The organism is Paraburkholderia sp. CNPSo 3272, assembly GCF_024206495.1.
Lineage (GTDB): Bacteria > Pseudomonadota > Gammaproteobacteria > Burkholderiales > Burkholderiaceae > Paraburkholderia.
In genome coordinates this window covers 171,418-228,851 of the sequence record NZ_JAMBPQ010000002.1, presented here as the reverse complement: position 1 = coordinate 228,851, position 57,434 = coordinate 171,418, and the positions used below count along the sequence as shown (strand labels likewise).

The 57,434-nt window shown below is 66.0% G+C and carries 52 protein-coding genes (2 of these 52 only partly in view); 38 read left to right on the top strand and 14 right to left on the bottom strand.

The window, feature by feature from the left end:
- The 4 genes from M3I53_RS03395 to M3I53_RS03385 form a co-directional block, all read left to right on the top strand.
- Nucleotides 1-2,024, top strand: partial view of an ATP-binding protein gene (locus M3I53_RS03395; RefSeq protein ID WP_254314555.1) — the 3' portion only. Its footprint begins 2,554 nt before the window's first position; the window shows 2,024 of its 4,578 coding nt (coding positions 2,555-4,578); its start codon lies off the left edge, out of view; it ends in the stop codon at nt 2,022-2,024.
- 433 nt (nt 2,025-2,457) lie between these two features.
- Nucleotides 2,458-2,583 carry a hypothetical protein gene (locus tag M3I53_RS38135; RefSeq protein ID WP_302057534.1) on the top strand — a complete coding sequence of 42 codons (126 nt, stop codon included), beginning with the start codon at nt 2,458-2,460 and terminating at the stop codon, nt 2,581-2,583.
- Nucleotides 2,584-2,746: 163 nt separating this feature from the next.
- On the top strand, nt 2,747-3,181 hold the full coding sequence (locus M3I53_RS03390) for a CHRD domain-containing protein (protein WP_035512124.1): 435 nt from the start codon (nt 2,747-2,749) through the stop codon (nt 3,179-3,181).
- Nucleotides 3,182-3,321: 140 nt separating this feature from the next.
- Complete coding sequence (locus M3I53_RS03385; RefSeq protein ID WP_254314554.1) at nt 3,322-4,290, top strand: alpha/beta hydrolase; 969 nt, start codon at nt 3,322-3,324, stop codon at nt 4,288-4,290.
- On the opposite strand, the gene M3I53_RS03380 is transcribed toward M3I53_RS03385, so the two are convergent.
- Nucleotides 4,260-5,135, bottom strand: a complete 876-nt coding sequence (locus M3I53_RS03380) for an EcsC family protein (RefSeq protein WP_254314553.1) — start codon at nt 5,133-5,135, stop codon at nt 4,260-4,262. The genes M3I53_RS03385 and M3I53_RS03380 overlap by 31 nt on opposite strands.
- A 123-nt stretch (nt 5,136-5,258) precedes the next feature.
- Between M3I53_RS03380 and M3I53_RS03375 the strand changes: the two genes are divergently transcribed.
- Nucleotides 5,259-6,854: an MDR family MFS transporter gene (locus M3I53_RS03375; protein ID WP_254314552.1), complete on the top strand. Its 1,596-nt coding sequence runs from the start codon at nt 5,259-5,261 to the stop codon at nt 6,852-6,854.
- Nucleotides 6,855-6,928: 74 nt separating this feature from the next.
- On the top strand, nt 6,929-7,405 hold the full coding sequence (locus M3I53_RS03370) for a MarR family winged helix-turn-helix transcriptional regulator (RefSeq protein WP_254314551.1): 477 nt from the start codon (nt 6,929-6,931) through the stop codon (nt 7,403-7,405).
- Nucleotides 7,406-7,428: 23 nt separating this feature from the next.
- On the opposite strand, the gene M3I53_RS03365 is transcribed toward M3I53_RS03370, so the two are convergent.
- Complete coding sequence (locus M3I53_RS03365; protein WP_254314550.1) at nt 7,429-8,709, bottom strand: amino acid deaminase; 1,281 nt, start codon at nt 8,707-8,709, stop codon at nt 7,429-7,431.
- A gap of 127 nt (nt 8,710-8,836) precedes the next feature.
- On the opposite strand from M3I53_RS03365, the gene M3I53_RS03360 reads away from it, so the two are divergent.
- The 3 genes from M3I53_RS03360 (at nt 8,837) to M3I53_RS03350 (ending at nt 11,759) form a co-directional block, all read left to right on the top strand.
- The gene (locus M3I53_RS03360; RefSeq protein WP_254314549.1) at nt 8,837-9,769 is read left to right on the top strand and encodes a MurR/RpiR family transcriptional regulator; all 933 of its coding nucleotides are present in this window, start codon (nt 8,837-8,839) and stop codon (nt 9,767-9,769) included.
- Between the two features lie 34 nt (nt 9,770-9,803).
- Nucleotides 9,804-11,285 carry an amidohydrolase family protein gene (locus tag M3I53_RS03355; RefSeq protein WP_254314548.1) on the top strand — a complete coding sequence of 494 codons (1,482 nt, stop codon included), beginning with the start codon at nt 9,804-9,806 and terminating at the stop codon, nt 11,283-11,285.
- Between the two features lie 84 nt (nt 11,286-11,369).
- Entirely contained in the window at nt 11,370-11,759 is a 390-nt protein-coding gene (locus tag M3I53_RS03350) for a RidA family protein (protein ID WP_042262655.1), read from the top strand.
- A 59-nt stretch (nt 11,760-11,818) separates the two neighbouring features.
- Here M3I53_RS03350 and M3I53_RS03345 read toward each other — a convergent pair whose 3' ends face one another.
- A complete protein-coding gene (locus M3I53_RS03345) occupies nt 11,819-12,163 on the bottom strand; it encodes a helix-turn-helix domain-containing protein (RefSeq protein WP_254314547.1) in 345 nt (114 codons plus the stop codon).
- Nucleotides 12,160-12,537: a type II toxin-antitoxin system RelE/ParE family toxin gene (locus M3I53_RS03340; protein WP_254314546.1), complete on the bottom strand. Its 378-nt coding sequence runs from the start codon at nt 12,535-12,537 to the stop codon at nt 12,160-12,162. Before M3I53_RS03340 ends, M3I53_RS03345 begins: the two co-directional genes overlap by 4 nt.
- A gap of 467 nt (nt 12,538-13,004) precedes the next feature.
- On the opposite strand from M3I53_RS03340, the gene M3I53_RS03335 reads away from it, so the two are divergent.
- From M3I53_RS03335 to pyrF, 11 genes are all read left to right on the top strand, one after another.
- A complete protein-coding gene (locus M3I53_RS03335; protein ID WP_254314545.1) occupies nt 13,005-13,952 on the top strand; it encodes an IclR family transcriptional regulator in 948 nt (315 codons plus the stop codon).
- Nucleotides 13,949-14,968 carry a 2-dehydro-3-deoxygalactonokinase gene (locus tag M3I53_RS03330; protein WP_254314544.1) on the top strand — a complete coding sequence of 340 codons (1,020 nt, stop codon included), beginning with the start codon at nt 13,949-13,951 and terminating at the stop codon, nt 14,966-14,968. The genes M3I53_RS03335 and M3I53_RS03330 overlap by 4 nt, the downstream gene beginning before the upstream one ends.
- A gap of 96 nt (nt 14,969-15,064) precedes the next feature.
- Nucleotides 15,065-15,742, top strand: a complete 678-nt coding sequence (locus M3I53_RS03325; protein ID WP_254314543.1) for a 2-dehydro-3-deoxy-6-phosphogalactonate aldolase — start codon at nt 15,065-15,067, stop codon at nt 15,740-15,742.
- A complete protein-coding gene (locus M3I53_RS03320) occupies nt 15,739-16,518 on the top strand; it encodes an SDR family oxidoreductase (RefSeq protein ID WP_254314542.1) in 780 nt (259 codons plus the stop codon). Before M3I53_RS03325 ends, M3I53_RS03320 begins: the two co-directional genes overlap by 4 nt.
- Nucleotides 16,519-16,667: 149 nt before the next feature.
- Nucleotides 16,668-17,669, top strand: coding sequence for an arabinose ABC transporter substrate-binding protein (locus tag M3I53_RS03315; RefSeq protein ID WP_254314541.1), 1,002 nt, complete (start codon nt 16,668-16,670; stop codon nt 17,667-17,669).
- 114 nt (nt 17,670-17,783) lie between these two features.
- Nucleotides 17,784-19,295: an L-arabinose ABC transporter ATP-binding protein AraG gene (araG, locus tag M3I53_RS03310; RefSeq protein ID WP_254314540.1), complete on the top strand. Its 1,512-nt coding sequence runs from the start codon at nt 17,784-17,786 to the stop codon at nt 19,293-19,295.
- A gap of 23 nt (nt 19,296-19,318) precedes the next feature.
- Complete coding sequence (gene araH / locus M3I53_RS03305; RefSeq protein WP_254314539.1) at nt 19,319-20,347, top strand: L-arabinose ABC transporter permease AraH; 1,029 nt, start codon at nt 19,319-19,321, stop codon at nt 20,345-20,347.
- 33 nt (nt 20,348-20,380) lie between these two features.
- Nucleotides 20,381-21,193, top strand: coding sequence for an SDR family NAD(P)-dependent oxidoreductase (locus M3I53_RS03300; RefSeq protein ID WP_254314538.1), 813 nt, complete (start codon nt 20,381-20,383; stop codon nt 21,191-21,193).
- Complete coding sequence (locus M3I53_RS03295) at nt 21,190-22,110, top strand: SMP-30/gluconolactonase/LRE family protein (protein WP_254314537.1); 921 nt, start codon at nt 21,190-21,192, stop codon at nt 22,108-22,110. The genes M3I53_RS03300 and M3I53_RS03295 overlap by 4 nt, the downstream gene beginning before the upstream one ends.
- Nucleotides 22,111-22,583: 473 nt before the next feature.
- The gene (locus M3I53_RS03290; RefSeq protein WP_309249482.1) at nt 22,584-23,603 is read left to right on the top strand and encodes an aldose 1-epimerase; all 1,020 of its coding nucleotides are present in this window, start codon (nt 22,584-22,586) and stop codon (nt 23,601-23,603) included.
- Nucleotides 23,604-23,777: 174 nt separating this feature from the next.
- A complete protein-coding gene (gene pyrF, locus M3I53_RS03285; RefSeq protein ID WP_254314535.1) occupies nt 23,778-24,593 on the top strand; it encodes an orotidine-5'-phosphate decarboxylase in 816 nt (271 codons plus the stop codon).
- Nucleotides 24,594-24,693: 100 nt separating this feature from the next.
- Here pyrF and M3I53_RS03280 read toward each other — a convergent pair whose 3' ends face one another.
- From M3I53_RS03280 to thiL, 5 genes are read right to left on the bottom strand one after another with little or no spacing between them, the layout of a single operon-like run.
- Entirely contained in the window at nt 24,694-28,029 is a 3,336-nt protein-coding gene (locus M3I53_RS03280) for an ATP-binding protein (RefSeq protein ID WP_254314534.1), read from the bottom strand.
- Nucleotides 28,030-28,058: 29 nt separating this feature from the next.
- A complete protein-coding gene (locus M3I53_RS03275) occupies nt 28,059-28,607 on the bottom strand; it encodes a cupin domain-containing protein (RefSeq protein ID WP_254314533.1) in 549 nt (182 codons plus the stop codon).
- A 55-nt stretch (nt 28,608-28,662) separates the two neighbouring features.
- The gene (locus tag M3I53_RS03270) at nt 28,663-29,163 is read right to left on the bottom strand and encodes a CinA family protein (RefSeq protein WP_254314532.1); all 501 of its coding nucleotides are present in this window, start codon (nt 29,161-29,163) and stop codon (nt 28,663-28,665) included.
- 34 nt (nt 29,164-29,197) lie between these two features.
- A complete protein-coding gene (locus tag M3I53_RS03265; protein WP_254314531.1) occupies nt 29,198-29,782 on the bottom strand; it encodes a phosphatidylglycerophosphatase A in 585 nt (194 codons plus the stop codon).
- Nucleotides 29,772-30,761, bottom strand: coding sequence for a thiamine-phosphate kinase (thiL, locus tag M3I53_RS03260; RefSeq protein ID WP_254314530.1), 990 nt, complete (start codon nt 30,759-30,761; stop codon nt 29,772-29,774). The genes M3I53_RS03265 and thiL overlap by 11 nt, the downstream gene beginning before the upstream one ends.
- Nucleotides 30,762-30,950: 189 nt before the next feature.
- On the opposite strand from thiL, the gene M3I53_RS03255 reads away from it, so the two are divergent.
- From M3I53_RS03255 to M3I53_RS03245, 3 genes are all read left to right on the top strand, one after another.
- The gene (locus tag M3I53_RS03255) at nt 30,951-33,245 is read left to right on the top strand and encodes an NADP-dependent malic enzyme (RefSeq protein ID WP_254314529.1); all 2,295 of its coding nucleotides are present in this window, start codon (nt 30,951-30,953) and stop codon (nt 33,243-33,245) included.
- Between the two features lie 275 nt (nt 33,246-33,520).
- Complete coding sequence (locus M3I53_RS38390) at nt 33,521-33,952, top strand: ribonuclease (protein WP_309249478.1); 432 nt, start codon at nt 33,521-33,523, stop codon at nt 33,950-33,952.
- A 7-nt stretch (nt 33,953-33,959) separates the two neighbouring features.
- Nucleotides 33,960-34,517, top strand: coding sequence for a barstar family protein (locus M3I53_RS03245; protein ID WP_254314528.1), 558 nt, complete (start codon nt 33,960-33,962; stop codon nt 34,515-34,517).
- Nucleotides 34,518-34,603: 86 nt separating this feature from the next.
- Here M3I53_RS03245 and M3I53_RS03240 read toward each other — a convergent pair whose 3' ends face one another.
- The 3 genes from M3I53_RS03240 to speE form a co-directional block, all read right to left on the bottom strand.
- The gene (locus M3I53_RS03240) at nt 34,604-35,344 is read right to left on the bottom strand and encodes a 16S rRNA (uracil(1498)-N(3))-methyltransferase (RefSeq protein WP_254314527.1); all 741 of its coding nucleotides are present in this window, start codon (nt 35,342-35,344) and stop codon (nt 34,604-34,606) included.
- A gap of 19 nt (nt 35,345-35,363) precedes the next feature.
- Nucleotides 35,364-35,777, bottom strand: a complete 414-nt coding sequence (locus M3I53_RS03235) for a glyoxalase/bleomycin resistance/extradiol dioxygenase family protein (RefSeq protein WP_254314526.1) — start codon at nt 35,775-35,777, stop codon at nt 35,364-35,366.
- A gap of 103 nt (nt 35,778-35,880) precedes the next feature.
- Complete coding sequence (gene speE / locus M3I53_RS03230) at nt 35,881-36,744, bottom strand: polyamine aminopropyltransferase (protein ID WP_254314525.1); 864 nt, start codon at nt 36,742-36,744, stop codon at nt 35,881-35,883.
- Nucleotides 36,745-37,123: 379 nt separating this feature from the next.
- Here speE and tkt point away from each other — a divergent pair, with 379 nt between their 5' ends.
- Both tkt and gap read left to right on the top strand, forming a co-directional pair.
- Nucleotides 37,124-39,166, top strand: a complete 2,043-nt coding sequence (tkt, locus tag M3I53_RS03225) for a transketolase (RefSeq protein ID WP_254314524.1) — start codon at nt 37,124-37,126, stop codon at nt 39,164-39,166.
- 137 nt (nt 39,167-39,303) lie between these two features.
- Complete coding sequence (gene gap, locus M3I53_RS03220) at nt 39,304-40,314, top strand: type I glyceraldehyde-3-phosphate dehydrogenase (protein WP_254314523.1); 1,011 nt, start codon at nt 39,304-39,306, stop codon at nt 40,312-40,314.
- Between the two features lie 52 nt (nt 40,315-40,366).
- On the opposite strand, the gene M3I53_RS03215 is transcribed toward gap, so the two are convergent.
- On the bottom strand, nt 40,367-41,092 hold the full coding sequence (locus M3I53_RS03215) for a FadR/GntR family transcriptional regulator (RefSeq protein WP_254314522.1): 726 nt from the start codon (nt 41,090-41,092) through the stop codon (nt 40,367-40,369).
- Nucleotides 41,093-41,357: 265 nt separating this feature from the next.
- Here M3I53_RS03215 and M3I53_RS03210 point away from each other — a divergent pair, with 265 nt between their 5' ends.
- The 3 genes from M3I53_RS03210 (at nt 41,358) to M3I53_RS03200 (ending at nt 44,308) form a co-directional block, all read left to right on the top strand.
- Entirely contained in the window at nt 41,358-42,701 is a 1,344-nt protein-coding gene (locus tag M3I53_RS03210) for a C4-dicarboxylate transporter DctA (RefSeq protein ID WP_254314521.1), read from the top strand.
- Nucleotides 42,702-42,762: 61 nt separating this feature from the next.
- Nucleotides 42,763-43,782 (top strand): allantoicase, encoded by a 1,020-nt coding sequence (gene alc, locus M3I53_RS03205; protein ID WP_254314520.1) that lies wholly within the window; start codon nt 42,763-42,765, stop codon nt 43,780-43,782.
- A 13-nt stretch (nt 43,783-43,795) separates the two neighbouring features.
- Nucleotides 43,796-44,308, top strand: a complete 513-nt coding sequence (locus M3I53_RS03200) for an ureidoglycolate lyase (protein ID WP_254314519.1) — start codon at nt 43,796-43,798, stop codon at nt 44,306-44,308.
- A 110-nt stretch (nt 44,309-44,418) separates the two neighbouring features.
- Here the strand turns inward: M3I53_RS03200 and fur are convergent, their stop codons facing one another.
- Entirely contained in the window at nt 44,419-44,847 is a 429-nt protein-coding gene (gene fur / locus M3I53_RS03195) for a ferric iron uptake transcriptional regulator (protein WP_069268417.1), read from the bottom strand.
- Between the two features lie 136 nt (nt 44,848-44,983).
- Here fur and M3I53_RS03190 point away from each other — a divergent pair, with 136 nt between their 5' ends.
- The 10 genes from M3I53_RS03190 to M3I53_RS03145 all read left to right on the top strand — a co-directional run.
- Entirely contained in the window at nt 44,984-45,925 is a 942-nt protein-coding gene (locus M3I53_RS03190) for an outer membrane protein assembly factor BamE (protein ID WP_254314518.1), read from the top strand.
- Nucleotides 45,926-46,097: 172 nt separating this feature from the next.
- On the top strand, nt 46,098-46,895 hold the full coding sequence (gene dapB / locus M3I53_RS03185; protein ID WP_254314517.1) for a 4-hydroxy-tetrahydrodipicolinate reductase: 798 nt from the start codon (nt 46,098-46,100) through the stop codon (nt 46,893-46,895).
- A gap of 53 nt (nt 46,896-46,948) precedes the next feature.
- Nucleotides 46,949-47,677 carry a MotA/TolQ/ExbB proton channel family protein gene (locus tag M3I53_RS03180; RefSeq protein WP_254314516.1) on the top strand — a complete coding sequence of 243 codons (729 nt, stop codon included), beginning with the start codon at nt 46,949-46,951 and terminating at the stop codon, nt 47,675-47,677.
- Nucleotides 47,678-47,689: 12 nt separating this feature from the next.
- Complete coding sequence (locus M3I53_RS03175; protein ID WP_254314515.1) at nt 47,690-48,121, top strand: biopolymer transporter ExbD; 432 nt, start codon at nt 47,690-47,692, stop codon at nt 48,119-48,121.
- 178 nt (nt 48,122-48,299) lie between these two features.
- On the top strand, nt 48,300-50,894 hold the full coding sequence (leuS, locus tag M3I53_RS03170) for a leucine--tRNA ligase (RefSeq protein ID WP_254314514.1): 2,595 nt from the start codon (nt 48,300-48,302) through the stop codon (nt 50,892-50,894).
- A gap of 101 nt (nt 50,895-50,995) precedes the next feature.
- Nucleotides 50,996-51,559, top strand: coding sequence for an LPS assembly lipoprotein LptE (gene lptE / locus M3I53_RS03165; RefSeq protein ID WP_254314513.1), 564 nt, complete (start codon nt 50,996-50,998; stop codon nt 51,557-51,559).
- 43 nt (nt 51,560-51,602) lie between these two features.
- A complete protein-coding gene (gene holA, locus M3I53_RS03160) occupies nt 51,603-52,814 on the top strand; it encodes a DNA polymerase III subunit delta (RefSeq protein ID WP_254314512.1) in 1,212 nt (403 codons plus the stop codon).
- A gap of 196 nt (nt 52,815-53,010) precedes the next feature.
- Nucleotides 53,011-54,282, top strand: coding sequence for a glutamate-5-semialdehyde dehydrogenase (locus M3I53_RS03155; protein WP_254314726.1), 1,272 nt, complete (start codon nt 53,011-53,013; stop codon nt 54,280-54,282).
- A 75-nt stretch (nt 54,283-54,357) separates the two neighbouring features.
- Complete coding sequence (locus tag M3I53_RS03150) at nt 54,358-54,780, top strand: CopD family protein (RefSeq protein ID WP_254314511.1); 423 nt, start codon at nt 54,358-54,360, stop codon at nt 54,778-54,780.
- An 893-nt stretch (nt 54,781-55,673) separates the two neighbouring features.
- Nucleotides 55,674-57,434: the beginning of a YadA-like family protein gene (locus M3I53_RS03145; RefSeq protein ID WP_254314510.1), read on the top strand. 1,857 nt of this gene lie beyond the right edge of the window; 1,761 of the gene's 3,618 nt are visible here — the first part of the coding sequence; the start codon lies at nt 55,674-55,676; its stop codon lies beyond the right edge, outside the window.

The window sequence follows — 57,434 nt, the reverse complement described above, 5'->3', positions numbered from 1 at the left end:
CCCGTGCGAAGGACGACTTTCTCGCCATGATGAGCCACGAGATCCGCACGCCGATGAACGGCGTGCTGGGTCTCGTCGAGGTGCTAGAGCGCACCCCGCTGAACCCGGACCAGGCGCAAATGGTCGACATGGTGCACGAATCGGCGGGGGCGCTGCTGCAGATACTCGACGATCTGCTCGACTACTCGAAGATCCAGGCCGGCCATCTCGTCATTGACTCGCAGCCGTTCGACGTGCGCGAACTCGTCGACAACGCCGTCGGGCTGCTGGCCGCGCGTGCGCACGAGAAGGGGCTGAAGGTGCGCGTGGATGTCGAGCCGGACGTCGCGGCGCAGTTGCGCGGCGACAGCGTGCGGCTGCGGCAGATTCTCTTCAATCTGCTCAGCAATGCGATCAAGTTCACGCTGGCGGGCGAGGTGAGCGTGCACGTTCGCGCACGCGATCTCGACGCCCAAGTCGGCACGCCTCTCTGCCAGCGGCTGTCGATCGCGGTGGCCGACACGGGCATCGGCATCGCGCCCGAAGCGCAGGCGCAGCTCTTCGAGCCGTTCGTGCAGGCCGAGACCTCGACCACGCGACGCTTCGGTGGCACGGGACTCGGCCTCACGATCTGCCGCAAGCTCGCGGCGCTGATGGGCGGCTCGCTCGAACTGAAGAGCGAAATGGACCGCGGCACCTGCCTGACGCTGCATATCGAACTGCCCGTCGAGGCGCGTAGCGGTAAGGCCGCCGGGCTGCGCGGCAAGCGTGCGCTCGTGGCATGCGAGGACGCGAGCGTCGCCGCCGCATTGATGCATTTCGGCTCGGCGCTCGGCATGGAAATGCGCCGCGTCGCGCCAGCGGACCTCGCCCGCGCCGCGAGCGCTGACAAGGCCGATCTGGTGTTCGCGTCGGAAGCGCTGGCCGGGCGGCTGGGCAAACGCGGTGCGCCTGTGCTTTGCCTGACGGACAAGCCGAAGCCAAGCGGTTATCGCGTGGCCGAGAGCGGCGTGCGCGTGAGCGTCAATCCGTTGTCCTGGCGGGGCTTGAGCGCCGTTTGTGCGCTGGCGCTGGCGGGGCTGCAGGTGAAGCCTGCCGGCTCGTCGCGTCCCGCCACCGATGTCGAAACGAAACTCCCGGCGCCCAATCGCGAGCAGGAACGCGCTGCCGGGCGCCTCATCCTCGTGGCGGAGGACCATCCGGTGAATCAGGAGCTGATCCGTCATCAACTGGCGTTGATCGGGTTCGCGTGCGACGTCGTCGACGACGGTGCGAAGGCGCTCGAAGCGCTGGCCGAATGCGAATACGGCTGCCTGATCACCGACTGTCATATGCCGAACGTATCTGGCTACGATCTCGCGCGACGCGTACGCGAAATGGAGCAGAAGGCGCAAGGCGCGCGGCGCTTGCCGATACTCGGTATCACGGCTAACACGGCGCCCGAGAACATCAGTCGGTGCAGCGAAGCGGGCATGGACGATTGCCTCGTCAAGCCCACGCGCGTGGCCACGTTGCGCGAGTATCTCGCGCGCTGGTTCGGCGTGGAGGGCATGCAGCGCACCCTGCAGGACGAAGCCACGCGCGAGGCAGGCGCGAACGGACAAGGGGCGCGGCAAGCGGCCTCGCGAGCTTCGGAGTCGGGTCCGCCGGGGCGCGGCGGTTGCCGCGTAAAGCTCGCGGAAAAGCCTGCAAACGTACGGACGTTCGAGCCGCTGGATCTCAGTCATATGATCCAGGTTTGGGGCGGCGAGGCGACCGTGAAGACGTTGCTGGGCTCGTTCGTTTCGGCGATGCGCGACGACCTGGACGCGTTGCCGCCGCTCCTCGAACAAGCCGACGTCGCGCGCCTGCGCGAATGGCATCACCGGCTTGCCGGTGCGGTGGGCGTGCTGCAGTACCCTGCGCTGCTCGCCGAACTCGAGACCTTCCGCAGTCACATGAACTGTCACACTGCCGTGCAACTGCGTGAGGAAGGCTATTCGCTCATCCGCACTTGCCAGGCGATGCTCGTCGGAATCGAGCAGCAGGCCGCGCTGCTCGCGTGAATGCCGTACATCGTGAAATCGACGCGCGCAGGGGATAGCGGGCAAAAACAGGCGAAAAAAAACGCGGCCGAAGCCGCGTTCAAGCTTGGAGACCCTTCGATGAAGAGTCACTTCTCGCAGTTCCTAGCTTAGTCGCCGCGCGACGAGAAATCGAGGCAATTTCGATCAATTAACTATTACAGGAAGTGCGGGTAATCGCGGTTGCCGCGGCGGTCTCGTGCGTGGGATTTCACGGTCGAATCCTCGAGGCACGAGCGTTAGAGAGTCTACCGTCGGGGCATTCGATGAATTCGAAAGGGGTTCTACCGAGGCGGCGGCTGGTTCGTCAAAAGATGCCGCCCATAAACTTCGCTATGCCAATCAATTAGTTGTTGCATCCGGGCACCTCGAAGGCGTCGGCAGGTGGGGCGCAGGCCGGAACGCGGTGGGCATCATGCAAGTGGGTTTCCACAGCTACGACAACTTCTCGTCGAGCAAGAACCTGGGGATCGTCACGACGGGTTTTCGTCACCGCTGCCAGGAATTCGGTAGCGTCGTACACCCGAGGGCAGGAAGCTAATACCGGGGTTGGAGGGCGCTGCTTGCGGCGCATTTTTTATTGCACGCAGCTTACGTCGGGCCGACATCGGCGCAGCGGACGCGCCCAGCGGATTTGCTCTAGCATGTGAGAGCGCGGTTTTGCGCCTTCTGGTGCAGCGCGCCACAAAAACAGGAGAAATTCCATGAATTTGCTTCGTCCGCTACAGCTCGCTCTCGCTCTGTGTGTCCTTGCCTCCAGCGCCGCGTATGCCGACACCGTCGCGCTCAAGGCCGATCTCGAACCGTCCAGCGAGGTCCCGCCGCGCGTGAGCCAGGGCCACGGCATGCTTAACGCCACCTTCGATACGTCCACGAAAACGCTGAACTGGACGATCACCTATGAAGGCCTCTCCGGCCCGGCGGCGGCCGCGCACTTCCACGGCCCAGCGCCGGTCGGACAGAACGCTGGCGTGCAGGTACCGATTCCGAAGGGCGAGCTGGCGAGTCCGATCAAGGGTTCCGCCACGCTCAACGAGCAGCAGGTCACCCAGCTGATGGGCGGACAGTGGTATTTCAACATTCATACGGCGCAGAACCCGTCAGGCGAGATTCGCGGCCAGGTGCTGCCCGCCAATTAATCGGCCCTCGATCGTTCGCCTCATTCGCCGTACTGCGCGCCGCGTGTTCCCGCGATCGACGTCTGATCCCTGGACACTATCGACCGACCGCCGCCGAGTGCTGGTCGAGGCCGGTTTGAGTGCTGCGGAGGGCTGAGCCGATGAGCTGGCAAAGCAGGCTGATCTGCAGGTTCTTGCGCCGCACTTTTCGGCCGCAAACGCGCAAGACGATCAACGTCGCACGCGTGCGCATGCTGACGGCGAGACGCATCTGGACGCCGGGCGTGCCGAGCGGCTGGCGCTTGCGCGAACAGTACGACGCCTCCGATGTTCCGATGCGCGGCGAGTGGCTCATCCGCGAGCGCTCGCCCGCGCAGCGCACGCTCCTTTATCTGCATGGCGGCGGGTACTACTTCTGCTCGCCGCGTTCGCAGCGCGCGATTTCGTTTGGTCTGGGCAAGCGCGCCGGCGCCGACGTCTTCTCGCTCGACTATCGCCTCGCGCCCGAGCATCCGTTTCCCGCCGCGCTCGAGGACGCAATGGCCGCGTACCGCCATTTGCTCGCGAAAGGAACGCAGCCGGGCTCGATCGTGATTGGCGGCGATTCCGCGGGCGGCGGGCTTGCGCTTGCGACGCTCGTCGCCTTGCGCGACGCAGGCGACGCACTCCCCGCCGGCGCCGTGCTCTTTTCACCGTGGACCGATCTTGCGGCGACGGGCGCTTCGATACGCGAGAACGACGGGCGCGATCCCATGTTCAGCGGCGCGGTATTCGAGCGCATCGCGCCGTTCTACCTCGGCTCGGCCAGTGCGACCGATCCCTACGTGTCGCCGCTCTATGCCGACTTTCGCGGCTTGCCGCCGCTAAGCCTGTTCGTGGGCAGCTCCGAAACGCTGCTCGACGACACGCGCCGCGTCGCCGAGCGCGCGCGCGCCGCCGGCGTGGCGGTGGAGTGCGAGATTGCCAGCGGCATGCCGCATATCTGGCCGATCTATGCGCCGTTCATGCCCGAGGCGCGCCGCACGCTCGACGTCGCCGCGAGCTTCGTGCGCCGCGTGACCCTTGGGCCGACGCGCAGCGACGAGAAACCGCAGCCGCCTCAATCGAGCGAGACGTCGATCGCGTCATAGGCCGCGCGCACGGCGGCTTCGCCGTAGCGGCGCTCGAGCCGGCGCACGGTGAAGTGCCCATGCGCCACCTGCTGGAAATGGTCGATGAACACGGTGTTGACCATGGCGCCGAGCACCGCGCCGATGGCCGGTATCGACTTCGCCGCGACCTGCTCGCTCACCTGCACGGAGAAGCGCGCGGCCACCGTCTGCATGAGCTTGAGGAGCGCGGTTGAGCCGTGGGCGGCGAAGCCCTTCGTCGCCATTTCCGACGACGCCGCCGATACCGCCTTCGCGAGCGCGCCGCGCGCGATGAAATAGCCGAAGTCGGCTTCGTCGTCGGCGGCCGAGCGGCCGCCCATGCCGAACACGGTCAGACATTGCAGCTGGGTGTCGGTGCTGGCCAGATTCTCGCCTTCGCTGCGCGCGATGTCGCAAATCGAGCGAAACATCAGCGTGGTCGTGACGGGCAGCTCGACCGGCAGCGCGAACAGGCCGAAAGCGCCGCCCGCCGCGCCCGTGGTTGCCACCGCGAACTTGTGCAGCAGGTTGCTCGGCTTCGCGCTCGTGCGCGCTTCGGCCGTGGAGAGGGCGCCTTGCTTGCCGAGCGTCTTCAGCGCGAGCTGCAGACACTTGCGCAGCGCGGCTTGCGTCGCGTCGGTCACCTTGCCGTTCGCGACGCCGGGTAGCCGCGCGATCAGCTTTTCTACTGGCGCACCCACGATCGCTGCGAGCTTCATGCCGAGCGGCGGCGTTTCGAGCTCGTGCCTGGCGCGCCGCAGCGCGTCGAGATCGGCCTCGGTGAAGGCCGCGATGGCGCCCGTGCGGGCTGGATCGGCGGCGGTGGGTTCGGTCGTGGGTTCCATTGCGCTCCGGGATTTTCAGCGACGACGGCGAGACCATCGCCGCCGTTCGACGCCCCAGTGTAGTGGATCGGACCGTGCTATGATGATCAATCTTTGATGCGTCAATCGTTGCTGGATCAAAAAATGGCCGTTCATACCGCCGCCCACCATTCGAGCGGGCAGGTCCTGCCGTTCCGGGAGTCGCTGCTCGCGATGCTCGGCATCTCATTCGTGACGATGCTCGTCGCGCTCGACCAGACCGTCGTGGGCACCGCGCTGCCGACCATCGTCGCCGAGCTGCGCGGCTTCGAACTTTATGCGTGGGTCGCCACGTCCTATCTGCTTACCTCGGTCATCACCGTCCCCATTTTCGGGCGGCTCGGCGACTATTACGGCCGCAAGCCTTTCGTGATCGCGTCGATCGTCGTCTTCACCGCCGCTTCGGTGCTGTGCGGCGCGGCCAACAGCATGCTGTTCCTCGTGATCGCGCGCGGGCTGCAAGGCATCGGCGGCGGCATGCTGGTCGGCACGGCGTTTGCCTGCATTCCCGATCTCTTCCCCGATTCGGTCGTGCGCCTGCGCTGGCAGGTGCTCATGAGCTCCGCGTTCGGTATTGCCAATGCGGTCGGGCCGTCGCTCGGGGGCTTTCTCACGCAGTACTACGGCTGGCGTTCCGTGTTTTACGTGAATCTGCCCGTTGGCCTGCTTTCGCTGTTTTTTGTCTGGAAGTATCTGCCGCATTTGCGCCACGTCGCGCACGAGGCGCGCATGCGGCTCGACTGGCCAGGTGCGCTCCTCATCGCGGTCGCGCTGGGCAGCCTGCAGCTTTTCGTGGAGCGTCTGCCCGGGCACGGTCTCAGCGCTTCGGCCATCGGCCTGCTCGCTCTCGCGCTGGCGGCCGGCTGGGCGCTCTGGCAGTGGGAGCGGCGCTGCCCGCAGGCCATCCTGCCCGTCGACATGTTCCGCAACGCGAGCCTGAATGCGCTTTTCACGCTCGCCGTACTGGGCGGCTTCACGATGTTTTCGCTGCTGTTCTACGCGCCGCTCCTGTTCCAGGGCGGCTTCGGCATGACGCCGAAGGAAGCGGGCGTCGTCATCACGCCGCTCGTGGTGTTCATCACGATCGGCAGTATCGCGAACGGGCGCATCGTCTCGCGCATCCGCAATCCGAACCTGATGCTCTACATCGGCTTCGCAATGCTCGCGGTGGCCTGCTTCGCCGTGGCGCTCGCCACGCACAACACGCCGCGCGGCCTGCTCATGACATTCATGATCGTGGCCGGCATCGGCCTTGGCTTCGTCATGCCGAACCTCACCGTATTCGCGCAGCAGACCGCGGGGCGCGAGCATCTGGGCATCGCCACAGCGCTGTTGCAGTCGCTGCGGATGATCGGCGGCATGATCGGCACGGCGCTCACCGGCACGATGGTCACGCAGCTTTATTCGAGCGGCGTTCAACGCGCGCTGGAAGCCGATCACGCCGCGCACTGGCTGCCGCAGCTCGCCGACCCGCAGATCCTCATCAACCGCGACGCGCAGGCTTCGCTGATCGCCGATCTAGCCCACGCCGGGCATAATGGCGCGCCGCTGCTCGAAGCCGCGCGTGAGGCGCTCGTGGGCGCGATTCACCTGGGCATTGCCGTGGCGGCGGCGATTGCGGTGGTGTCGATCTGGCAAACCCGGCGCGTGCCGCCCGTCAAGCTGCAGCGCAAGTTGGAGCCCGTGATTCACGCGGATTGAGACGTTCCGCCCCTGGTGGGCACCGCCACGGACCCGGCAAACGCGCGGCGATGAAGCCGGCAGGAAAACAAAGCATGGAAATTCAGGATCGCATCGCCATCATGCAGCAGTTTGGCCGGACCTACCGGACGTTCATGTCGGCGTTCGAGGCGCAGGTCGGCCATCCGCTGCCGCGCTGGCGCATTCTGCTCGCGCTTTACGAGCAGGACGGCGAGTCGTCGCAAAAACGGCTTGTCGAGCGGCTGCGCGTGGACCCCGGCGCGCTCACGCGCCAATTGAAGGCGCTGGAGGCGCTCGGCTGGATCGCGCGCCGCGCCGACGAGCGCGACAACCGCATCACCAACGTGACACTGACCGACGCCGGCCGCGCCGTGACCGAAGAGGGGCTGCCGCGCCGCAACGCGTTCCTGAAGGTGACGATGTCGCTGCCCGACGACGCGCTCGCGGCGCTGTCGAGCGCGTTGGGGATGATGGAGGCGCGCATCGGCGAGGCCGCCAGGGCGGCGGCCTCGCTCGCGCAGGCTCGGGAGGCCGAGCCCGAAGCGGGCTGAGCCTGAACTGATGCGCGCCGCGCTCAGAAGAACGTTTCGATCACTTCCCTCACGCGATATTTCTCATCGACCATCAGCACCTGACGCCACTTGTCGAACGTGAGGCAGGGGTGCGAGATATCGAACGCGATCATGTCGCCGACCTTGAGGTCCGCGCCCGCCGGAATCTTCAGGTAGGCGTGCTGATCCATCATCTGGAACACTTCCCAGCCTTCGCTTGCCGCCACTTCGCGCGGCGCGCCGCCGTTCGCGGGACGGTAGTGGCGCGACGGCTCGGGAAAGCCCGCGTCGAACGCGGCGTCGCGTTTGCCGAAGCCGATGATGGCGCGGCCAGGCTCCGGAATCGACTGCACGTAGGCCCAAAGCTGTAGCGCGGGCAGCAGCGCCACGCCCATTTCGCGCGCCACGGGGTTGCGCGTGAGGATCTGCGACTGAGCCTGCTTGTAGACGCCCACGTCGTGCGTCACGTAGCAGCCGGGGCGCAGCACCACGTCGATCGCGCCCGCCTGCGTGGCCGGCGCGAACTCTTCCGCGACGATGTCGTACCAGGCCGAGCCCGCGCCCGAAAGCAGCGCGGGCGTGCGCGCGAAGCGGCCCGCGGCGGCCAGTTCCTGGGTGACGTTCAGCGCGTCGCGCAGGAAGGTGCGCACTTCGCTTTCTTCCTTGAGGATGCCTTCGTAGATTTCCACGCCCGCCAGCTTGAGCGAGTCGGGATAGCGCGCGATCGCCGCGAGCACGGCGTTGCGCGTGTCGGCGTCGCGCACGCCTGTGCGGCCGCGCGGCACGCCCAGTTCGAGCAGCACCTGCAGCGTGCGGCCCGACGCTCGGAAGAACTCGCCGAGTTGCTCCACGCCTTCGACCGAATCGACGAGGCAGAAGAACTCGAAGGTCGCGTCGCTAAGCAGCTCGGCGATGATCGCCATGTTGCGGCGGCCCACGAGCTGGTTCGCCATCAGCACGCGCGCGATGCCTCCGCGGTAGGCGGCGCGCGTCTGGTGCGCCGTGGCGAGCGTGATGCCCCACGCGCCGGTTTCGATCTGGCGGCGAAAGAGCTGCGGCGCCATCGTCGTCTTGCCGTGCGGCGCGAGCTTTACGCCATAGCGCGTGACGAAGTCCTGCATCCACTTGAGGTTGTGCTCGACGCGCTCGGCATAAAGCACCGCAGCGGGCAGGCTCACGTCCTCTTCGAGTAAATTCCATTCGAGGCGCCCGGCGTCCCCGAGCGGCACGCTCGCGCCCGGTACGTTGCCGAGGCCCTTGCTGTTCGGGTCGATCGTTGCACTCTGATAGTTTGTAACTTTCATTTCCCTTCGCTCCATATGCTTCATGCGTCCCGGCTACGCCGTCGTTCTACGAACCGGCGTTGACTCGGAGATAGTACACAAAGTAACATCGCTTCGTGAATTGTTATTTATTAACAGACCCCCTCCAGTGAACACCGCCGCCGATCCGGCCCGCTTCGACATCGTCGCGCGTATTGCGCAGTGCGTGCCCGAACTGCGTCCGGCCGAGCGCGATGTGGCCGCGCTCATTCTCGACGATCTTGCCAGCGCCGCGCGCGCGAGCATCGGCGAGCTGGCGCAGCGCGCGGGCGTGAGCATCGCCTCCGTCACGCGTTTCGCGAAGGCGGTGGGCTGCCACGACGTGCGCGAACTCAAGCTGCGGCTCGCGCAGGCGGCCGCCGTGGGCGACCGCTTCCTGCGCGGTGGCCGCGCCAGCGCTTCCGAAGGCGAGCCCAGGCGGCGCGCCGCCGATGCTGGCGCCGAAGCCGAACCGCTCGCCACGCGCGTCTACGACGAAATTCACACGGCGCTCGCACGCAACCACGAACTGCTGTGCCAGGCGCCGTTGGCGCAAGCCGCCGCGGCGCTGGCGCAGGCCCGCATGATCTACGTGTTCGGCATGGGCGGCGGGTCGAGCGCGCTCGCCGACGAAATGCGCTTTCGCCTCGTGCGCCTCGGCCGTCCGGTGGCGTCGTATCAGGACAGCCTGCTGCAGCGCATGGTGGCGAGCACGCTCTCGCCCGAAGACGTCGTCGTCGCGCTTTCCGTAACAGGGCGCGTGCCCGAACTCGTCGACGCGTGCCGCATCGCGCGCGACTACGGCGCGAAACTCGTCGCGCTGACCGCGCCGGCTTCGCCGCTCGCGGCGCTCGCCGACTGGCTCGTGCCGATCGTCGCGAGCGAGACCGATTTCATCTACAAGCCGTCGTCGTCACGTTACGCGATGATGATGGCACTCGACGTGCTCGTGACCGAACTGGCGCTCGCGCAACCCGAAGAAAGCCGCGAGTTGCTGCGCCGCATGAAGCACACGCTGGACGCGCATCGCGGCGGCGGCGAACGCCAGCCGCTCGGTGACTGAGCGCCCAACCAAGAGCCATCCTGAGGAGACGTGTATGCATTCGCACCCCGAAGCCGCCGACACGCTGATCGTCGGCGCGATGCTTTACGACGGCACCGGCGCGCCGCCGGTCGAGCGCGACGTGGCGCTGCGTGACGGACGCATCGTCGCGATCGGCAACCTGTCGAACTGGCTCGCGGAAGAGGTGATCGAGGCCAATGGGCGCGCGCTCGCGCCGGGTTTCATCGACGTCCATACACACGACGATACGCACGTGATCCGCGCGCCGCAAATGCTGCCCAAGATCAGCCAGGGCGTGACGACGGTGGTGGTCGGAAACTGCGGGATCAGCGCTTCGCCGGTGACGCTCAGGGGCGATCCGCCGGACCCGATGAACCTGCTCGGCGAGCGCGACGCGTTCAGCTATCCGACGTTCTCAGCGTACGTCGACGCGGTCAACGGGGCGCGGCCCGCCGTGAACGTGGGCGCGCTGATCGGCCATACGGCGCTGCGCAACAACCACATGAACGACCTGAAGCGCGCCGCCACCGGCGACGAGATCGCGGCGATGCGCGCGCAGCTCGAAGACGCGCTCGCGCACGGCGCGCTCGGCCTTTCCACAGGCCTCGCGTACGGCTCGGCGTTCGAGGCATCGACCGAAGAGGTCGCCTCGCTTGCGCAGCCGCTCGCCGCCGCCGGCGCGCTCTACACGACGCACATGCGCACGGAGTTCGACGCGATTCTCGAAGCGATGAACGAGGCGTACCACATCGGCCAGCATGCGCGCGTGCCGGTGGTGATCTCGCATCTGAAGTGCGCGGGCCCCACCAACTGGGGGCGCAGCACGGAGGTGCTTGCGTCGCTCGAAAGCGCGCGCAAGTATCAGCCGGTCGGGTGCGACTGCTATCCGTATAGCCGCAGCTCCTCCACGCTGGACCTCAAGCAGGTGACGGGCGACATCGACATCACGATCACGTGGTCCACGCCGCACCCGGAGCAGGCGGGCAAGCTCATCAAGGACATCGCGGCCGAGTGGGGCGTGTCGCAGCAGGAAGCGGGCAAGCGTCTGCAGCCGGCGGGCGCCGTGTACCACAACATGTCCGAAGACGACGTGCGCCGCATTCTCTCGCATCCGGCCACGATGGTCGGCTCGGATGGACTGCCCAACGATCCGCTGCCGCATCCGCGCCTGTGGGGCGCATTTCCGCGCGTGCTCGGGCACTACGCGCGCGACGCGGCCTTGCTGCCGCTCGAAGAAGCGGTGCGCAAGATGACGGGCCTTTCGGCGCGGCGCTTCGGTCTTTCGCAGCGCGGCGAGCTGCATGTGGGCTGGCACGCCGACCTCGTGCTGTTCGACCCCGCCCGCGTGCGCGACGCGGCGACGTTCGAGAAGCCGCAGCAGGTGGCGGAGGGCATCGACGCGGTGTGGGTGAACGGCGTCCTTTCGTACCGCGACGGGCAGCCCACGGGCGAGCGCGCGGGCCACTTCGTCGCGCGCGGCAAACGCGAGGCGCAGGCCGAGGCGACGGCCTTTTAAGCAGGCTTTATCTATCGAATTTCGACCCCCGGCGCGCGTGGCCCAAGAAGCCGCGCGCGCCGCACGATCTCAAAGGAGCAAACGATGAAACGAATTGGAGCGGAAGGCGGCAAAGGCCAGGGCGGACAACATCTGCCGTTCGCGCGTGCTGTGGAAGCCGACGGCTGGCTGTACGTCTCGGGCCAAACGCCGATGGAAGGCGGCGAGGTGATCAACGGCGGGATCGTCGAGCAGTCGCACAAGGCCATCCAGAATCTTTTCGCGATCCTGAAGGAAGCGGGCTATGGCGCGGAGCACGTGGTGCGCTGCGGCGTATGGCTCGACGACGCGCGCGACTTCACCTCGTTCAACAAGGTGTTCCGCGAGTACTTCGGCGAACATCCGCCGGCACGCGCGTGCGTGCAGTCCAGTATGGTGGTGGACTGCAAGGTTGAAATCGATTGCGTGGCATACAAGGCGCCGGCCGGGAAGTAAGGGCGCGGCTCGAAGCTGCACGAAGTGGTTATGAAGCGGTCATGAAGCGGCTGCCGGAGTCATCTGGCAGCCGTTTCTTCTTGCGTGCCGCCATCGCGCGGCGAGGCGGTGGTAATGCGCAGCTCGATTTTCATACCGGCCGCGACGGCCATGTTGATGAGCGAATCGAGCGAGAACAGATCGATCTTGCCGCGCATGAGGTCGGACACGCGCGGCTGCGTGACGCCGAAGAGCGCGGCGGCCTGCGTCTGGCTCATCTTGTTGCGCTTGATATGCTCTTCGAGCGCGATCATGAGGTCGCTGCGCAAGGTCATGTTCTGGGCCGCTTCGGGCGTGCTCTCGAGTGCGTCCCACACGCTGTCGAAGCGCTGGTGTGCGTGGTTGCGATTTTTTTCGTGATTCATGGTTTGGACTCCTTGTTGTTCAGCGCGTCGCGATAGCGGCGCGCGGCAAGCGAAAGGTCGACGAAGGCCGTTTTCTCGGACTTCTTCTGGAAGCAATGCAGCACGTAGATGGCATCGCGAATATTCGCCACATAAATCACGCGAAACGCTCCATTTGCGTCGCGAATGCGGATTTCGCGCGCGCCGCGCCCAACCGGATTCACCGGCCTCCAGTCGTGCGGGTCGAGGCCGCGTTGAACGCGCCGCAATTGCCGCCCGGCTTCCTGCCGCATGAGCGGCGGGAACTCGCACAGGTCTGCCAGCGCGCTGCCGCAAAATTCCACCGGCTTGGATCGGTTCAGATTATACAAAATTTTATATGATCTCCAGAGCATTGAGCGGCCCGGTTCGCGCCGGGAATGATGTGACTCAAGTTTCTGCAGGCGCGGGTGGCCGCGCCCCCGCTTGCATCAAGCGCGGTGCGGTTTCTGTCCCCCGTTGGCCGTTCGGCAGAGGGGCGTCTTTTTGCCGATTTTCCCAATATATGAGCGACCCAATCACATATTGGAGAACTCGAAAAAACCTGCCTACAATCCAGTCCATCCGATAAGCCGCGACTGCACCGCGGGCAAACATCGTCGGCAGACCCAGATAAATCCGGCGCACGCGCAAGACGCGGAGCGAACCGGACCGCAAAGGAGACGTTCGCCATGCTTCAGCCAGCGCTTTGCGCGGCCACAGGCCGCCCGCCGCTACCTGTCCGAGCCCCGGCCGCCCACGCGCCGGGCCGTCTCCCGAAGCGCGGTTCGCGCGCCGCCTGACGGCACGCGCCTTTCGATCGTCTCTTTTCATCGCCCTCGCCATGAACAAAGCGATGTCTTCCACACTCGCCGCGAATCTCCCCGACGAGGCCGCGCCCGTGCAAAACGCCGCGGCAAGCTCCGCGCAAGCGCAACTGAAAGCCCGCCCCGCCGCCGATGAAATCGGTGTCGCGAGCACGTTGCTCGACGGCTCGATGCAGCAGGCCGGCACCCAGACGCTCCTGCGCGGCCTCGCGATCCTCGAAGCGGCCGCCGCCGGCGTGCGCGACCTGCGCTCGTTCGGCGCGGTGCTCGGCACGACGCGCAGCACCACGCACCGTCTCGTTTCGAGCCTCGTGCAGGCGCGCTACCTGCGCCAGGTGCAGGGCGGCTACCTGCTCGGGCCGAAGCTCATCGAACTCGGCACCATCGCGCTCGAGCAGATGCCGCTCACGGCCGTTGCGCGACAGCATCTGCAGGCGCTCGCCGACGAAACGCTCGACACGATCCACCTCGGCGTGCGCGACGGCGACGACGTGCTGTACATCGACAAGATTCCCGGCCAGCGGGGCCTCGAAATGCGCTCGCGCGTGGGGCACCGCATGCCGCTCGCGTCCACGGGCATCGGCAAGGCGATGATGCTCGACCTCGCGCCGCAATCGTGGCGCGACCTGTTCGACGCGTCGCGCCGTACGCTCGCGGGCGTGAGCTTCCGCCCCGATCACAGCCTCGAACCCGATACCTTCCTCAAGCGCATGGCGACTTACTCGGCAGGCGGGTACACGTTCGATCTGGAGGAGAACGAAATTTCGATCCGCTGCGTTGCGGCGCCCGTGCGCGATGCGTCCGGGGCGATCGTGGCGGCGCTTTCGGTGGCGAGCACGATTCCCTACATGCCGCTCGAGCGCATGGACGAACTGATTCCCGTCGTGCAGCGCGAGGCGCGCGCGATTTCGCAGGAACTGGGCTGGCGTGCGCCGCAGCCGACCACGCGCAGGATTCGTCGATGAAAGCACGTGGGAAGCCTGTAAGCGGCGCGGCCATCGGCGACGCTGCGACCGCTCGCGAAGCCGCGCTCATCGCGCTCGACTGGGGCACGACCTCGCTGCGCGCGTATCTGTTCGATGCGGCGGGCAAGGTGATTGCGACGCGCGTTTCGACGGCGGGGATCATGAACCTGCCCGTGCCCGCCGAAGAAGGCGGGTTCGACGCCGCCTTCGACGAAGCGTGCGGCGTGTGGCTCGCGCAAGCGCCCTCGCTGCCGGTGCTGGCCGCGGGGATGGTCGGCAGCGCCCAGGGCTGGGTGCAGGCGCCTTATGTCGAAACGCCCGCGAGCGCCCAGGCGCTGGTGGCCGGCATCGTGCGCGTGCGCGCCGCGTGCGGCGCCGAAGTCGCCGTGGTGCCCGGCGTGCTGGAGCCCGGTGCGCTGCCTAACGTGATGCGCGGCGAGGAAACGCAAATTTTTGGCGCGCTTGGCGCATCGCGCGACGAAGCCGAGCCGCAAACGGCGCTCGTCGGACTGCCCGGCACGCACGCGAAATGGGTGGTGGTGGAGGGCGAGCGCATTGCGCGCTTCTATACCTTCATGACGGGCGAGGTCTACGCGGCGCTGTGCGCGCATACGATCCTCGGCCGCACGATGAAGCATCCCGTCGAGCCCGACACCGCAGCGTTCCTGCGCGGCGTGAGCGTGGCGCGCGAGCAGGGCTGCGTGGGACTGCTGGCCACCGCGTTCAGCACGCGCACGCTCGGCCTCACGGCCCAGCTCGCCGCCGACGAGCAGCCCGACTATCTCTCGGGCCTCGTGATCGGACACGAGCTGGCGGGCCTCGAAGCGGCGCTCGCGCGGCGCGACGTGGCGCTCGCCGGCTGCGCGCCGCAGCTGATCGGCGCCGAGGCGCTATGCGAGCGTTACCGCATGGCGCTTGCCGCATTCGGATGCAGCGGCGCGCATCTCGTGCATCAGGCGACCGAACACGGACTTTGGCGCATCGCCGTGCAGGCCGGGCTCGTCACGCAGCGCTAAACGCGTGCCGATGGGCCGATGAATTGAACCCGCTGCGAACCCGCTGCAAATGCGCTGAACCGAACCGGACACGAAGCCAAGCAACAGGAAGCCGACATGGAACCCGAACTGAACCTGCCCGCCCCGTACACGCCGCACGCCGGCTTCGTCGCCGCGTTCGGCGCGTGCGGCATGGTCGCGATCGTGCGCGGCATCAAGCCCGCCGAGGCCGCCGAGCATGGCCGCGCGCTCTACGATGCGGGCTTCCGGATGATCGAGGTGCCGCTCAATTCGCCGCAGCCGCTCGACAGCATCGCGGCATTGCGCGAGGCGCTGCCCGACGACGCGCTGATCGGCGCGGGCACCGTACTCACCACTGAGCGCGTGCGCGACGTGCGGGAAGCGGGCGGCGAACTGATCGTGATGCCGCACGCCGACACCGACGTGATTCTCGCCGCCAAGCTCCAGGGCCTCGCCTGCGTGCCCGGCGTCGCCACGCCGACCGAAGCGTTCGCGGCGCTCAAGCACGGCGCCGACGCGCTCAAGATGTTCCCCGCCGAGCAGCTCGGCCCGGCCGTGACGAAGGCATGGCGCGCCGTGATTCCGCCGATCGTGCCGCTGCTGCCCGTGGGCGGCGTGAAGCCGGACAACATGGGCCCGCAGCTGGCCGCGGGCGCGAGCGGCTTCGGCCTCGGCTCCGCGCTCTACAAGCCTGGCCAGGACGCGGCGGCCACGCGCGCGAACGCGCTGGCCTTCATCGAAGGCTGGAAAGCTGTGCGAGGAGCGCAAAAGTGAATCGCCTCGCGGGCAAGGTCGCGCTCGTCACCGGCGCCGGACGCGGCATCGGCGCGGCGATCGCGCGCGCGTTCGCGGCCGAGGGCGCCGCCGTCGTGCTCGCGGAGCTGGATGGCGCGACGGCCGCTGCGACGGCGCGCGAGATTGCGAACGCATGTGAAGGCGCGCGAACGCTCGCCGTGCAAACCGACGTGACGCAGCCCGCCTCGCTGCGCGCCGCCGTGCAAGAAGCGCAGCGCGCGTTCGGCCCGGTCGATGTGCTCGTGAACAACGCCGGCATCAACGTGTTCGCCGACCCGCTCACGATGACCGACGACGACTGGCGCCGCTGCTTCGCCGTGGATCTCGACGGCGTGTGGAACGGCTGCCGCGCGGTGCTGCCGGGCATGGTCGAACGGTGCGCGGGCAGCATCATCAACATCGCCTCGACGCACGCGTTCCAGATCATTCCGGGCTGCTTCCCGTACCCGGTGGCGAAGCACGGCGTGATCGGGCTCACGCGTGCGCTCGGCATCGAGTACGCGCCGAAGAACGTGCGCGTGAACGCCATCGCGCCGGGCTACATCGAAACGCAGCTCACGCACGACTGGTGGAATGCGCAGCCCGACCCGGAAGCGGCGCGCAAGGCCACGCTCGAATTGCCGCCGATGAAACGCATTGGCCGCCCGGAGGAAGTCGCGATGACGGCGGTGTTCCTCGCCTCGGACGAAGCGCCGTTCATCAACGCGAGCTGTATCACGATAGACGGCGGCCGCACTGCGCTCCATCATGAATGAGCGTTAAGAAGTAATTCGCAGCACTAAGGAACGCGAGGTTGGAACGAATACGCAGGAATCCGCCGGAGCGCTGGCCGCGCGCATCGGCGGGTAAAAGAAGAGGCGGCCGATACCCTTCCCGTGACTGAAGAAGACAGGAGACTAGCAACATGCAACGACGCATCTTTCTGACGCTGGTGGCTGCAGCCGCCACTGCCATGTTCGCGCAAGCGCCCGTCGCGCAGGCCGCCGACCAGGTGAAGATCGGCTTCCTCGTGAAACAGCCCGAAGAGCCGTGGTTCCAGGACGAATGGAAGTTCGCGGAAGCGGCCGCGAAGGAAAAGGGCTTTACGCTGGTGAAGATCGGCGCGCCCTCGGGTGAAAAGGTGATGAGCGCGATCGACAATCTGGCCGCGCAAAAGGCCCAGGGCTTCATCATCTGCACGCCTGACGTGAAGCTCGGACCGGGCATCGTCGCCAAGGCCAAGGCCGACAACCTCAAGATGATGACGGTGGACGACCGCCTCGTCGACGGTGCGGGCAAGCCGATCGAGTCGGTGCCGCATATGGGCATCTCGGCGTACAACATCGGCAAGCAGGTCGGTGACGGCATCGCCGCCGAAATCAAGAAGCGCGGCTGGGACATGAAGGACGTCGGCGCGATCGACGTGACCTACGAGCAGCTGCCGACGGCGCATGACCGCACGACGGGCGCGACCGACGCACTCGTGGCCGCAGGCTTCCCGAAGGCGAACATCGTCGCCGCCCCGCAGGCCAAGACCGACACGGAAAACGCGTTCAACGCCGCCAACATCGCGCTCACGAAGAACCCGCAGTACAAGCACTGGGTGGCCTACGGCCTGAACGACGAAGCCGTGCTCGGCGCCGTGCGCGCTGCGGAAGGCCGCGGCTTCAAGGCCGACAACATGATCGGCATCGGCATCGGCGGTTCGGACTCGGCGCTCAACGAGTTCAAGAAGCCGCAGCCGACGGGCTTCTACGGCACCGTCATCATCAGCCCGAAGCGCCACGGCGAGGAAACCTCGGACCTGATGTACTCGTGGATCACGCAAGGCAAGGAGCCGCCGCTGCTCACGCTGACGACCGGCATGCTGGCCACGCGCGACAACGTGGAGAACGTGCGTCAGCAGATGGGTCTCGCTTCGAAGTAAGCGCTGGATAGAAGTGGTTTAGGGTGTTTCCCGCTGCGGGGCGGCCGGCGAGGCCAACGCGTGTGAAGGGCGCGAAGGCCGCGCCCGCAGCGTATCGAATGAGAGGAAACCGAAGTGTCAGCGACACTGCGTTTTGACAATATCGGCAAGGTGTTCCCAGGCGTGCGCGCGCTCGACGGCGTGTCGTTCGAAGTGAACGCAGGCGAAGTGCATGGCCTCATGGGCGAGAACGGCGCGGGCAAGTCCACGCTGCTCAAGATTCTCGGCGGCGAGTATCAGCCCGATTCCGGCCGCATCCTGATGGACGGCAACGAGGTGCACTTCTCCGATGCGGCGGCCTCGATCGGCGCGGGCATCGCGGTGATTCACCAGGAATTGCAGTACGTGCCCGACCTGACCGTCGCGGAAAACCTGCTGCTCGGCGCGTTGCCCAATGCGCTCGGCTGGGTGAAGCGCGGCGAGGCGCGCAAGTTCGTGCGCGAGCGTCTTGCCGCCATGGGCGTGGATCTTGATCCCGCCGCGAAACTGCGCAAGCTCTCCATTGCGCAGCGCCAGATGGTGGAAATCTGCAAGGCGCTGCTGCGCAACGCACGCGTGATCGCGCTCGACGAGCCGACCAGCTCGCTCTCGCACCGCGAGACCGAAGTGCTGTTCAAGCTCGTGCGCGAGCTGCGCGCCGACAATCGTGCGCTCATCTACATCTCGCACCGCATGGACGAGATCTACGAGCTGTGCAATGGCTGCACGATCTTCCGCGACGGCCGCAAGGTCGCCTCGCACGAGAAGCTCGAAGAGGTGAAGCGCGAAACGCTCGTGGCCGAAATGGTGGGCCGCGAGATCAGCGACATCTATAACTATTCGTCGCGCGAGCATGGCAACGTGCGCTTCGCCGTGCGCGGCGTGCAAGGGCATCCGCTCAACGAAGCGGCGAGCTTCGAGGTGAAGTCGGGCGAGATCGTCGGCTTTTTCGGGCTCGTGGGCGCGGGGCGCAGCGAGCTGATGCAGCTCATCTACGGTACGCACAAGCGGCGCGCGGGCGAGATCGAGCTGGACGGCAAGACCATTCGCGTAAAAAGCGCGAGCGACGCGATTCGCCACGGCATCGTGCTGTGCCCGGAAGACCGCAAGGAGCAGGGCATCGTTGCCATGGCGACGGTCTCGGAAAATATCAACATCAGCTGCCGTCGGCACTTTCTGCGCGCGGGCATGTTCCTCGACCGCAAGAAAGAAGCGGAAACGGCGGACCGCTTCATCAAGCTGCTGAAGATCAAGACGCCGAGCCGCCGCCAGAAAATCCGCTTTCTCTCGGGCGGCAACCAGCAGAAAGCGATTCTTTCGCGCTGGCTCGCCGAGCCCGACCTGAAGGTCGTGATACTCGACGAACCGACGCGCGGCATCGACGTCGGTGCGAAGCATGAAATCTACAACGTGATCTACCAGCTAGCCGCGCGCGGCTGCGCGATCGTGATGGTGTCGTCGGAGTTGCCGGAAGTGCTCGGCGTGTCGGATCGCATCGTGGTGATGCGTGAGGGCCGTATATCGGGCGAGTTGCCGCGTAGCGCGGCGAGCGAACACGCGGTGCTTGACCTCGCGCTACCCAAGCGCACGCAGGCCAAGGCTGCATGAGTGGACGGGGAGGAGTGACTGAAATGCAAGCAAGAGAAAACCTGGCGGCGGAGTCTGCCAACAGTGCCGCCAAGAGCGTCGCCGACGCGCTGATTCCGAGTCCCACCGACAAGCAGAAGTGGTGGCAGCAGATCACCGAGTACAGCCTGATCGTGATCTTCGCGGTCATGTTCATCGTGATGTCGCTGACTGTCGATCACTTCTTCTCGATCGAAAACATGCTCGGCCTCGCGCTGTCGGTCTCGCAGATCGGCATGGTGGCCTGCACGATGATGTTCTGTCTCGCCTCGCGCGACTTCGACCTTTCCGTGGGCTCGATCGTCGCGTTCGCGGGCGTGCTCTGTGCGATGGTGCTCAACGCGACGAACAACACGTTCATCGCCATCGTCGCGGCCGTAGCGGCGGGTGCCGCGATCGGCTTCGTCAATGGCGCGGTGATCGCATATCTGCGCATCAACGCGCTGATCACCACGCTCGCCACGATGGAAATCGTGCGCGGCCTCGGCTTCATCGCCTCGCACGGCCAGGCCGTGGGCGTGTCGTCGGACACGTTCATCGCCATGGGCACGGCCGCGCTTTTCGGCGTGCAACTGCCGATCTGGGTCACGCTCGTCTGCTTTATCGTGTTCGGCGTGATGCTCAATCAGACGGTGTATGGACGCAATACGCTCGCCATCGGCGGCAATCCGGAAGCGTCGCGTCTCGCCGGTATCAAGGTCGAGCGCACGCGTGTGTGGATCTTCCTGGTCCAAGGCGCGGTCACGGCGCTCGCGGGCGTGATTCTCGCCTCGCGTATCACGTCGGGCCAGCCGAATGCGGCCGAAGGCTTCGAGCTGAACGTGATTTCGGCGTGCGTGCTGGGCGGCGTCTCGCTGCTGGGCGGCCGTGCGACGATCTCTGGCGTGGTGATCGGCGTGCTGATCATGGGCACGGTCGAGAACGTCATGAACCTGCTCAACATCGACGCGTTCTACCAGTACCTCGTGCGCGGCGCGATTCTGCTCGCGGCGGTGCTGCTCGACCAGCTCAAGAACCGCGGCGCACGCGATTGAGTGCGCTGACAGTTTCATAAGGAAGCCAAAACGATGTCGTCCAACGCAAGTTCGCCCGCTAACGCGCTCACGCGCCACGCGCACGAAAACTACGCGCGCTATCCGAGTCTGACCGACCGCGTGGTGCTGATCACGGGCGGCGCGACCGGCATCGGCGCGTCGTTCGTCGATCACTTCGCCGCGCAGGGCGCGCGCGTAGCGTTCTTCGACATCGACGCGAGCGCAGGCCAGGCGCTTGCCGACGAACTCGGCGATTCGCGCCACAAGCCGCTCTTCGCCAATGTCGATCTCACCGATATCTCTGCGTTGCGCGCCGCGATTGCCGATGTGAAGGCGGCGCTCGGGTCGATCCAGGTGCTCGTGAACAACGCGGCCAACGACAAACGCCACACGCTGGCCGAAGTCACGCCCGAATCGTTCGATGCGGGCGTGGCCGTGAATCTGCGGCATCAGCTGTTCACGGCGCAGGCGGTGGCCGAGGACATGAAGGCCGCACGCGCGGGCTCGATCATCAATCTGGGCTCGATCAGCTGGATGCTCAAGCAGTCGGAAATGCCGGTCTATACGATGAGCAAGTCGGCGGTGCAAGGTCTCACGCGCGGTCTCGCGAGAGACCTTGGCCCGTACGGCATCCGCGTGAATTCGCTCGTGCCGGGCTGGGTGATGACCGAGAAGCAGCGGCGCCTGTGGCTCACCGACGAAGGCCGGGAGTCCATCAAGCGCGGCCAGTGCATCGACGCGGAGCTGCTGCCCGCAGACCTCGCGCGCATGGCGCTCTTTCTCGGCGCCGACGACAGCCGCATGATCACGTCGCAGGACATCGTCGTTGACGGAGGCTGGGCATGAGCGCAAATGAAAGCGCTTCGAACGAAGCGGTGGCCGAGCTGCTCGTCCACTCGAAATGCGAGCTGGGCGAAGGCGCGACGTGGTGTGCGCGCAGCGGCCGGCTCTACTGGGTCGATATTTCGGGCAAACGCCTGCAACGCTACGACGCCGATGCGTCCGGCGCAAAACACGTCACGTGGGAGATGCCCGAGCGCCTCGCGTGCTTCGCGCTGTGCGAAGACGAGCGCACGCTGCTCCTTGGCCTCGCTTCGCAGCTGGCGTTCTTCGACCTGGAGACGGGCGCGATCCAAACCATCGTCGAGGTCGAACCCGGCGTGCCGACGCGCCTGAACGACGGACGCTGCGACCGCCAAGGCCGCTTCGTGTTCGGCACGAAGTATGAGGGAACGCCGAGGCAGGCCATCGGCGGTTTCTATCGCCTGAACCACGATCTCACGCTCGAGCGTCTGCCGCTGCCCGCACCCGCGATCTCGAACAGCATCGCGTTCAGCCCGGACGGATCGACCATGTATTACACCGACACGCTCACGCGCGAGATTCGCGCGTGCGACTACGGCGCAGACGGAACGATTGCAAACGAACGCACTTTCGTCACGCTCACCGACGACACCGGCGTGCCGGACGGCTCGACCGTCGACGCGGAAGGCGGCCTCTGGAACGCGCAGTGGGGCGGCGAGCGTGTGGTGCGTTATGGCGCCGACGGCGTGGAAACCGAGCGCGTAAAGATTCCCACAGCGCAGCCAAGCTGCGTTACGCTCGGCGGTGCGCTTCTGGACACGCTTTATGTCACGAGCGCGCGCGAGGAAATGGAGGAGGAGGCCCTCGCGCGCGAGCCGCATGCGGGCGGCGTGTTTTCGGTTCGAATTGGCCGCCGGGGCCTTGAAGAACCGCGGTTTCAGGGGCGCTGGCGCGCTTGAGTCCGGTGTATCAGGCGCTTAAACAGAGGCGCGCGTGGATTTTCATCTGACGATACACGCGCGCGAACGTGCAAGGCGCCGCTGGCGGCAGGCGGCATGAAGAGACGGACAGTCGTTGCAGTTCGGCAACAGATGCAGTCGATCGATAGTGTGCAGTTGGCTTTGCCAGTACCACTAGAAGGGCGAACACAAGAAGCGGCCACAGGCCCGTGCGCAAGCGCGGTGTCGACAGGCCACCGGTGAGCCGCCTTTTGCGGCGGCAATCAAACATGCCTCTCGAGGAGCATCTTATGAGCGTCGCGAATTCCGCTGTGCGTCGACCTACCCGTTCCACCGTTTCCGCAGGCGCCGCTGCTGCGAGCGTGCCGCCTTCCGTTACATCCGCTCCGTCTGTCTCACCGGTTGTGTCACCGGTCGTGTCACCAGCGGCCGCCGCGCGCCGCGCGCGGCTCGAAGCCGCCACGCATCCGGTTATGCCAGGGCCGAGCACATCGGCGGTCGCGATCGGCGCGGCGGGTTCGAGCGACGTGGCGTGCGTGACGCTCGCGAACGCGTATCTGAGGCTCGACGTCGCGCCCCAGCTGGGCGGCGGAATCACCCGTTTCGACTGGCGCAGCGAAGGCGCGTTCGAGCCCGTGTTTCGCCGTTGCGAGCGCGTGAGCGCGCGCATGGATCCGAACGAACTCGCGTGCTACCCGCTGCTGCCGTACTCGAACCGCATCGGCGCAGGGCGTTTTCACTTCGGCGGCCGTGATATCGAAGTGCCGCGCAATCGCGCAAGCGAACCGCTGCCGATTCACGGCGACGGCTGGCTCGCGCCGTGGAGCATCGAAAGCGCCGATCGCGAGAACGTGCGCCTCGTGCTCGACCGCAGCGACGGCGAACCGTATTCGTACCGCGCGGCGCTCACCTATGCGCTCGACGGCGCGACGCTCGCGATGACGCTGGAAGTGGAGAATACGGGCCGCGAGGCGCTGCCGTTCGGCCTTGGCGTGCATCCGTTTCTTGCGCGCGACGCGAGCACCGAGCTTTCGGCGCCCGCGAGCGGCCTGTGGCTTTCGGGCCAGGACTGGCTGCCGGTGCGCCACGTGCCCGCGCCGCCCGCCTGGCAGTTCGGCGTGGCCTATCCGCTGCCTGAGCAACTCGTCAATCACGCGTTCAGCGGCTGGAGCGGGCGCGCCGCAGTGGTGTGGGAGCGTCGCAGGCTCTCGCTCTCGATTTGCGCGAACACCGACTACTACGTGCTCTACACGCCTCCCGGCGCAGACTTCTTCTGCTTCGAACCCGTCGATCATCCGATCAACGCGATGAACCTGCGCGGCGGCGGCGATGCGCACGGCATGACCGTGCTCGCGCATGGCGAGCGGCTCCTGCGGCGCTTTTCCTTCACCGTGGAGCGCATGGACATGCGCGCGTCAGCGAGCCCGCACCGCGCCGGCGCGCGCGGCCGCACGGGCGCGAGAGGCGGCAAGGGCGCGCGCGCACGGACGTAAGGCGGTGGCGAGCTGGGCGTAGCGCGCGTCGATCACGCGCGCCCAGTTCTTCCGGCGATTCGTCTTGCGGGAGCGCCGGGCGCAGGCCGATTCGGGGCCGCGGCGCGGCCTCGTCTTTCGGGGCGGGTAAAATACGCGCCGTTTTCCCTTATTGGCTCGCCGCGAGCAACCACCATGACTTCCTTCATCCAGACCCTCGGCGCCGCCTGGCAGCGCACCGGCTCGCTGTTGTGCGTGGGCCTCGACCCTGAGCCCACGAAATTTCCCGCCGCGCTGGCCGGCCGCAGCGACGCGATCTTCGAATTTTGCCGCGAGATCGTCGACGCTACCGCGGCTTACGCATGCTCGTTCAAGCCGCAGATCGCCTACTTCGCCGCGCACCGCGCCGAAGACCAGCTCGAAGCGCTGATCGCGCACGTGCACGAGAAGCATCCTGGCCTGCCCGTGATCCTCGACGCCAAGCGCGGCGATATCGGCAGCACCGCCGAGCAGTACGCGCGCGAAGCCTTCGAGCGATTCAAGGCCGATGCGGTCACGGTCAACCCGTATATGGGCTTCGATTCGATCGAGCCGTGGCTCGCGCATAAGGGCAAGGGCGTGATCGTGCTGTGCCGTACGTCGAACCCCGGCGGCTCGGACCTGCAGTTCCTCGAAACCGGCGGCAAGCCGCTGTATCAGGTGGTGGCGGACCTTGCCGCAAACAAATGGAACGCGAGCGGCGAACTCGGCCTCGTGGTGGGCGCGACGTTTCCGAAGGAAATCGAAACCGTGCGCAGCATCGTGGGCGACATGCCGCTGCTGATTCCCGGCATCGGCGCGCAGGGCGGAGACGTCGAGGCAACCGTCAAGGCCGGCCGCACGGCGAACGGCACGGGCATGCTCATCAACTCGTCGCGCGCGATCATCTACGCGAGCAAGGGCGAGGACTACGCGCAGGCGGCTGCAACGGCCGCTAGAGAAACACGCGACCGGATCAACGCGTATCGTTGAGATGGGTTTCGGCCGTGGCAGGTAGACGTTCCTGAACGGGGCTTGCGCCCTAACGTCACCGCCTTTGCCCGCGGGCGTCACGTTGACGACGCCCGCGCGGCTAACCCGGATGCGAGCGCCGCGCCAGTGCGCGCAGTGCTTCGAGTTGCGCCGCCACGGCGGCCGCCAGAACGCCGACCTCCTCAGTCCATCGGCCCGCTTCGCGCATCGTCGCGCGCAGCTCGAGGCAGGCTTCATTGATCATCGAAGGACCCAGCACCGCCAGTCCGCCGGACACGCGATGCGCCCATTCGTTCAACCGCGCGAAGTCGCGCTGGGATGCCAACTGCGCGTAATCGGCGCTATCGCGTTCGACCTGCGCGATGAAAATATCGGCGAGCGCGGGCGGCAGCGGCGGGAAGCGGGGCGACCCGGCTTGCGGCTCTGATTCGGAATCCTCTGTGAGTGTCCCATTTGATGCGCTCGTGCGTTCGTTCGCCGCGACGCTGATCTGCGCCGACACGACGGCCAGCACGCGGACGAGTTCCGCAAGCGCGACCGGCTTGGTGAGATAGTCGGTGAAGCCCAAGGCGCGCCCTTGCGCGATCTGCTCGGGCAGCGCGTCCGAACTCACCGCATAGACAGGCAGATGAGGGCGCTTCGCGCGTACGGCGTCGAGCAGCGCGTAGCCGTTCGTGCCCGGCATGTTCAGATCCGTGAGGATGAGGTCCACCGGCCGCTCGTCGAGTCGCGCCAGCGCCTGCGTGCCGTCCTTCGACTCGATGACGGTGGCGCCCAGTATGCGCAACTGGTCGCGCAGCAGTGCGCGATTGAGCCGGTTGTCCTCGGCGATCAGCACAGTTAGCGATGCGAAATTCTCATCTGTAGCGGGCGAGTCTGCTGCAGGTTGCTGTGCATTGACTGTCGCCACACGGCTGCGAAAGCGCGTTTGCGTCGCGGCGCGTATGCCCGCGAGACTGTACAGGCTCACCACAACGGCGCCGTCGTCGAGTTCGAGCGGGACGAGCGGCCCGTCCTGGCGCAGCCATACGATTTTCGCGTGATCAGGCCAAAGCGAAGCGATGTCTTCGCTGGCGAATTCGTCGGTCACGAGCAGGTAGTCGAAAGTGCCGTCATGCGGCGGCGTGTCGAGGCTCAGGAAGGTCGGCGTGCTGCTGCGGCTATCGAAAAGGTTGGCCAGCCACTCGCGGTTCTCCGGCGCGCGGCACAGGATGGCGGGATGCGCATCGGGCAGCGTCCATTCTTCTCCGGCCGTCGCCTCGCCTTCGGGGTGCAGCGGCAGCGTGACGGCCACGCGTGTTCCCACGCCGAGCGCGCTGTCGAGTTCGACGCGGCCCTGCATCAACTGGGCGAGCCGGGCGCAGATCGAAAGCCCGAGGCCGGTGCCGCGCGCTTGCGTGAACCGATGGTCGTCGCCTTGCGTGAAGGGCTGGAACAGGTGTGGCTTGAGGTCTTCGGCAATGCCGTCGCCGGAGTCGCTCACGCTGATCGCCAGCGCGCCTTCGCTCCAGCGCGCGCGCAGGACGATCTTCCCGGAGCGCGTGAACTTGAAGGCATTGCTGAGCAGGTTGTTGGCGATCTGCGCGACGCGCACGGCGTCGAAGCGAACCTGCGCCGGCATGGCGCGATCCATCACGAGATAGAACGGCAGGTGCTGACGCGCGGCGAGCGGCGCATGGGCGAGTGCGATGCGGACAAGGAGTGCCGCAATCGAGCCAGGTTCTTCGACCAGCTTCATCTGACCGACGTCGATCTTCGAAAAATCGAGCACGTCGCTCACGATCTGCAGCAGTTCGGCCGAGGAGTTCTGCATGGCCTGCACGCGCGCCCCTTGTTCCGGCGCGAGGGGCCCGCGTGCGACGAGTTCGATGTTGCCGACGAGCGAAGCGAGCGGCGTGCGGATCTCATGGCTCATCGCCGCGAAGAAGGTGACCTTGGCGCGCGCGGCTTCGTCGCTCATGCGCTTGGCTTCGCGCAGCAGGCGCTCCGCTTCGTAGCGCTCCGACATGTCGGCGATCGCGCAGAACAGGACGGCTTCGTGGTTCATCGTGGCCGGCGCATAGGTGATGGCGAGATGGAGCGCTTCCTTGCCGGGCCGCTCGAGCGAATAAGGCAACTCGTACACCGTGGTCTCGTCCTCGTGTTTCGCGGGGGCGGGCCACGGCCCGTGCTGCTCGAACTCGACACACAGTGCGCTCGGCAAATGCGTGGCGTGCTCGTCGATCCCGAGAACATTGCGCACGATCTGGTTCGCCAAAACGATCTCAAAGTCGCTGCGCCTGACGATGCACAGACCCACTGGCGTGGCGTGGACGAGCAGATGATTGAGCAGCTCGCCTTCGAGCGCGCGCGTGGCTTCGTCGTAAGTACGCGTCAGCACCCGGCGATTCCAATAGCTCGACAGCAGGGTGAGCAAGGCGGCGAGGACGGCCGTCAGGATCAGGACGATGACGACAGGCACGCGCGTGATCGCGAAGAGCTCGCCCCACGACAGCGCCACCATGAAGTGCCCGAAGCCATGCACGAGCGGCGCTTCGCGCAGCGCGACGCCGAAGCGGGGGAGTACGTGGAAGTTGCCGGGGGCAAGGTCCGTAAGGCGCCCGTCGAGATACTGCGCGTCGGCAGGCGGCAGCGGGCCGGCAAGCATGACGCCGTCAGCGCCGAACAGCGTGGGGGTGATCGACGGGACGCTGGTGCTGGGGGCGAGCAGGAGCGAGTCGAGATCGACGCTGGTGATCGTGAACGCGTAGAGCGTGCCGTTCCTGAGCACCGGCAACGCACCGAGCACGAGATCGGGCGGGAAGCCCAGCGCTTCGGGCGGGCGGAACCAGGCGACCTTGATACCTCTGGCCGCCGCGACCGGATCCAGGCCGTGCGTCGTGATCTGCAGGAGCGCGGCATCGGCCAGCGTGCGCGCGGCTTCGGGTGGCCGCAATTGCGCCCCCTTGGGGGCAACACCACGGCTATACGCCGCGCTGCCGTCAGCGCGCAGCAACATGATGGGAACATCGGACGAGACGCGCTCGAGGATCCCCGCCATGTGCTCGCACACCGCCCTCAGATCCGGCGATCCGTCCATGCCTTCGAAGGTCGTCGCGCAGCGTGACGTTGCCTCGACGTTCAACGGCGCCGTCGCTGTCGAGGCGGCCTCGAGCACGAGGACGGCGCCCGCACTGCCGAGCAGCGCATACAGGCGGTCGAGCCGCGCGTTGGCTTTCGCACTGAGCGTGTTCGCCTCCAGCGCCTGGGCGCGCAGCGCGCTGAACCCGATGCCGCCGAGCGCGGCGGCGCCCATGCACAGCGCCGCAAAGATCAGCAGGCCGGTCAGCAGTGCGAAGACGCGCCTCTCACGCCTGAGGTTGCGCTGGAGCGCCTCGAGCGCGGCGAACGGCGAAGTGGGAGGGGCGCCATGGCGGCGGCCGAAGCTGGGCATCATGCGAATCCGCGTCCCCGGACGCCGCGCCCCTAATCTTTCTTCGCGGCCGCAGCCGCAACGGATGCCGGTTTGCGAAACAATTCGATGATCGATCGATGCAGCGGGTATTTATCGGCGAGCGCGTTCACATCGGCGATCTCGAACTCGCTGAACTCGAACCCGGGCGCCACCGTGCAGCCCACGAGCGCATAGGTCGAAGGATCGCAGCAGCGCGCCGCGAACCAGTGGCCGGCCGGCACCACCGCCTGGAACACGGTGCCCGGATGGTCGAGCGCGTGGCCCAGCTTGCGCGTGGAGAGCACGCCGCGTTCATCGATCGAATGAATCTCGAGGGGGGAGCCCGCGTAGAAGTGCCAGAGCTCGTCGGAGCGGATGCGGTGCCATGCCGAATAGGCGCCTTCCGCCAGCAGGAAGTAGATGGCCGTCGAGGCTGCGCGCGTGCCCTCTGCGGCGGCTGCGCCGTCGCGCCGCACGAGCTTGTCGGCTCGATAGGTTTCGCTGTAGTAGCCGCCTTCGGGATGCGGTTCGAGCCCGAAGCGGCGGATCAATTCTTCGACTGCGGTATTCGCGGCTGCCATGGCATGGGCCTCCTTGGTGGGCCCGGCCGACGCTCCAGCGAGGCGCGGGCCGGTTTTAGCGTTCCTGTTCGTCGATGAACGCGAGCAGCCCGCGCAACGCGTGCGCGGCGGCCTGCACGCGGATCTGTTCGCGGTCGCCCTTGAAGACCAGCGTCTCGACGCTCGTATGCAGCCGGTTGCTCCAGCCGAACGCCACCATGCCAACCGGCTTTTCCGGCGTGCCGCCGCCCGGTCCGGCGACGCCGGTGATGGAGAGCGAAACTTGTGCACGGCTGTTGCTGAGCGCGCCTTCGGCCATCGCGCGCGCGACCGGTTCGCTCACCGCGCCGTGCTTTTCGATGAGTTCGGGCGGCACGCCGATCATCTCGGTTTTCGCCTGGTTCGAGTAGGTGACGAAGCCGCGTTCGAACCAGACGCTGCTGCCGGATATATCGGTGATGGCGGTGGCGACCATGCCGCCCGTGCAGGACTCGGCGCTCGCGAGCATGAGCCGCCCGTCGCGCAGCTTGTTGCCGACGCGGATGGCGAGTTGGTGGACGACGGAATCGGTAGCCATTGCAGCAATCCGTTGAGTTGGCGGCGAAGTGGCGCTACACCGACATGCGCCAGAGCGCGATGACGAGCAGCGTAAAGAATGCGGCGACGATGTCGTCGAGCATGATGCCGAGGCCGCCCTTGAAGCGCCGGTCGAAATAGCGGATGGGCGGCGGCTTCACCATGTCGAAGAACCGGAACACGACGAAGGCCCACAGCCGGCCCTCGAAATCGACGGGCGTGATCATGAGCAGCACGAGCCAGAACGCCACGATCTCGTCCCAGACGATGGCCGAGGGATCGTCCGTGCGCAGTTTCTTCGCCGTGAAGGCCGTGATCCAGATGCCTGCAAAGAACCCGAAGAAGATCAGCAGTCCCCACTCGGTCACCGTGAGATAGCGGTTTAGCACCTCGAAGGACGCCCAGGCGAACAGCGTGCCGGCCGTGCCTGGCGCGAGGCGCGAGAGCCCCGAGCCGAAGCCGAGCGAAACGATGTGCAGCGGATGGGTGAGCATAAACGGCGCGTCGGCGCGGCGCGGGCCACCGGGCTGACCGCCCGTGCCGGGCGCGGCGGCGTTGCTTGCCGAGCCTGCCGCAGAAGCCGGATGACCGGCAGGCGAGGGAGTGGGGTCAGTCTGCATGGAAGTGATCGAAACCTTGCAACGTCAGATTGAGCGGCGTGCCACCCGCGTCGCGCCAGGCGATCTCGGGGGCGGCTTGCGGCGAACTGCGGGAAGTCATTGTACCGATGCGCGCGACGCTCACGCCCGCCTGTTGCGCCGCCGCCTCGACCGCGTCGCGCTGCGCGGGGGCCGCCGTGAAACACAGTTCGTAGTCGTCGCCCCCGGCGAGCGCGCATTGCAGCTGCACGTCGCGCGGCAGGCGCGCCAGCGCAGGCGAGAGCGGCAGGGCGTCTACATCGATCGTCGCGGCGAGGTGCGAACGTTCCAGGATATGGCGCAGGTCGCCGGCCAGGCCGTCCGATACGTCGAGCGCGGCGCGCGCCACGCCGCGCAGCGAGAGGCCCAGCGCCACGCGCGGTTCAGGGTATTCGAGCGCCCGGCGCAAAGGCGCGGCGTCCTGCTCGCTCACCTGCCATTCGCCGCGCATCATGCCGAGGCCCGCGCGCGCGTCGCCGGGCGTGCCGGAGACCCAGATGTCGTCGCCCGCCTGGGCGGCGTCGCGCCGAAGTGCGGCGTCCCGACGCACCGAGCCGAACACCGTCAGGCACAGGTTCAGCGGCCCTGCCGTGGTGTCGCCGCCGATCAATTCGCAGTCGAAGCGGTCGGCCAGCTCGAAGAGGCCCGCGCTGAACGCGGCTAGCCAGTCCTCGTCCGCCTTGGGGAGCGCGAACGCGAGCGTGAAGCCGAGCGGCTGCGCACCCATCGCGGCGAGGTCGGAGAGATTCACGGCGAGCGCCTTGTGGCCGAGCGCATGCGGATCGATCTCGGGGAAGAAGTGGCGGCCTTCCACCAGCATGTCGGTCGAGACGGCCAGCATTTCGCCCGCGGCGGGCGCGATGAGCGCGCAGTCGTCGCCGATGCCCAGCGTGGCGCGTTGCGTGTTCGTGCGCGCTCGCCGCGCAAAATATCGGTCGATCAGGGAGAACTCGGAAAGCATGACGAAAGGGTTATGTCAGTTGGGGTATGGCCGTCGCCGCATAGGGCACCCTGGCATGGCTTTTCCCCCCATCGCGGTCGCGGGACTTGCGCCCGAACTGAAAGGAATGCTGCCAGGGATTGGCGCTACAATCGGTCAAACTTAGCGTTCGAGTTGTCATTCTAATCCGCACCCACGTCCTGCCTCCCCATGTCGAATCCCGCTACGAACAAGCTTCGCGAAGCCGCCCTCGATTATCACGAGTTCCCTACGCCCGGGAAGATCGCGATCGCGCCGACCAAGCAGATGATCAATCAGCGTGATCTCTCGCTCGCGTACTCTCCGGGCGTCGCGTTCGCGTGCGAGGCGATTGTCGAGAATCCGCTCAACGCCGCGCGCTTCACGGCGCGCAGCAACCTCGTGGGCGTCGTGTCGAACGGCACGGCCGTGCTCGGCCTCGGCAACATCGGACCGCTCGCCTCGAAGCCGGTGATGGAAGGCAAGGCGGTGCTCTTCAAGAAGTTCGCGGGCATCGACGTGTTCGACATCGAACTCAACGAGTCGGACCCGCACAAGCTCGTCGACGTAATCGCCGCGCTCGAACCCACGTTCGGCGGCATCAATCTCGAAGACATCAAGGCGCCCGAGTGCTTCATCGTCGAACGCGAAGCGCGCAAGCGCATGAAGATTCCGGTCTTCCACGACGACCAGCACGGCACGGCCATCGTGGTGGCGGCCGCCTTCACGAACGGCCTGAAGGTCGTGGGCAAGGACATCAAGGACGTGAAGCTGGTCGCCTCGGGCGCGGGCGCCGCCGCGCTGGCGTGTCTGGACCTGCTCGTCGACCTCGGTCTGCCGCTCGAAAACATCGTCGTGACCGACCTCGCGGGCGTGGTCTACAAGGGCCGCACCGAGTTGATGGACCCGGACAAGGAGCGATTCGCGCGGGAAACCCACGCGCGCACACTTGCCGAAGTGATCGAAGGCGCCGATATTTTCCTCGGCCTTTCGGCTGGCGGCGTGCTCAAGCAGGACATGGTCAAGCAGATGGCGGCCAAGCCGCTCATTCTCGCGCTCGCCAACCCGACGCCGGAAATCCTGCCGGAGCTCGCGCTCGAAGTTCGTCCGGACGCCGTGCTCGCCACGGGCCGCACGGACTACCCCAACCAGGTGAACAATGTCCTGTGCTTCCCGTTCATCTTCCGCGGCGCGCTCGACGCGGGCGCGACCACCATCACGCGCGAAATGGAAATCGCCGCGGTGAACGCGATCGCGGAACTGGCGCGCCAGGAGCAAAGCGATGTCGTGGCCACGGCCTACGGCATCCAGGATCTGCAGTTCGGGCCCGAGTATCTGATTCCGAAGCCCTTCGACCCGCGCCTGATCGTCAAGATCGCGCCGGCTGTGGCCAGGGCGGCAATGGACTCGGGCGTCGCGACCCGTCCGATCGAGGACATGGACGCCTACGAACAGCACCTCCAGCAGTTCGTCTACCACAGCGGCACGACCATGAAGCCGATCTTCCAGCTCGCGCGCGCCGTGGAGCCGGAGAAGAAGCGCATCGTATTCGCCGAGGGCGAAGAGGAGCGCATCCTGCGCGCGGTGCAGATCGTGGTCGACGAAAAGCTCGCGAAGCCCATCCTGATCGGCCGTCCGTCGGTGATCGAGCAGCGCATCGCGCGCTACGGCCTGCGCCTGCACGCCGGCCAGGACTACACGGTCGTGAACACCGACCATGACGAGCGCTACCGCGAGTTCTGGCAGACCTACGCGAAACTCATGGCGCGCAAGGGCATCACGCAGCAAATGGCGAAGCTCGAAATGCGCCGCCGCACCACGCTGATCGGCTCGATGCTCGTGGAAAAGGGCGAGGCCGACGGCATGATCTGCGGCACGGTCAGCACGACGCACCGCCACCTGCACTTCATCGACCAGGTGATCGGCAAGAAGGCCGGCTGCAACGTCTACGCGGCAATGAACGCGCTCGTGCTGCCGAACCGGCAGATTTTCATCGCCGACACGCACGTCAACGTCGACCCGACGCCGGAGCAGCTTGCGGAAATTACCATGATGGCGGCCGAGGAAGTGCGCCGCTTCGGCATCGAGCCGAAGATCGCGCTGTGCTCGCACTCGAACTTCGGTTCGAGCAACGCGCCGAGCGCCCAGAAGATGCGCGACCTGCTCGAGATCCTCCAGGAGCGCGCGCCGGACCTGCAGGTGGACGGCGAAATGCACGGCGACGTGGCGATCGACGCGAACCTGCGCAAGGAAATCCTGCCGGAGTCGACGCTCGAAGGTGAAGCGAATCTGCTGATCATGCCGAATATCGACGCGGCAAACATCTCCTACAACCTGCTCAAGACGGCGGCAGGCAACAACATCGCCATAGGACCGATCCTCCTGGGCGCGGCCAAGCCTGTGCACGTGCTGACGGCCTCCGCCACGGTGCGCCGCATCGTCAACATGACGGCGCTGCTCGTCGCAGACGTGAACGCGGCACGTTAGGCCCAGTCCGGCGGCTCGCCGGCGGCAGCCGGCGACGCGGTACAAAAATCGGCGTGCTTCCGCTAGCGCGCCGATTTTATTTTTTGAGCGCGAAACCCTGATCGCTCGAACAAAATCGCATGAAATGAGATTGTAAATTTTACCTGTTTGGCCCTCGTGCGGGGTCGAGCCGTGGTCCTCCTCGCCTGACCAACGTTGCTTCCAGGCATCATTAGCGATACCCTTACACCTTTGATTGTCGTCGAACGCGTAACCAGGGAAGCGGGAACCAGGGGATGGCGCCTCGTCTAACTCATTGTTTCGGCGGCGGTTTGTCTGGCTTGCGGCGCGCCGCCGCGGTGGCGCTGGTCGCAACCGCGGCGCTCGCGGCAGGTGGCGCTCAGGCGCGCACGAGTCAGGCGGAAGACGCGGGTAATTCGGTCGGCAGCATTTCGGTCAACGAACTTCCGCGTGAGGCGGTGGGCACGTTGGGCCTGATTGCGGCGGGCGGCCCGTTCCCTTACGAGAAGGATGGCGTCGTATTCGGGAATTTTGAGCGGATATTGCCGCCGCAGCGGCGGGGCTACTATCACGAGTACACGGTCCCGACGCCGGGAGCGCACAACCGTGGTGCCAAGCGCATCGTTTGCGGCGGCCCACGCAAGCGGACCGACAACTGTTACTACTCCGACGACCACTACGCCAGTTTCAGGCGAATTATTGATTGACACCGGGATGAGCGGCATGAGCGATAACGTTTACGCGCACGACCCTCGGGTCGCGAGCGATCTGTTCGCGTCCGGGGAGGGCAACCTGTTCCAGCGCGTCATGCAGTTGAAGCACGACAGCGAGGCGCGCCAGGATGAGGCGGGGCTTTCATCGAACGAGGGGGCCATGAGCCTGTTTTCGACCGTGCAGCCGAATATTGTCCAGTCGATCCGGGCGTTTCGCATTCAGGATCTCTCGGACGAAGCCCAGCGGCTGCAGCAGCATTTCCTCTATGCGTTCTGCGCGAATGCGCAAACCAAGCAGGAAGTACTCGAGACGATTGCCACCTCGTTTCTGTTTCCGAAGCATTTCGGCAAGAACTACGACGGTTTGTACGACTGCCTGACCGATCTGGTGCAGAAAGCCGGCGAGCAGCCCGGTTTCGTGATCGTGCTGGAAGGACTGCCGATTGCCCAGAAGTTCGACAAGGACGGGCGGGAAACGCTGCTCGACGTCTTTCGCGAGGCTTCGGAATACTGGGCCGAGCGCAAGGTGCCGTTCCGCGTTTTTTATTCGTTCGCCTGACCTTCGGCTCACGTTCCGTCGCGCGCATGCGACAGAAATTCGCAAGCCCGCCTTCCGGCGGGCTTTGTCATTTTTACGCGCTGCGCTTACCAGCCGCCCCAGCGTGCGGCGAGCGCCGCGAGCACGGCGATACCCGCCGTTTCGGTGCGCAGCACGCGCGGCCCGAGCCCCACTGCGAGGAAGCCGTGGCCGAGCGCCGCCTCTTCTTCCTGCGACGACAGTCCGCCCTCTGGGCCAATCAGCACTGTCACCTCGCCCGAAGGCGGCTCGACCGGCAAGGTCGAGAATGCGACGTTGGCGCGCGGCGAGAGCAGCAGGCGCAGTTCGCCTTCGCCGGGGCGCCCGGGCAGGGAGTTGAGCCATGTGGCGATGTCACGCGCGGGCGCGACGTCGGGCAGACGGTTGCGTCCGCATTGTTCGCACGAGGCCTGCACGAGGCGCTGCCAGTGCGCCTGGCGGCGCACGGCGCGCTCGCCCGAAAGCCGCACGACGCTGCGCGCTGCAGTGAGGGGCACGAAGTTCGTCGCGCCCAGTTCGACGGCCTTTTCGATCAGCCAGTCCATCTTGTCGTTGCCGGCAATGCCCTGGGCGAGGATGACACGGTAAGGCGGCTCGGCTTCGAAGTCGCGGTGAGGGCCGACGCGGACCTGCGTGTCGCGGCGCTCCATGCCGACAATCTCGGCGCTGTACTCGCCGCCAAGACCGTTGAACAGCACGATGGTGTCGCCGGGCTGCAGGCGCAGCACCTGGACATGGCGCGTGACTTCGTCGGGAAGGGTGAAGACCTCGTCGGATTGCAGGGCGCTGCCGACGAAAAAGCGGGGCATAGAACTATTTCTCATTGAATCAGGACAAGTGCCGAGCAAGCGCCCAGCGGTAACCGTCGAGGTCTTCGATCTGCGCGAAACGGTCCCCCCAGAACTGGTCCTGCGGCTCGCTCAGCGATTTCGCGCCGGCTTCGAGCGCACGCGCATAAACCGCGTCGACATCGTCGACATACAGATAAAAAGATTGCGGCGCGACGGTCTGTGCGCTTTTGGGCGTGTGCGCGGTCGAACCGAACGCGCCCTCCGGCGCGAACATGACGATCAGCTGATCGTGGTACGTCATTTCCACGTGCATGACCGCGCCGTCGTCCTCCACGCTGTCGCGTACCGCAAAACCGAGCGCTGCCCGATAGAAGTCCATCGACGCGCGCGCGTCGCGCACCGTTAGATAGGGGGTCAGCCATGGCACGCCGGCAGGACGGGGTGCGGTCATCGAGTCTCTCCAGATTCGCGGTTCGGATGAAGCGCCGTGCCGCTGCGGGCGAGGGCGCGCCTGCTAAAAGCGCTTGGGACTGGCCGTTTTCCACGGGCAGGACCTAAAGCTGCAGGAATTCGCCTAGTTTATCGCGGGCCGCGCACGAACCTTTTAACAGCGCCGCATGCAGTCGCGGGTCGTAATAGCGCAAACCCTCGAGCTGCCGCCCGGCTGCACGCGCCTGCAACGTGGTCTCGTCGACGGCGGCGGGGTCGAGCGTGTCGCTCGCGATCGCCATGAGCCAGAGTGAGCCGTAGAGCGGCACGTAGGCGGCAAGCGCTCGCACGACGGCGAAAGCCGCGCGCAGTCCGCCGAGCAGCGCGCCCACGCGCTGCGCGTGATGGAACGGGGAGCCCAGATGGAGCGAGACGAGTGCGTCGGCGCTCATCACGCGCTTGAGCGCGGCGTAGAACGCCGGTGCGTAGAGGCCGGCAGCCGGCGAATCCGGCGGTGTCAGATCGAATACGACGAGGTCGAAGCGTTCCTGCGTGGAGGCGACAAACGCGGCCGCGTCGCCGATCACGAGTTCCACGCGTGGGTCCTCGAAGGCGTCGCCGCGCACCTCGGGCAGATAGTCGCCCGTGAGGCGCACCACGTCCGGGTCCAGTTCGGCGACGACGATGCGCTCGATGGCCGGGTGGCGCAACAACTGGCGCGCCGCGCCGCCGTCGCCGCCGCCCAGCACGAGCGCCGCGCGCGGCGCGGGATGCGTGAGCGCGGCAGGGTGCGTCATGCACTCGTGATAGATGAACTCGTCGCCGGCGGAGGTCATCGGGCGGCCGTCCAGCGTGAAGAGACAGCCCAGTTGCGGCGTGTCCCAGACCTCGATGCGCTGCCACGGCGTATCGGCCGCGGCGAGGCGGCGCGCGCCCGGAAAGCCGTAGAGCGCGTTTGCCGCAGGATAGAAGAGCAGAGATTCGGTCACGGAAGTGGAGAGGCGCTGCTAGTGCGCCCGAGCGCGCGAACATCGCGTCGAAAATAGGGCCAACAGAGCCATTATAGGGGTGTGAAGTCCACCCCGACCGCGGCAGAGGCCAACTCGAGGACGACGGCGCGCACGGCGCATACCGCGCGCCTTACGACCAGGGTTCATCCCCACGATCTGCTAGAATATTCCGCTTTGCAGCCCTCTCCGTTTGCTCCGGCCGTTTCGCGTCTCCTGGCGCCGCATGTGCGCCTGAGCGGGCGATTTGCCGAGCTTCCGGACTCCCGCGCTGCTGTGTGCGCCGCAGTTTGCCCTCGCAATTTGCGCTGTTCGCGACCTGCGCCGCTCACGCCGCTTTTTGCACACTTCCGGACTCGACATGACGACCTCGTCCTCCGCCTCCCCCGCTACCACCCAGTTGATGGCCAACGCCATTCGTGCGCTGTCCATGGACGCCGTTCAGCAAGCGAACTCCGGTCACCCCGGCATGCCCATGGGCATGGCCGAGATCGCCGTTGCGCTGTGGTCGCGCCATCTGCGCCATAACCCGACGAACCCGCTCTGGAGCGACCGCGATCGCTTCGTGCTGTCGAACGGCCACGGCTCGATGCTGCTGTACTCGCTGCTGCACCTGACGGGCTACGACCTGCCGATGGCGGAACTGAAAAATTTCCGTCAGATGCACTCGAAGACGCCGGGTCACCCCGAGTTCGGCATCACGCCGGGTGTCGAAACGACCACGGGCCCGCTCGGCCAGGGTCTGGCGAACTCGGTCGGCATGGCGCTGGCCGAAGCGCTGCTCGCCGCGGAGTTCAACAAGGCCGACGCGAAGATCGTCGATCACCACACGTACGTGTTCCTCGGTGACGGCTGCCTGATGGAAGGCATCTCGCACGAAGCCTGCTCGCTCGCCGGCACGCTCAAGCTGAACAAGCTGATCGCGCTGTACGACGACAACGGCATCTCGATCGACGGCGACGTGGTCAACTGGTTCCACGACAACACGCCGGAACGCTTCGAAGCCTACGGCTGGAACGTGATCCCGCACGTGGACGGCCACGACGTGGACGCGGTCGACGCGGCCATCCAGAAGGCCAAGGCGTCGGACAAGCCCACGCTGATCTGCTGCAAGACCGTCATCGGCAAGGGCGCGCCCACCAAGCAAGGCGGCCACGACGTGCACGGCGCGGCGCTCGGCGCCGAGGAAATCGCCAAGTGGCGCGAAGCCGCGGGCTGGAAGTGGGAGCCGTTCACGCTGCCGCAGGAAGTCTACGCGGACTGGGACGCGAAGGACGCCGGTGCGAAGTTCGAAGCCGCATGGAACGAGCAGTTCGCCGCGTACAAGTCGAAGTACCCGACCGAAGCCGCCGAGTTCGAGCGCCGCATGGCCCACAAGCTGCCCGCGGACTGGGCGCAGAAGGCCGCCGCGATTGTCGCCGGCGCCGATTCGCGCAAGGAAACGGTTGCCACGCGCAAGGCTTCGCAGCAGGCCATCGAAGGCCTCGCCGCGGCACTGCCCGAACTGCTGGGCGGCTCGGCCGACCTGACCGGCTCGAACCTCACGAACTGGAAGGCTTCGAAGCCCGTGCGCGCCGCGAAGCAAGGCGAGACCGGCATCCAGTGGGGCAACCACATCAACTACGGCGTGCGCGAGTTCGGCATGAGCGCGGCGCTCAACGGCCTTAACCTGCACGGCGGCTACAAGGCGTTCGGCGGCACGTTCCTCACGTTCTCGGACTACAGCCGCAACGCGCTGCGCGTGGCCGCGCTGATGAAATGCCCGTCGATCTTCGTATTCACGCACGACTCGATCGGTCTCGGCGAAGACGGCCCGACGCACCAGTCGATCGAACAGGTCGCAAGCCTGCGCCTGATCCCGAACATGACGCTCTGGCGTCCGGCCGACACCGTGGAAACCGCGGTGGCCTGGACCGAGTCGATCTCGCATCACGGTCCTTCGTCGCTGATCTTCAGCCGTCAGAACCTGCAGTTCAACGAGCGCACGGACGCGCAAATCGCGAACATCGCCAAGGGCGGCTACGTCCTCAAGGACTGGAACGACGACATCCCGAGCCGCAAGATCATCCTGATCGCCACGGGCTCGGAAGTCGAACTGGCGATGAAGGCCGTCGAAGCGCTGCAGCGCGAAGGCATCGGCGCCCGCGTGGTGTCCATGCCGTCGACCAATGTGTTCGACAAGCAGGACGCCGACTACCGTGAGCGCGTGCTGCCCAAGGGCGTGCGCCGCGTCGCGATCGAAGCCGGTGTGACCGACTTCTGGCGCAAGTACGTGGGCCTTGAAGGCGGCGTGGTCGGCATCGACACGTTCGGCGAATCGGCCCCGGCTGGCGTGCTGTTCAAGCACTTCGGCTTCACGGTCGATCATGTCGTCGCGACGGCCAAGGCCGCGCTCGACAACTAAGCATGCGTAACGGGCCCGCCTGATCGGCAAGATCTGGCGGGCCCGCTGCCTTGAGCGTCCCGCCGGGCCGCCGCAGCCCGGAGTCGGCGCCAGCGCAGCACTGGTTTCAGAATTTTTCAGCCCTTAGGAGATAAACCATGACCATTCGCGTCGCTATCAATGGCTACGGCCGCATCGGCCGTAACACGCTTCGCGCGTTCTACGAGAACGGCAAGAAGCACGACATCCAGATCGTTGCGATCAACGACCTGGGTGACGCGAAGACCAATGCGCATCTGACGCAGTACGACACGGCACACGGCAAGTTCCCGGGTGAAGTGAAGGTCGACGGCGACTACCTCGTCGTCAACGGCGACCGTATCCGCGTGCTGGCCAACCGCAACCCGGCCGAACTGCCGTGGGGCGAGCTGGGCGTCGACGTCGTGATGGAGTGCACGGGCTTCTTCACGACCAAGGAAAAGGCGAGCGCGCACCTGAAGGGCGGCGCGAAGAAGGTCATCATCTCGGCGCCGGGCGGTAAGGACGTCGACGCGACCATCGTCTACGGCGTGAACCACAACGTGCTGAAGGCCGAACACACGGTCATCTCGAACGCATCGTGCACGACCAACTGCCTGGCACCGCTCGTCAAGCCGCTGAACGACAAGATCGGCCTCGAAACCGGCCTGATGACGACGATCCACGCGTACACGAACGACCAGGTTCTGACCGACGTGTACCACGAAGACCTGCGCCGCGCGCGCTCGGCCACGCACAGCCAGATCCCGACGAAGACGGGCGCGGCTTCGGCTGTCGGCCTCGTGCTGCCGGAACTGAACGGCAAGCTGGACGGCTACGCGATCCGCGTCCCGACCATCAACGTGTCGATCGTCGACCTGTCGTTCATCGCCAAGCGCGACACGACGGTCGAAGAAGTCAACGCCATCATGAAGGAAGCTTCGGAAGGCTCGCTCAAGGGCATCCTGGGCTACAACGACGCACCGCTGGTGTCGATCGACTTCAACCACAACCCGGCATCGTCGACGTTCGACGCCACGCTCACGAAGGTCTCGGGCCGTCTCGTGAAGGTGTCGAGCTGGTACGACAACGAGTGGGGCTTCTCGAACCGCATGCTGGACACGGCGGTGGCTTTCGCGAACGCGAAGTAAGCACGCTCTGCGCTGCATGAGAAAACCGCCCTCGGGCGGTTTTTTTTCGTCCTCACCTTTCGATGGCGGTGTGCGCGGAACTGGCGAATGCGGGCGGCGTAGGGAAGTACACGCCCGCGCGCTGTGCCGCATTGGCGATGTGAGCCTCGATGGCCTCGCCGGCGGCCGCCGAGTCGCGTGCCTTCAGCGCCGCCACGATCAGGCCGTGCTCGCGATGCGTGGAGAGCACGCGCTCGCGCCGGTAGAACGGCATGCGCTGGCTCTCTTTCATGATGTCGGCGCTGCTGCGCAGGATCGATTCGATCGCCGCATTGCCTGCGAGATTCACGATACGCATGTGGAATTCGAAGTCGAACTGCGCGGCTTCGTCGAGTTCGTCGCAGGCGAGGGCGCTGTGCAGCGCCTCGGTGTTCGCTTCGAGCCACGCGACGTCGGCGTCTGAGATGGCGAGCGCCGCCATGCGCGCGGCGAAGCCTTCTAGCGCGTAGCGCATCTGGTAGGTGTCGGGCAGCGACGACTGATCGGCGAAACGCCACGGGTGGGCGTTGGTGGCCTGCGCGCTCGTCACGTACACGCCCTTGCCAGCGCGGATCGAGAGCAGGCCGAGCGCCTCGAGCGTCGAGAGCGCTTCGCGCAACGACGCGCGGCTGATCGCCAGCTCCTCGGAAAGCTGCCGCTGCGCGGGCAGCAGGCTGCCGACCGGATACAGGCCGCCCTCGATCCGTTCGCGGATCGTGGCGACGGCGGCGTCGGTGACGGTATGTGGAACGTTCTTCATCGGATGGCGCGGCAGCATTCGGGTGGTCTGACCGGTATTGTAGTCCCGTCCGGCGCACACCCATGGTGCATTGCGGTCAACGCCCGCGCGCCGCGGCATAAGGCGTCGCGCTCCGGCCCGCAAACCGGTCAGACCGCGCAAGGGTAAACACCGCGCTCCCCAACCTTGACTCCGGTATATCGGCTTCCTACTATCCGCCATAACAGCACTGGTCAGACCAGTCAGAGCAGTTGCTTGCTCCACCCCTGCTCAGTAGGAGAAAGTCGTGACGAAGTTCTTCAATTCGCTGTTTAGTCGTGTAGTGATCGCCCTCGTGGCGGGCATCGTGGTCGGCGCGGTGTTTCCGCATTTCGCCCAGTCGCTGCGCCCGCTCGGCTACGGCTTTCTCAAACTCATCAAGATGGTGATCGGCCCGATCGTGTTCTGCGTGGTCGTGAGCGGCATGGCGCACGCGGGCGATCTGAAGAAGGTGGGCCGCGTCGGCCTGAAGTCGGTGGTGTACTTCGAGGCGATGACCACCGTCGCGCTCGTGATCGGCGCCGTGCTCGCGTACGTCACGCGTCCGGGCGCCGGCATGAACGTCGATCTGCACTCGCTCGATGCGGCCTCGCTTGCGACCTACACCGAGCACGCCAGGAGCCTGAAGGACACCGCGGGCTTCCTGCTGAAGATCATTCCCGACACCGCGTTCGACGCCTTCGCGAAGGGCGACATCCTGCAGATCCTCGTCTTCTCGGTGCTGTTCGGCAGCGCGCTCTCGCTGCTCGGCCCGAAGGCGCAGCGCGTGAACAGCCTGATCGACGAACTCGCGCAGGTGTTCTTCCGGGTGATGGGCTTCATCATCAAGCTCGCGCCGCTCGGCGTGCTCGGCGCGATCGCGTTCACGACCGGCACCTACGGCGTCGCTTCGCTCAAGCAACTCGGGCTGCTCGTGATCGTGTTCTACGCGAGCTGCATCGTGTTCGTTGCGGTGGTGCTCGGCATCGTCATGCGGCTGGCGGGGTTCAACGTGTTCAAGCTGGTCCGCTACCTGCGCGAAGAACTCTCGATCGTGCTCGGCACCGCGTCGTCCGACGCGGTGCTGCCGCAGGTCATGCGCAAGCTCGAATGGATGGGCGTGAAGGATTCGACGGTGGGCCTCGTGATCCCGACCGGCTACTCGTTCAATCTCGACGGCTTTTCGATCTACCTCACGCTCGCGGTGATCTTTATCGCGCAGGCGACCAACACGCCGCTGTCGATGCACGATCTCATCGTGGTCGTGCTGGTGTCGCTCATCACCTCGAAGGGCGCGCACGGCATTCCCGGCTCGGCGATCGTGATTCTCGCCGCCACGCTTTCCGCCATTCCCGCGATTCCCGTGCTCGGCCTCGTGCTGATCCTGCCGGTGGACTGGTTCGTCGGCATCGCCCGCGCGCTTACCAACCTGATCGGCAACTGCGTCGCGACGGTGGTGGTCGCGGTGTGGGAGCACGACATCGACAAGGCGCGCGCCAGACGCGTGCTGAACCTCGACGAAGGCTTTCTCTACGTGCCGGCAGGCGACACCGATGCAGACACGGCGCATGGCGAAGACAACGCACTCGGCGGCAAACACGCCCACGCCTGACCCAGCACTCGGCATTCGTTTTCCTTCGATGAACTGAGCAACTTAAGCGTTCGACACCATCATGGCCATTCCGACTCTCGACCCCAATGCCCCCGCGTTCACGCGCCGCTACATGAACCTTGCCGATCCGCGTCTGGGCGCCCGCGCGCTCCACGCGAGCGACGAGTTCTTCGCGCCGAAGGAGCGCATGCTCGATCCGCAGCCCGCGGTCTTCATACCCGGCAAGTACGACGACCACGGCAAGTGGATGGACGGCTGGGAGACGCGCCGCAAGCGCACGACCGGCCACGACTTCTGCATCATGCGCCTCGCGCGCCCGGGCGTGATACACGGCCTCGATCTCGATACGAGCCATTTCACGGGCAACTTTCCTCCGGCGGCTTCGATCGAGGCCTGCTACGCGCAGTTGGGCGACGACGAAACGCCCGGTGACAACGCAGACTGGCAGACCATCGTCCCGGCGACGACCTTGCAGGGCAACCAGCACCACTACGTCGAAGTGAGCGATACGCGCGCGTTCACGCATTTGCGCGTGAATCTCTATCCCGACGGCGGCCTCGCGCGTCTGCGCGTGTACGGCCAGCCCCGGCGCGACTGGAGCACGGCGGAGCGCGGTAGCCTCGTCGATCTCGCGGCGATCGAAAACGGCGCGTATCTCGTCGCGGCCAACAACCAGCACTTCGGGCTCGCTTCCACGATCTTGATGCCTGGCCGCGGCGTGAACATGGGCGACGGCTGGGAGACGCGCCGCCGAAGGGAGCCGGGCAACGACTGGGCGATCGTGGCGCTCGCGCGGCCCGGCATCATCCGCAAGATCGAAGTCGACACGGCGCACTTCAAGGGCAATTACCCGGACCGCTGCTCGCTGCAGGCGGCGAGCGTGACGGGCGGCACCGACGACTCGCTCGTCACCCAGGCGATGTTCTGGCCGGAACTGCTCGGCGAGCAGAAGCTCGAAATGGACAAGCAGCACGTGTTCGAGAGCAGGATCGCGGCGCTCGGCCCGGTCACGCACGTGCGTTTCAACATCTTCCCGGACGGCGGCGTCTCGCGCCTGCGCCTGTGGGGCGAACCGGCCTGAGCGAGGAGCCGCGATGCAGATCCTGCACATGGAGCCCTTGACGCGCGAGGCGTTCGCGCCGTTCGGCGACGTCATCGAACTCGAAGGCGCGCGCCATTTTCCGATCAACGGCGGCACGACCGAGCGCTTCCACGATCTCGCCGCCATCGACGTGAACGAGGCGGGCGGCCGGCCTATCGTCAGTGTGTTTCGCGCCCAGCCGCGTGCGTGGCCCGTCGACATTGCGATGATGGAGCGGCATCCGCTGGGCAGCCAGGCGTTCGTGCCGCTCGGCGACGCGGGCTACGCAGTGGTGGTCGCGCCCGCGGGCGAGTTCGATCCGGCCGGCTTGCGGGCGTTCTGGGCCGGGCGCGGGCAGGGCGTCAACTATGCCAAAGGCGTCTGGCATCACCCGTTGCTCGCGTTCGGGCGCGTGAGCGACTTCGTGGTAATCGACCGCGGCGGCACGCAGCCGAACTGCGACGAGATCGCGCTTGCGAGGCCCTGGCGGCTCGCGCAAGCCGACCCGTCGCTCGTGCCTGCCTGAGGTCCGGCCCGTTTTTCGCAAATACAGGCTCACCAAACGAAAACGCCACGGCAGAACTGCCGTGGCGTTTCCTTTTCTGCAGCCTGCAGCCTGCAGGTTGCAAGCGGTGGTCAGTGCTTGCGGTGCGGGCAGTTTTCCTTCGTGCACGCGCCGTAGAGGGCAAGGGCGTGCTCCTGGAGCTTGAAGCCGCGCTCCGTGGCGATCATCTGCTGGCGCTTTTCGATTTCGGGGTCAAAAAATTCTTCAACGATGCCGCAGTCGAGGCAAACGAGGTGGTCGTGGTGACTGCCCTCGTTCAGTTCGAACACCGCCTTGCCCGATTCGAAGTTGCTGCGCGTGAGCAACCCGGCCTGCTCGAACTGCGTGAGGACCCGGTAGACCGTGGCGAGGCCGATGTCGAGCTCCTCGTTCAGCAGGTTGCGGTAGACGTCTTCGGCGGTCAGATGGCGCACGGGGCTGTGCTGAAAAATCTCCAGGATCTTGAGGCGAGGCAGCGTCGCCTTGAGGCCGATGTTCTTGAGATCGGTTGGATTGGTCATGACGATAAGTCCCTGGAGTACAATGCTAGGTTGTTATGTTAATGCGTTTTTGCCGTTCCGGGCATTTTCGCCAGAACTTCGAACGATCTTCTACAGAATACGCGCGGCTTCGCGAAAAGCCCGCACGGTGAGGGAAATGATTCCAGAATTCACAACGATCGGCCGGCGCATGCACGGCGGCCGCCTGGCGTGCACCCTGCTGGCTGCGGCCGCGTTCGCGGCGCTCGCCGGCTGTAAAACGTACGACAGCGTGACACAGCGCGTCGCCCAGAGCATTACGCCTTACCGCATTACCATCGTGCAAGGCAACTTCGTCTCGGCGGAAGCCGCGGCGCAGATGAAGGTGGGCATGTCGCGCGCCGAGGTCAAGCAGCTGCTCGGCACGCCGCTCCTCACCGACATGTTCCATGCGAACCGCTGGGACTACATTTTCTATTTCAAGCGGGGCTCGACCGCCGTGGTCCAGCAACGTGACTTCGTCGTGCTGTTCGAAGGCGACCGCGTAGCGAGCTGGTCGGGCGGTGAAGACCTGCCTTCGAACCTCGAACTGCTCGCCGAAATCGACGGCGACCGCTCCGGCAAGAAGAGGGCCGTCGCTGCTGCGCCGGCGACGGGCGCATCGGCGCCGGTGGCGGCTGCAGCAGGCGCGCCTGCGCAGCCCTCGAGCGCGACCGGCCCGACGGTAGGCGACACGGCGCGCACGCCGTCGTCCGAACTCGGCACGGCCACCAACGGGCTGCCGCAGGACGCCAACGCACAGGCGGCCGCCGCCGCGAACCGCGCCACGGAAGCCGTGCAAACGCCGTCGGGCTTCACGCCGTCGGTGCGCGCGGGCAATCCGCAGTCGTCGGCGCTGCCGCAGAACGTCGGCACGATGCCCTCGCAGGTTCAGCTGCATCGCCAGCCGCAGCCGCAAATCCAGGGCGTGCCGCCGAGCAACCCGGTTGGCCCGGCCGCCGGCGCGCAAGGCACCGGCGACACCACCAATGCGGCGCCCTCCGGCCCCGCACGGGATTCGTCGCTCGCCGCGCCGCCCACGGTGCCGGCCTCGGGGGCGGCTGCGGCTCCGAGCAACTGATCCGGCTGACCTGGCCGGTAACACAAGCAGAGCGTGGTGCGCGAGGCGCGCCGCGCTTCGATCCGGCGGCCGGGGTGTCACTACCACCGGCCGCCGCGTTTTTGGCGGCGGCGCTGCGTGGCGCCTGGTGGCATCCGGCACCGCGGCCAGCGACACATTGGCAGGAAGACTCATGAAAATCGCAATCGCCGGGGCATCGGGCCGCATGGGCCGCATGCTCATCGAAACCGTCCTGAATTCTCCCGACGTCACGCTCTCGGGCGCGCTCGTGCGCAAGGGCTCGCCCGCCGTCGGCCAGGACGCCGGCGCGTTCCTCGGCAAGGACACCGGCGTGCGCATCACCGACGACATCGAGCAGGTCTTCGCGCAAAGCGACTGCCTGATCGACTTCACGCGCCCCGAAGGCACGCTCGTGCACCTCGAGGCGGCGCAGCGCAACGGCGTGAAGATGGTGATCGGCACGACCGGCTTCGACGCACAGCAAAAAGCGCAGCTCGGCGCGGCCGCGCAGAAGGTCGGCGTCGTGTTCGCGGCTAACATGAGCGTGGGCGTGAACGTCACGCTCAAGCTGCTCGAATACGCGGCGCGTTTTTTCGAGACCGGCTACGACATCGAGATCATCGAGGCGCACCATCGCCATAAGGTCGACGCGCCCTCGGGAACCGCGCTTGCGATGGGCGAGGCCGTGGCGCACGCGCTCGGCCGCAATCTCGACGAATGCGCCGTGTACGGCCGCGAAGGCGTGACGGGCGAGCGCGACCCCTCGACGATCGGGTTTTCGGCGATTCGCGGCGGCGATATCGTCGGCGATCATACGGTGCTGTTCGCGGGTATCGGCGAGCGCATCGAGATCACGCACAAGTCCTCGAGCCGCCTTTCCTATGCGCAGGGCAGCGTGCGCGCCGCACGCTTTCTGCAGGACAAGGCCCATGGCCTGTACGATATGCAGGACGTGCTCGGCCTGCGCTGAGCGTTTCCCCTACGGTCCGGCGCTTGCGCCGGACCGACAGTGAGCGAGGTCCGATGGCAGCGAGTTCCGGAGTCATTCACTATCTGCAGACGGGCGACGCGGTCACTCACGCGGTTGCGTGGGTCTTGCTCGCCATGTCGGTCGCGAGCTGGTGTTTCCTCATCATCAAGAGCTGGGTGCTCCTGCGCGCGAAGCGCCAGGGGCCGCGCGCCATTGCGCGTTTCTGGCAGGCGCGCACGCTCGCAGACGGCGTTGCCGCCATGCGTCCGGTCGACCGCGAGCGCGTGTTCCTGCCGCTGGCTCAGGCGGCGCTCGCCGCCGAGGAAGCCGACGCGCCCGGCATGATGCTCGCGCGCGTGGATCGCGGCGAGCGCGTGCTGCGGGCGCTCCGCGGCGCGCTGCAGGCGTCGCAGCGGCGCCTCGAGTTCGGCCAGGTCCTGCTCGCCTCGGTGGGCAGCACGGCGCCGTTCGTCGGCCTGCTCGGCACCGTCTGGGGCATCTACCACGCACTCGGCAGCATTGCCGCGAGCGGCCAGGCGATGATCGAGAACGTGGCCGGCCCGGTGGGCGAGGCGCTCATCATGACGGCCTTTGGTCTAGTCGTCGCGATTCCGGCGGTGCTCGCCTACAACGTGCTGGGTCGCCTCGTGCGCCAGCTCTGCGACGATCTCGACGGCTTCGCCCACGATCTGCACGCCTATGCCTGCGCGCCCGAAGGCGCGCCGCTGCGCCGCGAAGGTGCGCAGGGCGCGCTGCGCGAAGGCGCGCGCGCCGAGTCGTAGGAGGCAACCCGTATGGCATTCGGCGGACTCGAAAAGAAGCGCGATGCTGCACCGATGTCGGAAATCAACATGACGCCGCTCATCGACGTCATGCTCGTGCTGCTCGTCATTTTCATCATTACCGCACCGCTGTTCTCGCACGCGATCCGGCTCGATTTGCCGAAGGTCGCCGCCGAGCCGGCGCAACAAACGGCGCAGACCGTCACGCTTTCCATCGACGCCGCCGGCAGGCTCTACTGGAACGCCCAGCCCATCACGCTGGACGAACTGCGCGCGCGCTTCACGGCAGCGGGCAAAGAGCCCGAGTCGCAGCAGCCCGAGCTGCAACTGCGCGCCGCGCGCGAGACGCGCTACGACGTGATCGCGCAGGTGATGGGCGCCGCGCAGCAGGCCGGTCTCACGCGCCTCGGCTTCGTGACCGAGCCGCCCGCCGGCGCTCACTGAAGACGCCACTGCGCACGCCGCTGAGCGCGCGCCAGTCAACGGTATAATCAACGTTTCCTTTAAAAACGGGCCCAGCGAAACCGCCGCAATCTGCCGGTATCGTGAACAGCCGGCCCGGTGCATCCGGCACTGAAGGTACCGAAGCAGCCGCCCGTTTCCAGCGTTCACCACCCACACCATGCTCGAAAAATACGTTCCCTCCGACGTCGAATCCGCCGCGCAAAGCGAATGGCGCGCCACCGACGCTTACCGGACGGCCGAGAAGGCCGACAAGCCCAAGTTCTACTGCGTCTCGATGCTGCCGTATCCGTCGGGCAAGCTGCATATGGGCCACGTGCGGAACTACACGATCAACGACGTGATGTACCGTTACCTGCGCATGAACGGCTACAACACGTTGATGCCGATGGGCTGGGACGCGTTCGGCATGCCCGCCGAAAACGCCGCGATGGCCAACAGCGTGCCGCCGGCCAAGTGGACGTACGACAACATCGAATACATGAAGGGCCAGATGCAGTCGATGGGTCTCGCCATCGACTGGTCGCGTGAAATCGCCACCTGCAAGCCCGACTACTACAAGTGGAACCAGTGGTTCTTCCTGAAGATGCTCGAGAAGGGCATCGCTTACAAGAAGACCGGCACGGTGAACTGGGACCCGGTCGATCAGACCGTCCTCGCCAACGAGCAGGTGATCGACGGGCGCGGCTGGCGTTCGGGCGCGCTGGTAGAAAAGCGCGAAATCCCGATGTACTACCTGCGCATCACGCAATACGCCGATGAACTGCTGAACGACCTCGACGGCCTCGGCTGGCCCGAGCGCGTGAAGATCATGCAGCAGAACTGGATCGGCAAGAGCTTCGGCGTGAACTTCGGCTTCCCGTACGAGCTCGACGGCGAGAAGAAGCTGCTGCGCGTGTTCACCACGCGCGCCGACACGATCATGGGCGTGACCTTTGCGGCGATCGCGGCCGAGCATCCGCTCGCCACGCGTCTCGCTCTGGCTAAGCCGGAACTGCAGGCGTTCATCGACGAATGCAAGCGCGGCGGCGTGGCGGAAGCCGACGTCGCGACGATGGAAAAGAAGGGCGTGCCCACGGGCTTCACCGTCACGCACCCGCTCACGCACGAGCAAGTGCCGGTGTGGATCGGCAACTACGTGCTGATGAGCTATGGCGAAGGCGCCGTGATGGGCGTGCCGGGCCACGACGAGCGCGATTTCGCGTTCGCGCAGAAGTACAACCTGCCGATCAAGCAGGTCATCGCCGCAGAAGGCGAGACGTACTCGCTCGACGGCTGGCAGGAATGGTACGGCGACAAGGAACGCGCCGTCTGCGTCAACAGCGGCAAGTATGACGGCCTCGCCTACACGGCGGCCGTTGATGCCGTCGCAGCCGACCTCAAGGCCCTCGACCTCGGCGACAAGCAGGTCACGTGGCGCCTGCGCGACTGGGGCATTTCGCGCCAGCGCTACTGGGGCACGCCGATCCCGATCATTCATTGCCCGAGTTGCGGCGACGTGCCGGTGCCCGAAAAGGATCTGCCGGTCGTGCTGCCGGAGGACCTCGTGCCGGACGGCACGGGCAATCCGCTCGCGAAGTCGGAAGCCTTCCTGAACTGCAAGTGCCCGACTTGCGGTGCCGATGCGAAGCGCGAAACCGACACGATGGACACCTTCGTCGACTCGTCGTGGTACTTCTACCGCTACGCGGCGCCGGATGCCGTGAACATGGTCGACGAGCGCACCGACTACTGGATGCCGATGGACCAGTACATCGGCGGTATCGAGCACGCCATTCTTCACCTCTTGTACTCGCGCTTCTGGGCGAAGGTCTCGCGCGACCTCGGCCTCGTGAAATTCGGCGAGCCGGCCAAGAACCTGCTCACGCAGGGCATGGTGCTCAACGAGACGTTCTACCGCGAAGACGCCGCGGGCAAGAAGACCTGGTACAACCCGGCCGACGTGACCGTCACGCACGACGACAAGGGCCGCCCGATCGGCGCGACGCTCAACAGCGACGGCCAGCCCGTGGTGCTGGGCGGCGTGGAGAAGATGTCGAAGTCGAAGAACAACGGCGTCGACCCGCAGGTGCTGATCGACCAGTACGGCGCAGACACCGCGCGTCTGTTCACGATGTTCGCAGCGCCTCCCGAGCAGCAACTCGAATGGTCGGGCGCCGGCGTGGAAGGCGCGAGCCGCTTCCTGCGACGCGTGTGGACCTTCGGCCATGCGAACGCCGAAGCGATCCAGTCGCGCGCCTCGTTCGACGCGGCGGCGCTCACGGACGTAGAAAAGGCGCTGCGCCGGGAAGTCTATAGCGTGCTCAAGCAGGCCGACTTCGACTATCAGCGCCTGCAGTACAACACCGTCGTTTCGGCGGCGATGAAGATGCTCAACGCCATCGACGGCGCCAAGGGTGCCGGTGCCGGCGTGCAGCGCGAAACGTTCGGCGTGCTGCTGCGCGTGCTGTACCCGGTCGTGCCGCACATCGCGTTCGAACTCTGGAAGGCGCTCGGCTACGGCGACGAATACGGCACGCTGCTCGACGCACCGTGGCCGAAGGTCGACGAAAAGGCGCTGGAGCAGGCCGAGATCGAACTCGTGCTGCAGGTGAACGGCAAGGTGCGCGGCGCCGTGACGGTGGCCAAGGACGCATCGAAGGATGCGATCGAGGCGGCCGCACTCGCGCACGAGATGTTCGTCAAGTTCGCGGAAGGCCGTGCTCCGAAGAAGATCATCGTCGTGCCGGGCCGCCTCGTGAACGTCGTGGTCTAACGAGGCAAACCAAAGGCCATGTGAGCGGCGTAGCGCGCGAAGCACCGCGCGGCGCCGCTCAGCCGACACTGGCGACTCTGTCGCGAACCCAGGGAGTCCATGTGATTCGCAGATCGTTTCTCAGGTTGTTCCCGCTTGTGGCGGGCAGCGCGCTGGCCCTCTCGGCGTGCGGCTTCCAGCTGCGCGGCGAGGAGAACTTCGCCTTCAAGCGCCTCGCCGTCGTCGGCGCGCCGCCGCCGCTCGCCGGGCGTCTCTCGCGTATGGTCGAAGGCGGCAGCGATTCGGTCGTGGTCGACTCGGTGGCCAATGCCGACGCCGTGCTGCGCGTTTCCGAAGGCCGTAGCTTCAGCACGCTCACGCTCAATTCGCTCGGCGCGGTCGTGGAATATCAGGTCAACTATTCGCTGAACTATACGCTGACGAGACCGGACGGCAGCGTGCTGATCCAGCCGAGCATGATCTCGCTGAACCGCGCGCTGACCTACAGCGATCAGTTCGCGACCGCCAAGACGCAGGAAGCCGATCTGCTGTTCACCGACATGCAGAACGACGCCGTTGACCAGCTCATGCGGCGCCTTGCCGTGCTGAAGTCGATCAACCCGACGCCCGATCAGGTCGTGCCGGGTGTCGCGCCGCTCGCACCGCTGCCGCCGCCGCCGCTGTAATGCGCGCGGTTTCCCTCTACTGAGCGATCTTCGACCGAGCGCCATGCAACTGCGACCCGACGCACTCGAACCGCACCTCGCGCGAGGGCTGGCTGGCCTGTACGTCGTCTACGGCGACGAGCACCTGCTCGCCCAGGAGGCGTGCGACCGCATCCGCGCGGCTGCGCGCGCGGCGGGCTTTACCGACCGCTCGGTGTTCACCGTCGAGCGCGGCTTCGACTGGAGCTCGCTGCTTGGCGCGAGCCAGTCGATGTCGCTCTTTGGCGATCGCCAGCTGGTGGAGTTGCGCATTCCGTCGGGCAAGCCCGGCAAGGAAGGCGCGGACGCGCTCAAGACGCTCGCCGCTGCCTCGAATCCCGATGTGCTGATGCTCGTCACGCTGCCGCGGCTCGACGCCGCCACGCAGAAGTCTGGGTGGTTCACGGCGCTGGCTGACAGCGGCGTCGCGCTGAAGATCGATCCCGTCGAGCGCGCGGCGCTCCCGAACTGGATCGGCCAGCGTCTGGCGCTGCAAGGCCAGCGCGTTGCATCCGGCGAAGACGGCCGGCGCGCGCTGCAATTCGTGGCGGAGCGTGTGGAAGGCAACCTGCTGGCGGCGCATCAGGAAATCCAGAAGCTTGGGCTGCTGTATCCCGAAGGCGTGCTGAACTTCGAGCAGATTCACGACGCCGTGCTCAACGTCGCGCGCTACGACGTATTCAAGCTCAACGAAGCGATGCTCACAGGCGACGTTGGCCGCCTCGCGCGCATGCTCGACGGGCTGCAGGGCGAAGGCGAGGCTTCGGTGCTGGTGCTGTGGGCCGTGGTCGAGGAAATCCGCACGCTCTTGCGCATCAAGCGCGGCGTGGCGGCGGGCAAGCCGCTCGCCATGCTGCTGCGCGAGAACCGCGTGTGGGGGCCGCGCGAGCGGCTCATCGGGCCGGCGCTTTCGCGCCTGAGCGAAGCGACGCTTGAGCGCGGTCTCGCGCTTGCGGCGCGCCTCGACCGCCAGGTCAAGGGGCTGTCGGGTCAATCGCGCGCCGACTGGCGCAATGCGCTGCCGCCCGATGCCTGGGATGGCCTGTTCGAACTCGCCATGACAGTAGCCGCGCCACGCGAAGGTGCACCGCAGGCGCGCGGCGCCGCCGCTGCGCGCGGCGCTGGGGCGCCGGGGCGCGTGCAGCCGGGTGCTCAGCCAGCTGGCCCAGCGGCGGCGGCGGCCGCAGCGGCCGCGGCCCGACCGCGCACCGCAGGGCCGTCGCGCCGGCAAGGCTAAAGCGTTCCGCGCTTGCCTGAACCGGCACGTCGGCGCCTGCTCTACGGTCGCCGCGCAGCCGGTGCACCTGCCGGGCGGCCCGGCCGCGTCCAGCAAACCTTGGCGGCTGGCCTTAAAATCGGGCTGAACCGTTTGAATCAAACCGTGCCTGGCGCACATCTGACTGCGCCTCACGCGCCGCATGACGAAAGACACCATGGATATCGACCAGTACATGACCGACCTCGGGCGCCGCGCCCGCAACGCTTCGCGCGCGATGGCACGGGCCACGACGGCCGCGAAGAACGCGGCGCTCGAAGCGGTGGCGCAAGCCATCGAGCGCGACGCGCAGCAATTGAAGGATGCGAACGCACGCGACCTCGCGCGCGCGACGGAGAAGGGCCACGACGCGGCGTTCATCGATCGCCTCACGCTTTCGGACAAGGCCCTCAAGACGATGGTCGAGGGCCTGCGCCAGGTGATGGCGCTGCCCGACCCCATCGGCGAGATCACCAACCTCAAGTTCCGTCCGAGCGGCATCCAGGTCGGGCAGATGCGCGTGCCGCTGGGCGTGATCGGCATCATCTACGAATCGCGGCCGAACGTGACGATCGACGCGGCAGCGTTGTGCCTGAAGTCGGGCAACGCCACGATTCTGCGCGGCGGCTCCGAGGCGCTCGAATGCAATACGGCGCTCGCGAAGCTGATCGGCGAAGGGCTGACCACGGCCGGCCTGCCGCAGGACGCGGTGCAGGTGGTCGGGACTGCTGACCGCGCGGCCGTGGGCAAGCTCATCACGATGACGGAATTCGTGGATGTGATCGTGCCGCGCGGCGGCAAGAGCCTGATCGAGCGCTTGATGGCAGAGGCGCGCGTGCCGATGATCAAGCACCTCGACGGTATCTGCCACGTGTATGTGGACGACCGCGCCGATCTCGCGAAGGCGTTGACCGTGTGCGATAACGCGAAGACGCACCGCTACGGCACCTGCAACACGATGGAAACGCTGCTCGTGGCGCGCGGCATTGCGCATGATGTGCTGCCGCCGCTTGGCCGCCTGTATCGCGAGAAGGAAGTCGAACTGCGCGTGGATGCTGCGGCGCGCTCGATTCTCGCCGACGCGGGCGTCGGTCCGCTCGTGGATGCGACCGAAGAGGACTGGCGTACCGAGTACCTTGCGCCGGTGCTGGCGGTGAAGGTGGTCGACACGCTCGACGACGCGATCGAGCACATCAACGCCTACGGCTCGCACCACACGGATGCAATCGTCACCGAAGATCACGACCGCGCCATGCGCTTCCTGCGCGAAGTCGACTCGGCGAGCGTGATGATGAACGCCTCGACGCGTTTTGCCGACGGTTTCGAATTCGGCCTCGGTGCGGAGATCGGCATTTCGAACGACAAGCTGCATGCGCGCGGCCCGGTCGGCCTGGAAGGGCTGACCTCGCTGAAGTACGTGGTGCTCGGCCACGGCGAAGGCCGTCAATAGTCGCGGATCGCACGAGACGGCGCACGGCTTAGCGCGCCGCCTCGTTGCACAATCGCTCACGAAGAAGAAAAAATAATGTCGATGCTCTGGGTCAAGACGTTTCACATCGTACTGATCGCCTCGTGGTTCGCGGGCCTGTTCTACCTGCCGCGCATCTTCGTGAATCTCGCGATGGAAACCGAGCCTGCGGCCGTCAAGCGTCTGCTCATCATGGCGCGCAAGCTCTACCGCTTCATGACGATGATCGCCGTGCCCGCGCTGCTGTGCGGGCTGTGGCTGTGGCTCGTGGTGGGGATTGGCCGGGGCCAGGGCTGGATCCACGCGAAAGTGGGCGTGGTGGTGCTGCTCGTCATCTATCACGCGTACTGCGGACGTTTGCTCAAGACCTTCGAGCGTGGCGAAAACTGCCGCTCCGGCAAGTGGTATCGCATGTTCAACGAGCTTCCCGTCCTCGGCATGCTGGCTGCGGTGGCGCTGGCTGTCATCAAGCCGTTCTGAACCGCTGACTCACTGACGCCGCCACTGCGGCGCGTAATCCTGGTTTTTCCCCCGTGCGGGCGCCCCCAGGTGGCGCCCGTTGTCTCGCGGCGCATGCGGCCCGCTACAAGACGCTAGCCGTCCTCCTGCTTCACGACCACGTCAGTGAAGCGATACTCGATTGCCTTATCGGCTGCCACGAGCCTCTAGCCGTTGCTGCCGCTCCTCACGGCCATAGCGTCGAGCATTTGCACGTGCACATCGCTCAGCACCTGCGACACCGATATCAGAACGACCGCCGAGATTGGGCGTTGTCGCGGTGCAACGGCGGCTGGCTGCGATACTCGAAGCGGTATTCTCACGGCTCGTTCTGAATAGTATCGAATTTAATATTTATTAAAGAGTCTCTGACAATTGTGAGCATGTTTGTTGATATGTAAGATTATTTTTAAAAAGATGTGGAGAAATAGGATGGCATAGGGAAAAGGTTTATTTTTTGTGATGATTTTCTGCGTGGTTGAGGAAATTAATTGTCAATTGCTCGTTGATTCTTACGCTCTTATATTGATTTCGAGAGCGCGGCGTACGCCTCCAGTCTGCTGCCGTTGTCTTTGCTGATTGTGCGTCTCGGCCCAATCGCATAGAGATTTTTGCTTTAAGAGTTCTCTTATTCTCCCTGTGATTTCGAGCCCATAAAGTTGCTGCTGTCATCGCATATGGCTCCCACGAATCTGTAGGCATTTTCCGAGTTATCGGAATGATCGAGCCATGGCGTGTTCGACGCAGATCGTTGGCTTTAATGGGCCACTTGATTTTCTTTACTGGGAAATGGCCGACAGATTGCAGCGCGCATCGGGTTGTGACGCCTGCGGGTATCACTCGGTCGGTACTCCCTCGATTCACCAGGGCTAGGAATGAACAGGACATACAAATCAGTCTGGAACGAGACCACAAGAACTTGGGTTGCAGCGGCGGAAAACGCAAAAGGCAAGCGCAAAGGCAAGGGCAAGGTGAAGGCGATGGTGATTGCCGTCGCGGTGCTGGGCGTGGCCGGCCAGGCGCACGCCTATACCGCCGGCGGAAGTGGCAATACCGCTCCGAACGACAGTGGCATTGACTCGAACCTTGCGATTGGCTCGAACGCCTATACGGCTGATACATCAAGCACGTATTTGATTCCAGGGGATGGTCGCCATCTGCGGGAGTACAACCTTGCGATCGGCGCCAGTGCCAGTGCAACAGGCTCAGGAACAATGGCAATCGGCCAATACACGCTTGCCAGTGGCCAGAATGCGGGTGTGGTTGGCTTCGGTGCCACCGCTACGGGCGCGTTTGGGACCGTGGTGGGTTCGCTCGGAACGGCAGCCGGCACCGCCAGCAGCGCTCTGGGCTACGTGACAGTAGCAAGTGGGGATTTTTCTGCCGCAATGGGCAGCTACAACAAGGCGTTGGGCTATGCGTCGGTCGCGATGGGCGCGTCGACGACTGCGACTGGCGACAAATCGATTGCCATCGGCAGCTACTCGACGTCAGTCGGTGATGGCTCGGTGGCGATAGGCAGGAGTGCCGTCGCGACCAATGCAAACGACGTGGCGCTGGGCGGTGGTGCGACCACAGCAAACGTGGTGAACACGGCGGGCGTGACGATCGGCGGCAATAGCTACACCTTCGCGGGCACGAACGCGAAGAGCACGATCTCGGTGGGTTCGGCGGGCAAGGAGCGCACGCTCACCAACGTCGCGGCAGGCCAACTGACGGCTGCGTCGACCGACGCGGTGAATGGCTCGGAACTGTTCGCGACCAACCAGCAAGTCACACAGAACACAACCGACATCAGCAACCTGCAGGGCGACGTCACGAACATCAACGGCCAGCTCGCCGATGCGGTGATGTACGACACGTCGACGCACGACTCGGTGACGCTGGGCGGCACGGATGCGACCACGCCGGTGGCCTTGCACAACGTGGCGGCGGGCGCAGTCTCGGCGACGAGCTTCGACGCGGTGAACGGCTCGCAGCTGTACAACCTGGCCAGCTCGACGGCGGATTCGTTCGGCGGCGGCTCGACGGTGAACAGCGATGGCTCGATCTCGAACCCGACGTATAACGTGGGCGGAGACACCTACAACAGCGTAGGTGGGGCGATTACAAACCTCGATGGCCGCGTGACACAGAACACGACCGACATCACGAACCTGCAAGGCGACATCACGAACATTAATGGCCAGCTGGCCGATGCGGTGATGTACGACACGTCGACGCACGACTCGGTGACGCTGGGCGGCACGGATGCGACCACGCCGGTGGCCTTGCACAACGTGGCGGCGGGCGCAGTCTCGGCGACGAGCTTCGACGCGGTAAACGGCTCGCAGCTGTACAACCTGGCCAGCTCGACGGCGGATTCGTTCGGCGGCGGCTCGACGGTGAACAGCGATGGCTCGATCTCGAACCCGACATATAACGTGGGCGGAAACACCTACAACAACGTAGGTGGTGCGATCACGAACCTCGATGGCCGCGTGACACAGAACACGACCGACATCACGAACCTGCAAGGCGACATCACGAACATCAACGGCCAGCTCGCTGATGCAGTGAAGTACGACACGTCGACGCACGACTCGGTAACCCTGGGCGGCACGGATGCGACCACGCCGGTGGCGCTGCACAACGTG

Coding starts and splice junctions, on each gene's coding strand:
- M3I53_RS03270 (WP_254314532.1), bottom strand. CDS start 29,163: ATGGCTACCGATTCCGTCGTCCACCAACTCGCCATCCGCGTCGGCAAC.
- M3I53_RS03280 (WP_254314534.1), bottom strand. CDS start 28,029: ATGATGCCCAGCTTCGGCCGCCGCCATGGCGCCCCTCCCACTTCGCCG.
- leuS (WP_254314514.1), top strand. CDS start 48,300: ATGCTCGAAAAATACGTTCCCTCCGACGTCGAATCCGCCGCGCAAAGC.
- M3I53_RS03370 (WP_254314551.1), top strand. CDS start 6,929: ATGGAAATTCAGGATCGCATCGCCATCATGCAGCAGTTTGGCCGGACC.
- M3I53_RS03200 (WP_254314519.1), top strand. CDS start 43,796: ATGCAGATCCTGCACATGGAGCCCTTGACGCGCGAGGCGTTCGCGCCG.
- M3I53_RS38390 (WP_309249478.1), top strand. CDS start 33,521: ATGGCGCCTCGTCTAACTCATTGTTTCGGCGGCGGTTTGTCTGGCTTG.
- alc (WP_254314520.1), top strand. CDS start 42,763: ATGGCCATTCCGACTCTCGACCCCAATGCCCCCGCGTTCACGCGCCGC.
- M3I53_RS38135 (WP_302057534.1), top strand. CDS start 2,458: ATGCAAGTGGGTTTCCACAGCTACGACAACTTCTCGTCGAGCAAGAAC.
- holA (WP_254314512.1), top strand. CDS start 51,603: ATGCAACTGCGACCCGACGCACTCGAACCGCACCTCGCGCGAGGGCTG.
- M3I53_RS03355 (WP_254314548.1), top strand. CDS start 9,804: ATGCATTCGCACCCCGAAGCCGCCGACACGCTGATCGTCGGCGCGATG.
- M3I53_RS03155 (WP_254314726.1), top strand. CDS start 53,011: ATGGATATCGACCAGTACATGACCGACCTCGGGCGCCGCGCCCGCAAC.
- M3I53_RS03255 (WP_254314529.1), top strand. CDS start 30,951: ATGTCGAATCCCGCTACGAACAAGCTTCGCGAAGCCGCCCTCGATTAT.
- M3I53_RS03295 (WP_254314537.1), top strand. CDS start 21,190: ATGAGCGCAAATGAAAGCGCTTCGAACGAAGCGGTGGCCGAGCTGCTC.
- M3I53_RS03180 (WP_254314516.1), top strand. CDS start 46,949: ATGGCAGCGAGTTCCGGAGTCATTCACTATCTGCAGACGGGCGACGCG.
- M3I53_RS03380 (WP_254314553.1), bottom strand. CDS start 5,135: ATGGAACCCACGACCGAACCCACCGCCGCCGATCCAGCCCGCACGGGC.
- M3I53_RS03390 (WP_035512124.1), top strand. CDS start 2,747: ATGAATTTGCTTCGTCCGCTACAGCTCGCTCTCGCTCTGTGTGTCCTT.
- M3I53_RS03330 (WP_254314544.1), top strand. CDS start 13,949: ATGAAAGCACGTGGGAAGCCTGTAAGCGGCGCGGCCATCGGCGACGCT.
- M3I53_RS03300 (WP_254314538.1), top strand. CDS start 20,381: ATGTCGTCCAACGCAAGTTCGCCCGCTAACGCGCTCACGCGCCACGCG.
- araH (WP_254314539.1), top strand. CDS start 19,319: ATGCAAGCAAGAGAAAACCTGGCGGCGGAGTCTGCCAACAGTGCCGCC.
- M3I53_RS03235 (WP_254314526.1), bottom strand. CDS start 35,777: ATGACCGCACCCCGTCCTGCCGGCGTGCCATGGCTGACCCCCTATCTA.
- M3I53_RS03175 (WP_254314515.1), top strand. CDS start 47,690: ATGGCATTCGGCGGACTCGAAAAGAAGCGCGATGCTGCACCGATGTCG.
- M3I53_RS03265 (WP_254314531.1), bottom strand. CDS start 29,782: ATGCAGACTGACCCCACTCCCTCGCCTGCCGGTCATCCGGCTTCTGCG.
- M3I53_RS03325 (WP_254314543.1), top strand. CDS start 15,065: ATGGAACCCGAACTGAACCTGCCCGCCCCGTACACGCCGCACGCCGGC.
- M3I53_RS03315 (WP_254314541.1), top strand. CDS start 16,668: ATGCAACGACGCATCTTTCTGACGCTGGTGGCTGCAGCCGCCACTGCC.
- thiL (WP_254314530.1), bottom strand. CDS start 30,761: ATGCTTTCCGAGTTCTCCCTGATCGACCGATATTTTGCGCGGCGAGCG.
- M3I53_RS03215 (WP_254314522.1), bottom strand. CDS start 41,092: ATGAAGAACGTTCCACATACCGTCACCGACGCCGCCGTCGCCACGATC.
- dapB (WP_254314517.1), top strand. CDS start 46,098: ATGAAAATCGCAATCGCCGGGGCATCGGGCCGCATGGGCCGCATGCTC.
- M3I53_RS03375 (WP_254314552.1), top strand. CDS start 5,259: ATGGCCGTTCATACCGCCGCCCACCATTCGAGCGGGCAGGTCCTGCCG.
- M3I53_RS03350 (WP_042262655.1), top strand. CDS start 11,370: ATGAAACGAATTGGAGCGGAAGGCGGCAAAGGCCAGGGCGGACAACAT.
- M3I53_RS03365 (WP_254314550.1), bottom strand. CDS start 8,709: ATGAAAGTTACAAACTATCAGAGTGCAACGATCGACCCGAACAGCAAG.
- pyrF (WP_254314535.1), top strand. CDS start 23,778: ATGACTTCCTTCATCCAGACCCTCGGCGCCGCCTGGCAGCGCACCGGC.
- M3I53_RS03335 (WP_254314545.1), top strand. CDS start 13,005: ATGAACAAAGCGATGTCTTCCACACTCGCCGCGAATCTCCCCGACGAG.
- M3I53_RS03340 (WP_254314546.1), bottom strand. CDS start 12,537: ATGCTCTGGAGATCATATAAAATTTTGTATAATCTGAACCGATCCAAG.
- M3I53_RS03150 (WP_254314511.1), top strand. CDS start 54,358: ATGTCGATGCTCTGGGTCAAGACGTTTCACATCGTACTGATCGCCTCG.
- M3I53_RS03290 (WP_309249482.1), top strand. CDS start 22,584: ATGCCAGGGCCGAGCACATCGGCGGTCGCGATCGGCGCGGCGGGTTCG.
- tkt (WP_254314524.1), top strand. CDS start 37,124: ATGACGACCTCGTCCTCCGCCTCCCCCGCTACCACCCAGTTGATGGCC.
- M3I53_RS03385 (WP_254314554.1), top strand. CDS start 3,322: ATGAGCTGGCAAAGCAGGCTGATCTGCAGGTTCTTGCGCCGCACTTTT.
- gap (WP_254314523.1), top strand. CDS start 39,304: ATGACCATTCGCGTCGCTATCAATGGCTACGGCCGCATCGGCCGTAAC.
- M3I53_RS03190 (WP_254314518.1), top strand. CDS start 44,984: ATGATTCCAGAATTCACAACGATCGGCCGGCGCATGCACGGCGGCCGC.
- M3I53_RS03240 (WP_254314527.1), bottom strand. CDS start 35,344: ATGCCCCGCTTTTTCGTCGGCAGCGCCCTGCAATCCGACGAGGTCTTC.
- fur (WP_069268417.1), bottom strand. CDS start 44,847: ATGACCAATCCAACCGATCTCAAGAACATCGGCCTCAAGGCGACGCTG.
- M3I53_RS03245 (WP_254314528.1), top strand. CDS start 33,960: ATGAGCGGCATGAGCGATAACGTTTACGCGCACGACCCTCGGGTCGCG.
- M3I53_RS03345 (WP_254314547.1), bottom strand. CDS start 12,163: ATGAATCACGAAAAAAATCGCAACCACGCACACCAGCGCTTCGACAGC.
- M3I53_RS03275 (WP_254314533.1), bottom strand. CDS start 28,607: ATGGCAGCCGCGAATACCGCAGTCGAAGAATTGATCCGCCGCTTCGGG.